Origin of the sequence: Streptomyces sp. NPDC090045 (assembly GCF_044747975.1) — a bacterium.
Lineage (GTDB): Bacteria > Actinomycetota > Actinomycetes > Streptomycetales > Streptomycetaceae > Streptomyces.
Window position 1 is genome coordinate 55339 of sequence record NZ_JBIVFA010000013.1, and the last position, 57671, is coordinate 113009.

The 57671-nt window shown below is 72.5% G+C and carries 40 protein-coding genes and 2 pseudogenes (2 of these 42 only partly in view); 27 read left to right on the forward strand and 15 right to left on the reverse strand.

The window, feature by feature from the left end; genetic code table 11:
• On the reverse strand, positions 1 to 326 hold the 5' portion of the coding sequence (locus ACIPYQ_RS29455) for a Fur family transcriptional regulator (RefSeq protein WP_401256788.1). The gene continues 103 nt to the left of window position 1, outside the view; the window shows 326 of its 429 coding nt (coding positions 1–326); its start codon is at positions 324 to 326; its stop codon lies off the left edge, out of view.
• 189 nt (positions 327 to 515) lie between these two features.
• Here ACIPYQ_RS29455 and katG point away from each other — a divergent pair, with 189 nt between their 5' ends.
• Both katG and ACIPYQ_RS29465 read left to right on the forward strand, forming a co-directional pair.
• Positions 516 to 2705: a catalase/peroxidase HPI gene (gene katG / locus ACIPYQ_RS29460; RefSeq protein ID WP_401256790.1), complete on the forward strand. Its 2190-nt coding sequence runs from the start codon at positions 516 to 518 to the stop codon at positions 2703 to 2705.
• Between the two features lie 91 nt (positions 2706 to 2796).
• Entirely contained in the window at positions 2797 to 3153 is a 357-nt protein-coding gene (locus ACIPYQ_RS29465) for a VOC family protein (RefSeq protein ID WP_401256792.1), read from the forward strand.
• A 55-nt stretch (positions 3154 to 3208) separates the two neighbouring features.
• On the opposite strand, the gene ACIPYQ_RS29470 is transcribed toward ACIPYQ_RS29465, so the two are convergent.
• Positions 3209 to 5146 (reverse strand): hypothetical protein, encoded by a 1938-nt coding sequence (locus ACIPYQ_RS29470; RefSeq protein ID WP_401256794.1) that lies wholly within the window; start codon positions 5144 to 5146, stop codon positions 3209 to 3211.
• A 111-nt stretch (positions 5147 to 5257) separates the two neighbouring features.
• A complete protein-coding gene (locus ACIPYQ_RS29475; protein WP_401256796.1) occupies positions 5258 to 7282 on the reverse strand; it encodes a transcriptional regulator in 2025 nt (674 codons plus the stop codon).
• A 107-nt stretch (positions 7283 to 7389) separates the two neighbouring features.
• Between ACIPYQ_RS29475 and ACIPYQ_RS29480 the strand changes: the two genes are divergently transcribed.
• Positions 7390 to 8208: an alpha/beta fold hydrolase gene (locus tag ACIPYQ_RS29480; protein ID WP_401256798.1), complete on the forward strand. Its 819-nt coding sequence runs from the start codon at positions 7390 to 7392 to the stop codon at positions 8206 to 8208.
• 60 nt (positions 8209 to 8268) lie between these two features.
• On the opposite strand, the gene recQ is transcribed toward ACIPYQ_RS29480, so the two are convergent.
• Positions 8269 to 10245, reverse strand: coding sequence for a DNA helicase RecQ (recQ, locus tag ACIPYQ_RS29485; protein WP_401256800.1), 1977 nt, complete (start codon positions 10243 to 10245; stop codon positions 8269 to 8271).
• Between the two features lie 187 nt (positions 10246 to 10432).
• Between recQ and ACIPYQ_RS29490 the strand changes: the two genes are divergently transcribed.
• The 12 genes from ACIPYQ_RS29490 to ACIPYQ_RS29545 all read left to right on the forward strand — a co-directional run bounded on the left by ACIPYQ_RS29490 (position 10433) and on the right by ACIPYQ_RS29545 (position 30136).
• The gene (locus ACIPYQ_RS29490; RefSeq protein ID WP_401256802.1) at positions 10433 to 11188 is read left to right on the forward strand and encodes a DUF4118 domain-containing protein; all 756 of its coding nucleotides are present in this window, start codon (positions 10433 to 10435) and stop codon (positions 11186 to 11188) included.
• An 83-nt stretch (positions 11189 to 11271) separates the two neighbouring features.
• Positions 11272 to 11430, forward strand: a complete 159-nt coding sequence (locus ACIPYQ_RS29495) for a hypothetical protein (protein ID WP_401256803.1) — start codon at positions 11272 to 11274, stop codon at positions 11428 to 11430.
• A complete protein-coding gene (gene kdpF, locus ACIPYQ_RS29500; protein ID WP_037807443.1) occupies positions 11427 to 11516 on the forward strand; it encodes a K(+)-transporting ATPase subunit F in 90 nt (29 codons plus the stop codon). The genes ACIPYQ_RS29495 and kdpF overlap by 4 nt, the downstream gene beginning before the upstream one ends.
• An 8-nt stretch (positions 11517 to 11524) precedes the next feature.
• Positions 11525 to 13189, forward strand: coding sequence for a potassium-transporting ATPase subunit KdpA (kdpA, locus tag ACIPYQ_RS29505; RefSeq protein ID WP_401256806.1), 1665 nt, complete (start codon positions 11525 to 11527; stop codon positions 13187 to 13189).
• The gene (gene kdpB, locus ACIPYQ_RS29510) at positions 13186 to 15291 is read left to right on the forward strand and encodes a potassium-transporting ATPase subunit KdpB (protein ID WP_401256807.1); all 2106 of its coding nucleotides are present in this window, start codon (positions 13186 to 13188) and stop codon (positions 15289 to 15291) included. Before kdpA ends, kdpB begins: the two co-directional genes overlap by 4 nt.
• 4 nt (positions 15292 to 15295) lie before the next feature.
• Positions 15296 to 16012 (forward strand): potassium-transporting ATPase subunit C, encoded by a 717-nt coding sequence (locus tag ACIPYQ_RS29515; protein WP_401256809.1) that lies wholly within the window; start codon positions 15296 to 15298, stop codon positions 16010 to 16012.
• A gap of 95 nt (positions 16013 to 16107) precedes the next feature.
• The gene (locus ACIPYQ_RS29520; RefSeq protein ID WP_361758697.1) at positions 16108 to 16800 is read left to right on the forward strand and encodes a response regulator; all 693 of its coding nucleotides are present in this window, start codon (positions 16108 to 16110) and stop codon (positions 16798 to 16800) included.
• Positions 16801 to 16904: 104 nt separating this feature from the next.
• Positions 16905 to 19427 (forward strand): ATP-binding protein, encoded by a 2523-nt coding sequence (locus tag ACIPYQ_RS29525; protein WP_401256811.1) that lies wholly within the window; start codon positions 16905 to 16907, stop codon positions 19425 to 19427.
• Positions 19428 to 19678: 251 nt separating this feature from the next.
• Positions 19679 to 21973 (forward strand): MMPL family transporter, encoded by a 2295-nt coding sequence (locus ACIPYQ_RS29530; protein ID WP_401256813.1) that lies wholly within the window; start codon positions 19679 to 19681, stop codon positions 21971 to 21973.
• A 136-nt stretch (positions 21974 to 22109) separates the two neighbouring features.
• On the forward strand, positions 22110 to 26870 hold the full coding sequence (locus tag ACIPYQ_RS29535) for a type I polyketide synthase (RefSeq protein WP_401256815.1): 4761 nt from the start codon (positions 22110 to 22112) through the stop codon (positions 26868 to 26870).
• Between the two features lie 10 nt (positions 26871 to 26880).
• The gene (locus ACIPYQ_RS29540) at positions 26881 to 27606 is read left to right on the forward strand and encodes a 4'-phosphopantetheinyl transferase family protein (RefSeq protein WP_401256817.1); all 726 of its coding nucleotides are present in this window, start codon (positions 26881 to 26883) and stop codon (positions 27604 to 27606) included.
• 79 nt (positions 27607 to 27685) lie between these two features.
• Entirely contained in the window at positions 27686 to 30136 is a 2451-nt protein-coding gene (locus ACIPYQ_RS29545; protein WP_401256818.1) for a SpoIIE family protein phosphatase, read from the forward strand.
• A 3-nt stretch (positions 30137 to 30139) separates the two neighbouring features.
• Here the strand turns inward: ACIPYQ_RS29545 and ACIPYQ_RS29550 are convergent, their stop codons facing one another.
• From ACIPYQ_RS29550 to ACIPYQ_RS29565, 4 genes are all read right to left on the reverse strand, one after another.
• Positions 30140 to 31132, reverse strand: coding sequence for a serine/threonine-protein kinase (locus ACIPYQ_RS29550; protein WP_361758679.1), 993 nt, complete (start codon positions 31130 to 31132; stop codon positions 30140 to 30142).
• A 306-nt stretch (positions 31133 to 31438) separates the two neighbouring features.
• Positions 31439 to 32047, reverse strand: a complete 609-nt coding sequence (locus ACIPYQ_RS29555) for a hypothetical protein (protein WP_401256820.1) — start codon at positions 32045 to 32047, stop codon at positions 31439 to 31441.
• Between the two features lie 188 nt (positions 32048 to 32235).
• Positions 32236 to 32712, reverse strand: a complete 477-nt coding sequence (locus ACIPYQ_RS29560) for a hypothetical protein (RefSeq protein ID WP_401256821.1) — start codon at positions 32710 to 32712, stop codon at positions 32236 to 32238.
• A 106-nt stretch (positions 32713 to 32818) separates the two neighbouring features.
• On the reverse strand, positions 32819 to 33424 hold the full coding sequence (locus ACIPYQ_RS29565; RefSeq protein WP_401256823.1) for a hypothetical protein: 606 nt from the start codon (positions 33422 to 33424) through the stop codon (positions 32819 to 32821).
• Between the two features lie 333 nt (positions 33425 to 33757).
• Between ACIPYQ_RS29565 and ACIPYQ_RS29570 the strand changes: the two genes are divergently transcribed.
• The gene (locus ACIPYQ_RS29570; protein WP_401256825.1) at positions 33758 to 34726 is read left to right on the forward strand and encodes a zinc-binding dehydrogenase; all 969 of its coding nucleotides are present in this window, start codon (positions 33758 to 33760) and stop codon (positions 34724 to 34726) included.
• Between the two features lie 75 nt (positions 34727 to 34801).
• Here the strand turns inward: ACIPYQ_RS29570 and dacB are convergent, their stop codons facing one another.
• Positions 34802 to 36442, reverse strand: a complete 1641-nt coding sequence (gene dacB / locus ACIPYQ_RS29575; protein ID WP_401256827.1) for a D-alanyl-D-alanine carboxypeptidase/D-alanyl-D-alanine-endopeptidase — start codon at positions 36440 to 36442, stop codon at positions 34802 to 34804.
• A 192-nt stretch (positions 36443 to 36634) separates the two neighbouring features.
• Between dacB and ACIPYQ_RS29580 the strand changes: the two genes are divergently transcribed.
• The 4 genes from ACIPYQ_RS29580 to ACIPYQ_RS29595 all read left to right on the forward strand — a co-directional run bounded on the left by ACIPYQ_RS29580 (position 36635) and on the right by ACIPYQ_RS29595 (position 39895).
• On the forward strand, positions 36635 to 37360 hold the full coding sequence (locus ACIPYQ_RS29580) for a TetR/AcrR family transcriptional regulator (RefSeq protein WP_401256829.1): 726 nt from the start codon (positions 36635 to 36637) through the stop codon (positions 37358 to 37360).
• 40 nt (positions 37361 to 37400) lie between these two features.
• Positions 37401 to 38561, forward strand: a complete 1161-nt coding sequence (locus tag ACIPYQ_RS29585; RefSeq protein ID WP_401256830.1) for an MAB_1171c family putative transporter — start codon at positions 37401 to 37403, stop codon at positions 38559 to 38561.
• A gap of 306 nt (positions 38562 to 38867) precedes the next feature.
• On the forward strand, positions 38868 to 39320 hold the full coding sequence (locus ACIPYQ_RS29590; protein WP_361758655.1) for a helix-turn-helix domain-containing protein: 453 nt from the start codon (positions 38868 to 38870) through the stop codon (positions 39318 to 39320).
• The gene (locus tag ACIPYQ_RS29595; RefSeq protein WP_401256832.1) at positions 39317 to 39895 is read left to right on the forward strand and encodes a toxin; all 579 of its coding nucleotides are present in this window, start codon (positions 39317 to 39319) and stop codon (positions 39893 to 39895) included. Before ACIPYQ_RS29590 ends, ACIPYQ_RS29595 begins: the two co-directional genes overlap by 4 nt.
• A 10-nt stretch (positions 39896 to 39905) precedes the next feature.
• On the opposite strand, the gene ACIPYQ_RS29600 is transcribed toward ACIPYQ_RS29595, so the two are convergent.
• Positions 39906 to 43262, reverse strand: a complete 3357-nt coding sequence (locus tag ACIPYQ_RS29600; RefSeq protein WP_401257089.1) for an aminotransferase class I/II-fold pyridoxal phosphate-dependent enzyme — start codon at positions 43260 to 43262, stop codon at positions 39906 to 39908.
• Positions 43263 to 43333: 71 nt separating this feature from the next.
• Complete coding sequence (locus ACIPYQ_RS29605; RefSeq protein WP_362232500.1) at positions 43334 to 44275, reverse strand: NAD-dependent epimerase/dehydratase family protein; 942 nt, start codon at positions 44273 to 44275, stop codon at positions 43334 to 43336.
• Between the two features lie 201 nt (positions 44276 to 44476).
• Here ACIPYQ_RS29605 and ACIPYQ_RS29610 point away from each other — a divergent pair, with 201 nt between their 5' ends.
• The 5 genes from ACIPYQ_RS29610 (at position 44477) to ACIPYQ_RS29630 (ending at position 52849) form a co-directional block, all read left to right on the forward strand.
• The gene (locus tag ACIPYQ_RS29610; RefSeq protein ID WP_401256834.1) at positions 44477 to 46990 is read left to right on the forward strand and encodes a CHAT domain-containing protein; all 2514 of its coding nucleotides are present in this window, start codon (positions 44477 to 44479) and stop codon (positions 46988 to 46990) included.
• Positions 46991 to 47011: 21 nt separating this feature from the next.
• Positions 47012 to 47335 carry a hypothetical protein gene (locus ACIPYQ_RS29615; RefSeq protein WP_401256836.1) on the forward strand — a complete coding sequence of 108 codons (324 nt, stop codon included), beginning with the start codon at positions 47012 to 47014 and terminating at the stop codon, positions 47333 to 47335.
• Positions 47336 to 47435: 100 nt separating this feature from the next.
• Complete coding sequence (locus tag ACIPYQ_RS29620) at positions 47436 to 47852, forward strand: hypothetical protein (RefSeq protein ID WP_401256838.1); 417 nt, start codon at positions 47436 to 47438, stop codon at positions 47850 to 47852.
• A gap of 80 nt (positions 47853 to 47932) precedes the next feature.
• Complete coding sequence (locus ACIPYQ_RS29625) at positions 47933 to 50824, forward strand: tetratricopeptide repeat protein (protein ID WP_401256839.1); 2892 nt, start codon at positions 47933 to 47935, stop codon at positions 50822 to 50824.
• 180 nt (positions 50825 to 51004) lie between these two features.
• Entirely contained in the window at positions 51005 to 52849 is a 1845-nt protein-coding gene (locus ACIPYQ_RS29630; RefSeq protein ID WP_401256841.1) for a serine/threonine protein kinase, read from the forward strand.
• Here the strand turns inward: ACIPYQ_RS29630 and ACIPYQ_RS29635 are convergent.
• A pseudogene (locus ACIPYQ_RS29635) lies at positions 52846 to 53659 on the reverse strand (IS5 family transposase). The gene ACIPYQ_RS29630 and the pseudogene ACIPYQ_RS29635 sit on opposite strands and share 4 nt — an antisense overlap.
• Before the next feature lie 66 nt (positions 53660 to 53725).
• On the opposite strand from ACIPYQ_RS29635, the gene ACIPYQ_RS29640 reads away from it, so the two are divergent.
• Both ACIPYQ_RS29640 and ACIPYQ_RS29645 read left to right on the forward strand, forming a co-directional pair.
• Positions 53726 to 54934 carry a hypothetical protein gene (locus tag ACIPYQ_RS29640; protein ID WP_401256843.1) on the forward strand — a complete coding sequence of 403 codons (1209 nt, stop codon included), beginning with the start codon at positions 53726 to 53728 and terminating at the stop codon, positions 54932 to 54934.
• An 84-nt stretch (positions 54935 to 55018) separates the two neighbouring features.
• Positions 55019 to 55456: pseudogene (locus ACIPYQ_RS29645) on the forward strand (transposase); the annotation flags it as partial.
• Positions 55457 to 55581: 125 nt separating this feature from the next.
• On the opposite strand, the gene ACIPYQ_RS29650 reads toward ACIPYQ_RS29645, so the two are convergent.
• From ACIPYQ_RS29650 to ACIPYQ_RS29660, 3 genes are all read right to left on the reverse strand, one after another.
• On the reverse strand, positions 55582 to 56799 hold the full coding sequence (locus ACIPYQ_RS29650; RefSeq protein WP_401256845.1) for a glycosyltransferase: 1218 nt from the start codon (positions 56797 to 56799) through the stop codon (positions 55582 to 55584).
• A 146-nt stretch (positions 56800 to 56945) separates the two neighbouring features.
• Positions 56946 to 57398: a hypothetical protein gene (locus ACIPYQ_RS29655; RefSeq protein WP_401256846.1), complete on the reverse strand. Its 453-nt coding sequence runs from the start codon at positions 57396 to 57398 to the stop codon at positions 56946 to 56948.
• A 96-nt stretch (positions 57399 to 57494) separates the two neighbouring features.
• Positions 57495 to 57671: the 3' end of an LLM class flavin-dependent oxidoreductase gene (locus tag ACIPYQ_RS29660; RefSeq protein WP_401256848.1), read on the reverse strand. It continues 792 nt past the right edge of the window; the window shows 177 of its 969 coding nt (coding positions 793–969); its start codon lies off the right edge, out of view; its stop codon occupies positions 57495 to 57497.

Here is a 57671-nt window from a genome sequence, read left to right on the forward strand (position 1 = left end):
GCCAGGGGATCCCCGGTCGGGTGGACGTCGCGGATGAGGCCGCAGCCGGAGCACACCAGGTGCTGGTGGGGCTGGTGCGCGTTGGGGTCGTAGCGCTTGGCGCGGCCGTGGGCGGAGACCTCCACGACCTCACCGAGCGAGACCAGTTCGCCCAGGGTGTTGTAGACGGTGGCCCGGGAGATCTCGGGCAGCCGCTGGGCCGCGCGGGCGTGCACCTCGTCGGCCGTGAGGTGCACGTGGTCGCCGGCGAGGACCTCCGCCACGACGCGCCGCTGGGACGTCATGCGCCAGCCGCGTCCTCGCAGCCGCTCCATCAGGTCACTCATGCCGGTTCGCCTCTCCCTTGCCTGCCGGGCCGGAAAACAATTCCCGTTCCACTTCCGCTTCCGTCACCCTCTGCGTGTTCTCGCGGCCGCGCGGTCCGCGGTGCGCGACCATACGGACGCCGATACGCGCTCGATTATCGGCGCCGTTCGTGAGCAGAGGGAAACACCGAGACAGGAAGAAGGCCTGACGTGTCCGGCAGCGAAAGCGAGAACCCAGTCATCCCCGCCCCGACCCCCGCGCCGACTCGCCCCCGGGCGAACCGGGACTGGTGGCCGGATCAGCTGGACCTTCAGGTTCTCCACCAGAACTCTCCCCTTTCCAATCCGATGGGTGAGGACTTCGACTACGCGGAGGCGTTCGCGTCCCTGGACGTCGACGCGCTGAAGCAGGACGTCTTCGAGGTGATGACGAACTCGCAGGACTGGTGGCCCGCCGACTACGGCCACTACGGGCCGCTCTTCATCCGGATGAGCTGGCACGCCGCGGGCACGTACCGCATCGAGGACGGCCGGGGCGGTGGCGGCTCGGGCGCCCAGCGCTTCGCCCCCCTCAACAGCTGGCCGGACAACGCGAGCCTGGACAAGGCGCGCCGTTTGCTCTGGCCGGTCAAGCAGAAGTACGGCCAGAAGATCTCATGGGCCGATCTTCTGGTTTTCGCCGGTAACTGTGCAATGGAATCGATGGGATTCAAGACGTTCGGATTCGGATTCGGTCGAGCGGACATCTGGGAGCCCGAGGAGGTCTTCTGGGGGCCCGAGGACACGTGGCTCGGGGACGAGCGCTACAGCGGCGACCGGGAACTCACCGGTCCTTTCGGCGCCGTGCAGATGGGACTGATCTACGTCAATCCCGAGGGGCCCAACGGCAATCCGGATCCGATCGCCGCCGCCCGGGACATCCGCGAGACGTTCGCGCGCATGGCGATGAACGACGAGGAGACGGTCGCGCTCATCGTCGGCGGCCACACGTTCGGCAAGTGCCACGGCGCGGTCGGGCCCGAGTACATCGGTCCGGAACCGGAGGCCTGCCCGATCGAGCAGCAGGGCCTCGGGTGGAAGAACTCGTACGGCAGCGGCAGCGGCGCCGACTCGCTCACCAGTGGGCTCGAGGGCGCGTGGACCTCCGAGCCGACGAAGTGGGACAACGGCTACCTGGACAACCTGTTCCGCTACGACTGGGAGCTGACGACGAGCCCGGCCGGCGCGCAGCAGTGGACCCCCAAGGATCCCGCGGCCCAGGGCACGGTGCCCGATGCCCACGATCCGTCGAAGCGGCACGCCCCCATCATGCTGACGACGGACCTGTCGCTGAAGCTGGATCCGGTCTACGCGCCGATCTCGAAGGCCTTCCACGAGAACCCGGACAGGCTCGCGGACGCGTTCGCCAAGGCCTGGTACAAGCTGCTGCACCGCGACATGGGCCCCCTCTCGCGCTACCTCGGCCCGTGGATCCCCGCGCCCCAGCTGTGGCAGGACCCCGTACCGGCGGTCGATCACCCGCTGGTCGGGGACGCGGAGATCGCCGATCTCAAGGCCCGGATCCTCGCCTCGGGACTGTCCGTCCCCCAGCTGGTCACCACCGCCTGGGCGGCGGCCGCGAGCTTCCGCGGCACCGACAAGCGGGGCGGGGCCAACGGGGCTCGGATCCGGCTCGCGCCGCAGAGGGACTGGCAGGTCAACGCCCTGCCCGAGGTGGCCGAGGCGCTGCGGACCCTGGAAGGGATCCAGCGGGACTTCAACGGCGCGCAGTCCGGGCCGGTGAAGGTGTCTCTCGCCGACCTGATCGTCCTGGGCGGGTGCGCGGCCATCGAGCGGGCCGCCAAGACGGGCGGGCACGACATCACGGTTCCGTTCGCACCGGGGCGCACGGACGCCTCGCAGGAGCAGACCGACGTCGAGGCGTTCGCCGTGCTCGAACCCAGGGCGGACGGCTTCCGCAACTACCTCCCGGCGGGTGAGAAGCTGTCGCCGGAGACCCTGCTGCTGGACCGCGCCGGCATGCTGACGCTGACGGCGCCGGAGATGACGGTTCTGGTCGGCGGCATGCGGGCCCTGAACACCGGCTTCGGGGGCGCCTCCCACGGCGTCTTCACCCAGCGGCCGGGGGCGTTGACCAACGACTTCTTCGTCAACCTGCTCGACATGGGTACGGAGTGGAAGGCGTCGGCCACGGCGGAGAACGTGTTCGAGGGCCAGGACGCCGCCACGGGCAAGGCCAGGTGGACCGCCACCGCCGTCGACCTCGTGTTCGGTTCGAACTCCCAGCTCCGGGCCCTCTCGGAGGTCTACGCGTCCAAGGACGCGGGAGAGAAGTTCGTACGCGATTTCGTGGCGGCCTGGGACAAGGTGATGAACCTCGACCGGTTCGACCTCGCCTGAGCCCGGGGTCCCGGCCGGCCCCTCACCGGCCGGCCCGGACCCCGGGATCCGACCGGGTGCGTGCGCCGGCGCCGGGGCCTACGCTCGGCGCATGGCACTGGAGTGGGAGCAGCTCGTCGTCGACGCCGCGAACCCGGCGGCCCTGGGGCGCTGGTGGGCACAGGCCCTGGGATGGGTCGTCGTGAACGAGGACCCGGACGAGTACGAGATCCGCCCGGCCCCCGACCGGCTGCCGGGGCTGCTCTTCGCATCGGTGCCGGAGGCCAGGACGGTGAAGAACCGCCTGCACCTCGACTTCCGCCCCGAGGACCAGGACGCGGAGGTACGCCGCCTCCTGGCGCACGGCGCGCGCCCGGCCGACGTCGGGCAGGGCCCCGAGGTGACGTGGGTCGTGCTCGCCGATCCGGAGGGCAACGAGTTCTGCGTCCTGGCCCCGCGCCGCACCTGATCCGACGGTCGCCCCGCCCGGCGGTTCGGCGCCCGGCGGTTCGGCGCCCGGCGGTTCAGCGCCCGAGGCCCCGGAGACGGGCGAGGAGGGACCGGCGCCTACTGCTCTCCCGGCCGCCCTGCGGTGCCGGCGCCGCCGGGGAGCCCGCCTGCCGTGCCTCCATCGCGGCGGTCAACTCCGCACGGCGCCGCTCGTCGTCGTCGGGGACCTGTGCGTCGAACTCGGCCACCGCCGTCAGCATCTTCGCGGCCAGGTCGAGGAAGGTGGGCTCCAGCCAGGGGCACGCCTGGACGAGGCGGCACAGCGAGGCGAGGATCGTCGCGTCGCGCTGCTGCCAGGCCTCGCTCACCCCCATCATCCGGTCGGCGAGCTGCTGCCCGACGTCCTCGCGGGCGGCGGGGTCGACCCAGGCGGTGGCGAGCAGCGCGAAGCCCGCGGCCTCGTTGGTCCAGTCCTCGGGGCCGAAGAGCAGGTCGAGCAGCAGGGCCCTGCGCCGGGATCCTTCCCACGGCTCGTCCGCGCGGTGGTGGGCCAGGCCCAGGCAGGCGAAGGTCTGTACGGCGCGGACCCACATCTCGGGCTGCCGCCCCAGCAGGTACGCGCCCTGGTCGCCCTCGCGCGGCAGCGGCGGGTGCACGCAGACGGCCAGCAGGTCCTCGGCGCTCAGGTCGGCGAGGCGCACGGCGTGGTCGTACGCGGCCCCCGGCGCGGCCCAGCTCAGCGCGGCGACCTGGCGCACGCGTGCGGCGGCCTCGGGCGACGGCGGGGCGACGGCGGGCCGGGCGTCGAGTCCCTCGGGGCCGCCGAACTCCCACAGCCGGACGCCGACCCGGCGCTGCGGCTCCCGGGGATCGGGAGCGGTCACGGCCTGGTAGGCGATCTGCGCGCGCGGGAAGCCCATGCCGATGGCGAGCCGCGTACTGGGGGCTTCCAGGTTCGAGATGAGCAGCTCGATCTCGTGGTCGCGTGCGGCGTCGGGCCCGGCGAGCATCTGGTGCAGCACGTTGACGCTCGCCTCGGAGGCGGGGTGCACGTGGCCGAGCCACGGCCGGTCCTCGCACAGCTCGTCCAGGAGCCGGGCGGCGTAGCCGTGTTCGGGGTGGGTGCGCAGGTGGTCGGCGAGGGCCAGCAGGTGCGCGGTGGCGCCGTCGACGGCGTGGCGCAGCGCGAACACGGCCGGGGCGGCCTTGGGGTGGTCCGGTTCGGCGGCGAGGGCGCGTTCGAGCCAGGCCAGGCCGGCGGCGGGGCGGCCGGTCCGCCCGTACAGCTCGGCGACGTCGACGTACAGGTCCAGGTCGGAGGGGTCGCGGGCGATCTCCGCTTCCCAGACGGCGAGGGCCTCGTCGGTCCTCTCGGCGGCGCGCAGCGCGGAGCCGAGCACGACGGCCTGCCAGTGGCCGGGTTCGGCCCGCTGGGCCCGCTCGGCCCAGGCCACCGCGTCGGCCACGTCGCCGAAGCGGCGGGCCAGGGTGGAGGCCAGCGTGTTCAGCAGGACGTGCTCCGGGTGGGTGGCGACGCAGGCCCTGACCAGTGCGTAGAAGGGCTGGACCCCGTCGCGGAGCGGCGGCGGCAGGGGTTCGGGCAGGGTGCGGGAGAGCCGCGCGACGGCCGTGGCCACGGCGGACGGTGCGAGCCGGCCGGGCAGGGCCGGGTCGGCCAGCCAGGCGACCTCGGCCCAGGGGCGGGCGGGGTCGGCGGCGATCACCGAGGCGAGGACGCCGACGGCGGGCTCCCAGTCCCCGACGGCGGCGTGGAGCTGGGCGACGCAGGCGACCGCGCCGATGGTGGGCTCGTCGTCGGCGAACAGCCGCAGCGCGGCGGCGTGGTCACCGGCGGCGGCGACGAGTTCGGCGAGCGCCTCGTAGGCGTCGGGGTGCCGGGGGTCTGCGGTGAGTGCGCCTGCGAGGTGTGCCGCCGCGTGCGGCAGATCGCCGCTGTCCAACGCGAGCCGCGCCACCGCCACTTCGCCCTCGGCTTCGAGCCGCTCGTCCACAGGTCCCCTCTCCCCCACGCCGGTCGTGGCTACGAAAGTAGCCCGTACGGCGGCGGATTCCCCCACCGGGTCCCGCCGCGGTTGCCGGTCTCGGGCAGGCGCCGCCACTGGTCAGAAGGACCACGGGGAGGGAACGCGCGGGTCAGGGACGTAGGCGCAGTAGGTTCCGGTGCGGATCGTGCGGTCGAGGTGGTCGCCGAGCTCCGGTTCGGCTTCGCGGAGGTGGCCGATGGCCTTGCGCACGGCCTGGGTGACGGCGGCCCGGGCCCGTTCGGAGGCGGCGCCGGCGCGCCGGTCGCGTCCGCCGAGTCCGACGGCCCGGGCGAGTTCGCCGATCAGGAACTCACGTTCGAGTTCGGTCTGTTCACGCCGGGCGATGTCGTTGTCGGCGCGGGCCTCCTCGATGTCCTCCTCGATCTCGGCGAGCCTTCGGCGGTACATGTCCTTGGCCCGGTCGTCCAGGAGGGGGCCGAGGTCGCCGGCCCGGGAGAGCCGGGCGGCCGAGTCGGGGTCGTCGCTGTCGGCGGCCACGAGGTCGAGGACGTGGAACTCCCGGCCCGGCGCGGCGAGCAGCCGGGCCAGGTGGTGCATGCCCTTGCTGTCGCGGACGGTCACGCGCCGGTCGTCGAGTACGACCTTCCAGTAGTCGCCCTCCCGGACGAAGACGTTCGGCCCGGTCGTGGCGGGAGGCGGCTCGCCGGCCGCGGGCGCGCGGGCGATCCGTTCGAACTCCGTCCGCGCCGTCTCCCGCTCCAGGCTCGCGGCCCGGAGGTTCCCCAGGGCGCCCTGGGCGTCCGCGAGCCGCAGCCGGCACTCGGCCGTCTCGTAGGGGGCGCCGACCTCGCTCCAGGCACGGACGGCATCGGCGAACAGCTCCGACGCGCCGGCCGCGTCGCCCTCGGCCAGCAGGACCTCGCCGCGCGCCCGTACGGCCGCCGCGGCGAGCGCGCTGCTCTCGAAGCGGACGGCGACCTCCGTGAGCTCGCGGGCCGAGTTCCGTGCCGTCTCCAGGTCGGCGCGGGCCAGGGCGATCCGCACCTGGGCGTCCAGCAGCGGTGCCCGCCGCAGCTCGGTGGTGGGAGGCAGCTCCTTCGACGGCACCGGCAGCGGACGCGCCAGCGCCTCCCGGATCGCGTCGGCCGCCGTGTCGATGTCGCCGCCGGCGAGCCGGACGAGCGAGAGCCCGGGTTCGGGATCCCATCCGAGGCGGTGCGCGGAGAGCAGCGCCTCTTCGGCACCGGCCAGGTCGCCGCGCCGCAGCCGGATCCGGCCCAGCTCGGTCAGCGGCCAGCCAAGCTCTCGGCGCAGGTAGGGGCGCAGCTCGTCGCAGGCCAGCAGCACCTGCTGCTCGGCGCTCGCGCACTGGCCGCGCAGGCGCAGGATCTCCGCCCGGTGCACCCGGCACCGGCCGTGCAGGCTGCCGATCGCGTTCGTCCGCGCCCAGCGTTCCATGGCCTCGGTCCACTGCTCGGCCAGGTCGTACTGGGCCAGGCCCTGCAGGGCGCACACCAGCTCGCAGTAGACGACTCCGGTCGACAGCGGATCGAGGTCCCCGCACATCGCCGCCGTGCCGGCGTCGTCGAGGAGCTCCAGACCCCGCCCGACGTCACCGTCGAGGATCACCAGCCTGGCCTGTGCCACGCGCCCGAGCGCGGCCGCCGCCGGATCGGTGGGCGAGCCGGTCCCGACCGCCCGTCCGGCCCAGTCCCGGGCCGCGTCGAGGTCGCCGCTGAGGAGGCGCTCGAAGGTGCGCACCACCGCGAACCACGCGTGCGCGGGGGTCGCCGACGCGGGGTCGAGGAGGCGTTCGGCCCGCCGCAGCCACCCCCGTACGGGTGCCATGAGCGCGGTGTCGAACAGCAGGTGCATGGCGACCCGTACGGCGGCTCCGGCGGCCGCGTCGTCCTCACCGAGCCGGGCCAGCTGTGCGTGCAGCCGTTCCCAGGTCTCGACGGTCACGTCGAGGTGCCCCGCCGCATAGGCGACGCCTGCGAATTCGGCGAGCTCCGCCGGGCCCAGTGCGCCCGTCGCCTCCCGGGCCGCCAGATAGCCGTCGTACGCCTCCGCCCACGCGCCACGGGCGGCGGCGTTCCGCGCCCGCTCCAGCGCGGCCCCGTCGCCGGAGGCATGAGTCATGGACGTCTTCCTTCGCCGTACCGCGCCGGACCGGGGGCGGGTCGGTTACGGCGGTAGCCGCCCCGCTTACGCCTCCATGGTGAGCCACAACCACAGCGGAGGACATCATGGACACCATCACGGTGAACGAGATCCGTCTGGAGCACGAGGTCCGCGGAACCGGGGAGCCGGTCCTGCTGATCAGCCCGGTCCTCGCCGACGGGTTCGCCCCGCTCGTCGCCGAACCGGCCCTGGCCGGGAGCCACCGGCTCGTCCGCTATCACAAGCGGGGCTGGAGCGGCAGCACCCACACCCCCGGGCCGGTCTCCGTCGCCGACCACGCAGCCGACGCCCTCGCCCTGCTGGACCGGCTCGGCATCGAGCGCGTCCACGTGGCCGGGCACTCCAGTGGCGCGGCGGTCGCCGCGCAGCTGGCCCAGGACCGCCCCGACCGCATCGCCACGGTCGCCCTGCTGGAGCTCTCCCTGCTGTCGGTTCCCGCGGGCGAGGCGTTCTTCGCCGAGGCGGCGCCGGCGTTCCAGGCGTACGCCGACGGGGACGCGGAACGCGCCCTCGGGCTGTTCCTGTCCCTGGTCGGCGGCATGGAACCGGAACGCTGCCGGGCCCTGCTCGACGAGCGCATGCCGGGCAGCTTCGAGCAGGCGGTCAAGGACGCCGACACGTTCTTCGGGATCGAGCTCCCCGCCCTGGCCGAGTGGCGGTTCGGGCCCGACGAGGCGGCGGCGATCCGGCAGCCGGTGCTGTCCGTGCGGGGAAGCGACACCCCGCCCCTGTGGGTCGAGGTCGCGGCGTTCCTCCGCTCGCACGTGCCCGACGTCGAGGAGTGCGTCATCGACGGGGTGGGCCACCTGCTCCCCATCGAACGGCCCCGGCCGGTCGCCGAAGGGCTGGCCCGGTTCCTGGCCCGTCACCCGATCCGGTCCTGACCGCGGACGCCCGGCGGGCGACGTGCCTGCCGGGCGCCGGGACCGGTCACTGCGGACCGGCTACTGCCAGTCCTCCCACGGCGGTTCCTCGTCCAGGTCGTAGGGCGGCTCTTCGTCGGCCGGGCCGGCGGGGGCCGGCCGGGCGGCGGGTACGGCCTGCGGTGCGGCGGCGGCAGGCCCGGTGGCGTTGCACTCCGTCAGGGTGTCCAGGACGCCCTGGGCGTACTTGGCTAGCTTGGCCTCGCCGACCCCGCCGATGGTGCCCAGCTCCGCCTCGGTGGCCGGGAGCCGCGTCGCGATCTCCCGCAGCGTCGCATCGTGGAAGACCACGTACGCCGGTACGCCCTGCTCGCGCGCCGTCGCGGCCCGCCAAGCGCGCAGCGCCAGGAAGAACGGCTCGGCGCCGGCCGGCAGGTCGACCGGCACGCGGGCGCCCTTCCCGGAGCGCGACCCGGACTCCTTCTTCGCCGGGCCGGCCGGCACCTTCTCCTTGCGCATCGGTACGCTGCGGCGCCCGCCCAGCACCTCGCCGCTGTCGTCGGTCAGCACGAGCGTCCCGTAGTCGCCCTCCACCGCCAGCAGCCGCGACGCCAGCAGCTGGCGCACGACCCCTCGCCACTCCGCCGTGCTCAGATCGGCTCCGATACCGAACACCGAGAGCCCGTCGTGGTCGAACTGGATGACCTTGGCCGTCTTCTTGCCCTGCAGGATGTCGATGATCTGGCCGGCGCCGAACTTCTGGCGCCGTTCCCGCGCGAGCCGCCACACCGTGGACAGCAGTTTCTGCGCCGGGACCGTCCCGTCCCAGGACTCGGCCGGCGTCAGGCAGGTGTCGCAGTTGCCGCAGGGCTCGCCCGACTGCCCGAAGTACTCCAGCAGCCGCGTCCGGCGGCAGTCGACCGTCTCGCAGAGCGACAGCATCGCGTCGAGGTGCATGGCGAGGGAGCGGCGGTGCGCCTCGTCGCCCTCGGAGCCTTCGATGAGCTTGCGCTGCTGGACCACGTCCTGCAGCCCGTAGGCCAGCCAGGCCGTGGCCGGTTCCCCGTCGCGGCCGGCGCGGCCGGTCTCCTGGTAGTAGCCCTCGACCGACTTCGGCAGGTCCAGGTGCGCCACGAAGCGCACGTCCGGCTTGTCGATGCCCATGCCGAAGGCGATCGTGGCCACCACCACGACCCCGTCCTCCCGCAGGAAGCGCGCCTGGTTCGCCGCGCGCGTACGGGCGTCCATTCCGGCGTGGTAGGCCACGGCGTCGATGCCCTGCTCCGCCAGGAAGGCCGCGGTCTTCTCCACCGAGGCCCGCGAGAGGCAGTAGACGACTCCGGCGTCCCCGTCGTGCTCGGTCCGGATGAGGTCCAGCAGCTGCCGCTGCGGGTTGCCCTTCGGGACGATCCGGTACTGGATGTTCGGCCGGTCGAAGCTGGCGACGAAGTGCCGGGCGTCCTCCAGGCCGAGCCGTGCCACGATCTCGGCGTGGGTGGCCTCGGTGGCCGTCGCGGTCAGCGCGATCCGCGGCACCTTCGGCCAGCGCTCGTGCAGCATGGACAGCGCGAGGTAGTCGGGCCGGAAGTCGTGACCCCACTGGGCGACGCAGTGCGCCTCGTCGATCGCGAAGAGCGACACCTTGCCCCGGTCGAGCAGCCGCTGGGTGCCCTCGGTGCGCAGCCGCTCGGGGGCCAGGTAGAGGAGGTCCAGCTCGTCGGCGAGGAAGGCCTGCTCGACGGCCTGCCGCTCGTGGTGGTCCTGCGTGGAGTTCAGGAACCCGGCCCGCACTCCGAGGGCGGTGAGCGCGTTCACCTGGTCCTGCATGAGCGCGATCAGCGGCGAGATCACGACGCCCGTACCGTCTCTGACCAGCGCCGGGATCTGGTAGCAGAGCGATTTGCCACCGCCGGTCGGCATCAGGACGAGGGCGTCACCGCCGCCGACGACCTGGTCGATGATCTCCTGCTGCTCGCCGCGGAAGGAGCTGTAACCGAAGACGCGGTGCAGCACCTGCAGAGCGTCGGAGATTTCGTGGGTGGTGTCCGGAGCGGCCATTCGAGAAGCCTATCGGCACCCGCCGACACGCCCGCTCCGCTCACCGGAACCTGTGGAAAACCCGCCGCGCGTACGGGCTGCGTCAAAAGAGCCGCGGGCCGCGTTACGCCGGCTCGCCGTGGAGGCACGCTCTTCGTGGGCGATCCGCGCCCTGTCAGGATCGGCTGATCCGGACGGGAGGCCTCACATGTCCGGAAACTCGTACCGGCTCCGCGACGGCGCCGCACTGCTCGCGGCCCTGGTGCTCCCCTTCCTCGTGGCGCTCGCGCTCGTGCCCTTCCGTGCGGACCTCTCGGCGACGAACGCCGCTCTGATCATGGTCGTGACCGTGGTGGCCGTCGCCGCCCTCGGGACGAGGGTGGCCGCGGCGCTCGGCGCGCTCGGCGCGGCCGCCTGGTTCGACTTCTTCCTGACCGAGCCGTACCAGCAGTTCACGATCAGCGACCGGGCGGACGTCGAGACGGCGGTGCTGCTGCTGGTCGTCGGGCTGATCGTCTCGCAGCTGGCCGTCCGGCAGCGCCGGCTCCGGGCGACCGTGGTCACGGACACCGCCCACCTGTCCGGCCTCCAGGCGACGGCGCGGCTGGTCGAGAGCGGCGGCTCGCCGGCGGCGGTGGTCGAGCACGTCCGCCGGGAGCTGGTCCGCCTGCTGGGACTGCGCGGCTGCCGCTTCGAGTACGGAACGCTGATGGGCCGGCTGCCGCGGCTGGAGCACGACGGCAGCGTGTGGCTGCGCGGCAGGAGCGTGATCACGGAGTACGCGGACTGGCCCGAGGGCGAGACGGAACTGCGGGTGGTGGGCGGCGGCCACTACTACGGCCGCTTCCTCCTGGACGCCCGCCCCGGCCAGCTTCCGGCCGGGCAGGCACGGCAGGTCGCCGTCGCGCTGGCGGCCCAGGCCGGCGCCGCCCTGGACACCGCGGGCCTCTCACGTCAGGGCTGACGGCATCCCCGGCACTCTCACGTCAGGGGGGCGTTAAGGGTTCCCGCGGCCCCGTATGGAGCCCGTCAAAGCTCATTAACACCGTGGTGAAGACCGGGTTATCTGGTCATCGGCCATCTGGCCGATTTCACATCACTCACTTCATCCAGGAGCTCACGGTGGCCGATCTGGCCTTCGTCGTCACCACGGTTGCGGTCTTCGCGCTGGTGGCTCTCATTGCCCGAGGGGTGGCCAAGCTGTGACCGTCGAGAACATCGTCGGCCTCGCCGTGGCCGTCTCCCTGCTGGGTTACCTCGTCCTCGCCCTCGTGTACCCGGAGAGGTTCTGAGCACTGATATGAGCCCCGTAACCGCTGGTGTGCTCCAGCTGCTCGCACTGATCGCCGCACTCGCACTGGCCTACCGCCCCCTCGGCGACTACATGGCCCGCGTCTACTCCTCCGAAAAGCACTACAAGCCGGAGAAGTGGATCTACAAGGCCATCGGCGCCAACCCGTCGACCGAGATGCGCTGGCCCGCCTACCTGCGCGCCGTCCTCGCCTTCTCCGCGGTCAGCGTCCTCTTCCTCTACCTCCTGCAGCGCCTGCAGGGCATCCTGCCCGGCTCCCTCGGATTCGTCGCGATCGACCCCGACCAGGCCTTCAACACCGCCGCCTCCTTCGTCGCCAACACGAACTGGCAGTCCTACTACGGCGAACAGGCCATGGGCCACGTCGTGCAGACCGGCGGCCTCGCGGTCCAGAACTTCGTCTCCGCCGCCGTCGGCATGGCCGTCGCCGTCGCCCTCGTCCGGGGCTTCTCGCGCTCGCGCACCGGTGAGCTCGGCAACTTCTGGTCCGACCTGGTCCGCGGCACCGTCCGCATCCTGGTCCCGATCTCCGTGATCGGCGCGATCATCCTGGTCGCCTGCGGCGCCATCCAGAACTTCGCCGGCATCCACGAGGTCGGCCAGTTCATGGGCGGCACCCAGCAGTGGAACGGCGGCGCGGTCGCCTCCCAGGAAGTCATCAAGGAGCTGGGCACGAACGGTGGCGGTTACTTCAACGCCAACTCCGCCCACCCCTTCGAGAACCCCACCCCCTTCTCGAACCTGTTCGAGATCTTCCTGATCCTGGTCATCCCCTTCGCGATGACCCGCACCTTCGGCCGCATGGTCGGCAACCTGCGCCAGGGCTACGCCATCCTCGCCACCATGGGCATCATCTGGGTCGGGTTCACCGCCCTGATGATGTGGACCGAGTTCGCCCACCACGGCCCCGCCTTCGAGGTCACCGGCGGCGCCATGGAAGGCAAGGAGACCCGGTACGGCATCGCCGCCTCCTCGATCTTCTCCGTCGCCACCACCCTCACCTCCACCGGCGCCGTCAACTCCTTCCACTCCTCCTACACCGGACTCGGCGGCGGCATCCAGATGCTGGGCATGCAGCTCGGCGAGATCGCACCCGGTGGAGTCGGCTCCGGCCTCTACGGCATGCTGATCATGGCGATCATCGCCGTGTTCATCGCCGGCCTGATGGTCGGCCGCACCCCCGAATACCTGGGCAAGAAGATCAGCACCCGCGAGATCAAACTCGCCGCCTGCTACATCCTCATCACCCCCGCCCTCGTGCTCTGCTTCACCGCCGCCGCGATGGCCCTGCCCACGCCGGGCAACTCGATGACGAACTCCGGCGCGCACGGCTTCTCGGAGATCCTCTACGCCTACACCTCGGGCGCCAACAACAACGGCTCGGCCTTCGCGGGCCTGAACGCCGACACGCAGTGGTTCAACAGCACCATCGGCATCGCCATGCTGCTCGGCCGTTTCCTGCCCATGGTGTTCGTCCTCGCCCTGGCCGGCTCGCTCGCCGAGCAGAAGCCCGTCCCCGAGACCGCGGGCACCCTGCGCACCGACAAGCCGCTCTACGCGGGCCTGCTCGTCGGCACCATCCTCATCATCACCGGACTCACCTACTTCCCGGCCCTGGCGCTGGGTCCGCTCGCCGAAGGGCTCGCATCATGAGCACCGCCACACCGACCCGTGCTCCGCACGACGACCTGCCAACCGGCCACAAGCCGCCCGCCGGCCGTGTCGGAGGCGGACTCTTCGACCCCAAGCAGCTGCTGAAGTCCTTCCCGGACGCGGTCCGCAAGCTCGACCCCCGCATCATGATCAAGTCCCCGGTCATGTTCGTAGTCCTGGTCGGCTCGGTCGTGACGACGGTCCTGGCGGTCATGGACCCGACGGACGGGTTCGGCTGGGCGATCACCGCCTGGCTGTGGCTGACCACGATCTTCGCCAACCTCGCCGAAGCCGTCGCCGAAGGCCGCGGCAAGGCCCAGGCCGACACCCTGCGCAAGGCCAAGACCGACTCCGTCGCCCGCCGCCTCACCAAGGACGGCACGACCGAGGAACAGGTCCCCGGCACCGAACTGCGCATCGGCGACCTCGTGGTCTGCGAGGCCGGCGACACCATCCCCGGCGACGGCGACGTCGTCGAAGGCGTCGCCTCCGTCGACGAGTCCGCCATCACCGGCGAGTCCGCCCCCGTCATCCGCGAGTCCGGCGGCGACCGCTCCGCGGTCACCGGCGGCACCAAGGTCCTCTCCGACCGCATCGTCATCAAGATCACGACGAAGCCCGGCGAAACCTTCATCGACCGCATGATCGCCCTCGTCGAAGGCGCCGCCCGACAGAAGACCCCCAACGAGATCGCCCTCAACATCCTTCTCGCGTCCCTCACCATCGTCTTCCTCCTCGCGGTCGTCACCCTGCAGCCCTTCGCGATCTACGCCGAGGCCAAGCAGTCGATGATCGTCCTCACCGCGCTCCTGGTCTGCCTGATCCCCACGACCATCGGCGCGCTGCTCTCCGCGATCGGCATCGCGGGCATGGACCGCCTGGTCCAGCGCAACGTCCTCGCCATGTCGGGACGTGCGGTGGAAGCCGCGGGCGATGTGTCGACCCTGCTGCTCGACAAGACCGGCACCATTACGCTGGGCAACCGTCAGGCCTCCGAGTTCGTGCCGGTCAAGGGCACGACGGAAGCCGAGCTGGCGGATGCCGCGCAGCTGTCGTCTCTTGCGGATGAGACGCCCGAGGGTCGTTCCATCGTGGTCCTCGCGAAGGAGAAGTACGGTCTGCGCGAGCGTCACCAGGGCGAGCTCGCTCACGCCGAGTGGATCGCGTTCACCGCCCAGACCCGCATGTCGGGTGTGGACGTGGACGGCAAGAAGACCCGCAAGGGTGCGGCCGGCTCGGTCATCACCTGGGTCAAGGAGCAGGGCGGCCGGGTCTCCGACGACGCCGACCTCCTCGCCAACAAGATTTCCGAGGCCGGCGGCACCCCGCTCCTGGTCGCCGTCGAGGACGAGAAGGGCGCCCGCGTCCTGGGCGTCATCCACCTCAAGGACGTCGTCAAGGAAGGCATGCGCGAGCGGTTCGACGAACTGCGCCGCATGGGCATCAAGACCGTCATGATCACCGGTGACAACCCGCTCACCGCCAAGGCCATCGCCGAAGAGGCAGGTGTCGACGACTTCCTCGCCGAGGCCACCCCCGAGGACAAGATGGCCCTCATCAAGCGCGAACAGGCCGGCGGCAAGCTCGTCGCGATGACCGGAGACGGCACCAACGACGCCCCCGCCCTCGCCCAGGCCGACGTCGGCGTCGCCATGAACACCGGCACCTCGGCCGCCAAGGAGGCCGGGAACATGGTGGACCTGGACTCCAACCCCACCAAGCTCATCGAGATCGTCGAGATCGGCAAGCAGCTCCTCATCACCCGAGGCGCCCTGACCACCTTCTCCATCGCCAACGACGTCGCGAAGTACTTCGCGATCATCCCGGCCATGTTCGCGGTCGTCTACCCCGGCCTGGACAAGCTCAACATCATGGGCCTGTCCTCCCCGAACTCCGCGATCCTCTCCGCCGTCATCTTCAACGCGCTGATCATCATCGCCCTGGTCCCGCTCGCCCTCAAGGGCGTCCAGTACCGGCCCACCAGCGCCGACAAGATGCTCCGCCGGAACCTGGGAATCTACGGACTCGGCGGCCTCATCGCCCCGTTCATCGGCATCAAGCTCATCGACATGATCATCTCCCTCATCCCCGGAATCGGCTGACCCCATGAACAACTCTGTAGGCAGCACAGCACGGTTGATCGGGGCGGGCCTGCGGGCCCTGCTGGTCCTCACGGTCATCTGCGGGGTCATCTACCCGCTCGCCGTCACCGGGATCGCCCAGGCCCTCTTCAACAACAAGGCCAACGGCTCCGAAATCAAGGACCACAACGGCCAGGTCGTCGGGTCCTCCCTCATCGGACAGACCTACAACCTGCCCAAGCAGAACCCCGACGACGCCGAAGAAGCCGCCAAGCCGGACCTCAAGTGGTTCCAGCCCCGCCCCTCCAACGGCCTCGGCTCCAACAGCGTCAACACCCAGTACGCGCTCATCCTCTCCGGAGCCACCAACCGCTCCGCCGACAACGGCGCCGTGGGCGGCCAGTGCACCAAGGACGCAGAAGAAGGCACCCTCTGCGCCCAGGTCATCGCCGCCAAGGAAGCCGTCATCACCGACAACTCCACCACCACCTACCAGGTCAAGCCCGAGGACGTCCCGGCCGACGCCGTCACCTCCTCCGGCTCCGGCCTCGACCCCGACATCTCCCCCGAATACGCCAAGATCCAGATCCACCGCGTCGCCGAGCAGAACAAGCTCGACGTCAAGCAGGTCGAGAAACTCGTCGCCGACCACACCCAGGGCCGCCCCCTCGGCTTCATGGGCGAACCCCGGGTCAACGTCCTCGAACTCAACATCGCGCTCAAGGCACTGACCAAGAGCTGATGCTCGACGTCGCACGACCTGAGGACCGGCGGGACGCGCAGCTCGCGCCCCGCCGGTCCGTACGGCGATCCGCAACGAAGGAAGGCTGCACACCGATGACCCGGGTGCTGGTGGTGGAGGACGATCGTCAGCTCGTCCGCGCGCTCAAGATCAACCTCCAGGCGCGCAAGTTCGAGGTCGAGGAGGCGTCCGACGGCAGTTCGGCGCTGCGGCTCGCGGCGGCCCGGAAGCCGGACGTCATCGTGCTGGACCTCGGCCTGCCGGACATGGACGGCGTCGAAGTGATCAAGGCGGTCCGCGGCTGGAGCCGGACGCCCATCCTGGTCCTCTCCGCCCGCCACACCTCCGAGGACAAGATCCGCGCCCTGGACGCCGGCGCGGACGACTACGTGACGAAACCGTTCAGCATGGACGAGCTGCTGGCCCGCCTGCGCGCGGCCACCCGCCGCCAGGAGGCCCCGCCGGAGTCCCTGGCCGCCACCGAGGTCACCCTGATCACGACGGACGAGTTCTCCGTCGACCTGGTGGCGCGCAAGGTGCGGCGGGGCGAGCGCACCGTACGGCTGACCCCGACGGAGTGGCACCTGCTGGAGATCCTGCTCACCCACCCGGGCCGGCTGATCACCCAGAGCAGGCTCCTGCTGGAGGTCTGGGGACCCACGTACTCGGAGCACACCAACTACCTGCGCGTCTACATGGCCCAGCTGCGGCGCAAGCTGGAAGCGGACCCCTCGCACCCCCGGTATCTGATCACCGAACCGGGCATGGGCTACCGCTTCGAACCGTAGGTGTCCCGGGACCCCGCCCGACCGGCCCGACCGGCGCCCGACCGTCCCGCACCCTGCCTTCGCCATCGAACACCGTTCAGCACCACACACGAGAAGTCGGCATCATGGGACGCGGAAAGCTTCGGATCTACCTCGGCGCGGCACCGGGCGTCGGCAAGACGTACGCGATGCTCTCCGAGGCGCACCGCCGGATCGAGCGGGGCACCGACTGCGTCGTCGGCTTCGTCGAGCACCACAACCGTCCGCGCACCGAGGTCATGCTGCACGGCCTCGAGCTCATCGAGCGGCGCGAGATCGAGTACCGCGACACCACCTTCACCGAGATGGACGTCGACGCGATCCTCGCCCGGCGTCCCGCCGTGGCGCTCGTGGACGAGCTCGCCCACACCAACGTGCCCGGCTCGCGCAACGCCAAGCGCTGGCAGGACGTGGAGGAACTCCTCCAGGCCGGCATCGACGTCGTCTCGACCGTCAACATCCAGCACCTGGAGTCGCTGGGCGACGTGGTCGAGACGATCACCGGTGTGCGGCAGCGGGAGACGGTGCCCGACGAGGTCGCGCGCCGTGCCGATCAGATCGAGCTCGTCGACATGTCGCCGCAGGCCCTGCGCCGACGCATGGCCCACGGCAACGTCTACAAGCCCGACAAGGTCGACGCGGCCCTGTCCAACTACTTCCGCCCGGGCAACCTCACGGCCCTGCGCGAGCTCGCACTGCTCTGGGTCGCCGACCGCGTGGACGAGTACCTGCAGGAGTACCGGGGCGAGCACAACATCCGTTCCACCTGGCAGGCCCGCGAGCGCATCGTCGTGGGCCTGACCGGCGGGCCGGAGGGGCGTACGCTGATCCGCCGTGCGGCCCGCCTCGCCGAGAAGGGCGCGGGCGGCGAGGTCCTCGCCGTCTACATCGCCGCCAGCGACGGCCTCACGTCCGCCTCGCCCAAGGAGCTGGCCGTCCAGCGCACCCTGGTCGAGGACCTCGGCGGCACCTTCCACCACGTCATCGGCGACGACATCCCCGACGCCCTGCTGGAGTTCGCCCGCGGGGTCAACGCCACGCAGATCGTGATGGGCGTGAGCCGCCGCCGCTCCTGGCAGTACGCCTTCAGCCCCGGTGTCAGTGCCACCGTCGCCCGCGAGTCCGGTCCCGACCTCGACGTCCACATCGTCACCCACGACGAGGCCGCCAAGGGCCGCCGCGGTCTGCCCGTCGCCCGCGGCGCACGGCTCGGCCGCTCCCGCATCATCTGGGGCTGGCTGACCGGCATCGCGGGCCCGGCGCTGCTCACCGTCCTGCTCAACCAGGTCGTCCCCGACCTCGGGCTCGCCAACGACATGCTGCTGTTCCTCACCTTCACGGTGGCGGCGGCGCTCCTCGGCGGACTCCTGCCCGCCCTCGCCTCGGCGGCCTTCGGCTCCCTGCTCCTGAACTACTACTTCACCCCACCGCTGCACGAGTTCACGGTCTCCGACCCGAAGAACATCGTCGCGATCGCGATCTTCGTGGGGGTGGCCGTCTCGGTGGCCTCGGTGGTCGACCTGGCCGCCCGGCGCACCCACCAGGCCGCCCGGCTGCGCGCCGAGTCGGAGATCCTCTCCTTCCTCGCGGGCAGCGTCCTGCGCGGCGAGGACTCCCTCGACGCGCTCCTCGAACGGCTCCGCGAGACCTTCTCCATGCAGTCGGCCGTCCTGCTGGAGCGCACCAGCGAGGTCGACCCGTGGACCACGGCCGCGGCCGTCGGCACCGCTCCGGTGGCCCGCCCCGAGGACGCCGACGTGGACCTGCCCATCGGCGAGAACATGGCCCTCGCCCTGACCGGCCGGGTCCTGCCGGCCGAGGACCGCCGCGTCCTCGGCGCGTTCGCCGCCCAGGCGGCCGTCGTACTCGACCGCCAGCGCCTGGTCGACGAGGCCGAGAGGTCCCGCGAACTCGCCGAGGGCAACCGCATCCGTACCGCCCTGCTCGCCGCCGTCAGCCACGACCTGCGCACTCCGCTCGCCGGGATCAAGGCCTCCGTGACCTCGCTGCGGTCCGACGACGTGGAGTGGTCCGAGGAGGACAGGGGCGAGCTCCTGGAAGGCATCGAGGACGGCGCCGACCGGCTCGCCGCCCTGATCGGCAACCTCCTCGACATGTCCCGCCTCAACACCGGCACCGTCGTCCCGCTGATCCGCGAGACCGACCTCGACGAGGTGGTCCCGATGGCCCTGGGCGGCGTACCGGAGGACAGCGTGGACCTCGACATCCCGGAGACGCTCCCGATGGTCGCCGTCGACCGGGGGCTGCTGGAGCGTGCGGTCGCCAACATCGTGGAGAACGCGGTGAAGTACAGCCCCACGGGCGAGTGCGTGCTGGTCGCGGCCAGCGCCCTGCGCGACCGCGTCGAGCTGCGCGTCGTCGACCGGGGACCCGGTGTCCCCGACGACGCCAAGGACCGGATCTTCGAGCCCTTCCAACGCCACGGCGACGCCCCGCGCGGCGCCGGAGTCGGCCTGGGCCTCGCCGTCGCCCGCGGCTTCACCGAGGCCATCGGCGGCACCCTGTCCGCCGAGGACACCCCCGGCGGCGGCCTCACCATGGTCCTCACCCTCCCCGTCGCCCCCGAACCGGCCGCGGGACGCCTCTGAGCACGGGTCCGCCCGCGCTGCTGTTCGTGATCCCGCTGCCGCCCCGGGTCTCCGTACTCCGGGACACCGACGGCAGCAGCGTCGAGTCCGGCCTGCGGTGACGGCCTCCGCCGGCTCCGAGAGCGGTCCCGTCGGCTCCTGTCAAGGTACGAACAACCGGGGCTACGGCCCCGTCCCTCCTCCGGGCACGGTGGAAATCGACCGTCCTGCGCCAGTGCAGGACCGATACGCCACCCGGTTCGGAGGCATCCGTGTCCCGTCGTGCAGGGGTCTTCGTGACCCGCCGCCCCCGGCTCGTGCTCTTCGCCGCGCTCGTGTTCCTCGTCGTGTCCGGCGTTTTCGGCGCGGGGGCGACCGGCCGGCTGAAGACCCAGGGATACGACGACCCGCGCTCCGAGTCCAGCCGCGCCGCCCACCTGGCGGCCGAGGGCCCGGGGGCGTCCCCGAACCTCGTCGTCGTCGCGCGGGCCCGTGGCGGGTCCGTCGACGACCCGGCGGCCCGGAGCGAGGGAGCGGCCCTGACCGGCCGGCTCGCCGCCCGGCCGCACCTCAGCGCGGTGACCTCGTACTGGACCGGCGGCGCGGCCGAACTGCGCAGCCGGGACGGCGACGCGGCCATGGTGGTCGCGCATGTGGACGGCGAGGGGGAGCGGCTCGGAGCCCGGGTCAGGGAACTGAAGCGGGAACTGACCGCCCCGGACTCCGCCGGGACGGCCCTGACCCTGCACGTGGGCGGAACGGCGCTCGTCGACGCCGAGCTCCAGGACCTCTCGGAATCCGACCTCAAGCGCGCCGAGGCCGTCGTCCTGCCGGGAACCCTGATCCTGCTGGTTCTGGTGTTCGGCAGTGTGGTGGCCGCCGCCCTGCCCCTGCTGATCGGCGTTCTGGCCATCGCCGGGACCCTGCTGGTCCTGAGCGTCCTCGGCTCCGTCACCGACGTGTCCGTGTTCGCGCTGAACCTCACCACCGCGCTCGGCCTGGGGCTGGGCATCGACTACGGGCTGCTGATCGTCTCGCGGTTCCGCGAGGAGCTGGCCGAGGGGTACCGGCCGCGCAACGCCGCCATCCGGACCGTGCGCACGGCGGGCCACACGATCGTCTTCAGTGCCGCCACGGTCTCCGCCGCGCTCGCGACGCTGCTGGTGTTCCCGCCGTACTTCCTGCGCTCCTTCGCCTACGCCGGCATCGCCGTGGTGGTGATCGCGGCGGTGAGCGCGCTGACCGTACTGCCGGCGCTGCTCGCACTGCTCGGCACGCGGGTGAACGCCTGGGCCGTGCCGTGGCGCCGCCGGGTCCGCACCGGCTCGCGGTCCCGCCTGTGGGAGGGGCTGGCGCGGATCGTCGTACGCCGCCCGCTGGTCGCGGCGCTGCCGGTGATCGGCCTGCTGCTGTTGCTGGCGGCGCCGTTCGCGCACGCCGCTTTCGCCACTCCCGACGACCGGGCGCTGCCGGTGAGCGCGTCCAGCCGGCAGACCGGCGACCTGGTGCGCGGCTCCTTCGACATGAAGGGCTCCAGCGCGCTCACGGTCGTGGTCACGGGTACGGCGTCCCCGTCGGCGCGGGAGGACTACGCTCGCCGGCTGTCCGCGCTGCCCCAGGTCGCCCAGGTCATGGGTGCCGAGGGCAGCTTCCGGTCCGGCGAGAAGGCGGCGGTCTCCGGCTCCGCGGGCTCCGCCGGCCCCGCGGCCGGGTCCGCCGGCGAAGGCCCGGCACGGCTCTCCGTGGTGCCGCTGGCCGACCCCCAGTCGCACGCGGCCCAGCAGCTCGTGCGCGACATCCGCAGCGCTCCCGCCCCGGCGGGCGGCGAGGTCCTCGTCGGCGGTCCCAGTGCGGTACTGGTCGACGCCAAGGCCACCGTGGGGGACCGGATCCCGCTGGCGCTCGCCCTGATCACCCTCACCACCTTCGCCCTGCTGTTCGCCTTCACCCGCAGCCTGCTCCTGCCCGTCAAGGCCATCGCGCTGAACGCCCTGGGCCTCGCGGCCGTCCTCGGGGCCATGGTGTGGATCTTCCAGTCGGGCCATCTGCACCAGCTGCTCGGTTTCACCCCCGGCCCGCTCAGTACGACCATGCCGGTGCTGCTGTTCTGCATCGTCTTCGGGCTCTCGGTGGACTACGAGGTGTTCGTCCTCGCCCGTATCAAGGAGGCGCACGACGCCGGGCAGGACAACTCGGCGTCGATCGTCTCGGGCATCGCCCGCACGGGCGGCATCGTCACGACCGCCGGCGCCCTGCTCGCCTTCACCCTCCTCAGCTTCGGCACCTCCCAGGTCTCCCTCCTGCAGTTCTTCGGGATCGGCGCGGGTCTCGGCGTCCTCCTCGACGCCACGCTCATCCGCGGAGTCCTCGTACCGGCGCTGATGCGCCTGGCGGGCGGCCTGAACTGGTGGGCCCCGAAGCTGCCGGGGCGCAGAGTGCCGCGCCCGGCGTCCCGTCCGCCGCCGCTCCGGAGGTGCCCGCCGGGCCGGTGCCCGCCACAGGGCCGGACCGCGGTCCGCACCCCCGCCCGCCCCCACGAGCACGCCCGCGCACCCGCGCGCCAATGACCACCGGGGCGCAGGCCTCGTCCCCGTACACCCCGTCGCCCGCACATCCAGTCCCCCCGCACGTCCCGTTCCCCCCGCACATCCCGTTCCCGCACCCCCGGCCCCGTCCGGGGGACCACGACAAGGAAGACCCGTCATGACCGACATCGCCATCACCGGACTCGGCTGCCGCTTCCCCGGCGCCCCCGACATCCGCGCCTACTGGAAGCTCCTGATGAGCGGGGAACGCCAGTTCTCCTCCGTTCCCGCAGAGCGCTGGAACCACGGGGTCTTCCACGAGCCCGGCGACCGCTCGGCCCCCAACGCCGCGTACACCGACCAGGTCGCGTTCCTGGACGACGTGGACCGCTTCGACGCCCTGCACTACGGGGTGCCGCCCGCCCGGGCCCGGTCCATGGACCCGCAGCACCGGCTGATGCTCGACATCACCCGCGAGGCCCTCGCCGACGCGGGCATGGGCCGCGGCGACTTCGACCGGGAGAACACCGGGGTCTTCTTCGGGATATCGGTGTCCGACTACAAGGACCTGATGGCGGCCCCCCTGCGGGCCATCTCCCTGGCCGAGGGGGCGCAGGGGGCGGACCGCGGGAGCCTCGACGCCGTCCGGGAGCAGGCGGCGGAGCTCGGCACCATCCACTCCTTCACCCTGCCCGGGAGCCTGCTCAACATGGCGTCCGGCACCGTCAGCCGGCAGTTCGACCTCGGCGGCCCCAGCTTCGCCGTCGACGCCGCCTGCTCCGGCTCGCTGGTCGCCCTTGACCAGGCCGTCGCCCAGCTGCGCCAGGGCACCTGCCGGATCGCCGTCGTCGGCGGGGTGTACCTGAACCTCACCCCGGACAGCCTGGTCGGCTTCTCCCGGCTCCGCGCTCTGTCCGCCACCGGGGTGTGCCGTCCCTTCGACGAGGAGGCCGACGGTTTCGTCCTCGGCGAGGGCGCCGGCGCGGTCGTCGTACGTCCGCTCGCCGACGCGCTCGCCGACGGCGACCGCGTCTACGCGGTGATCAAGGGCATCGGCTCGGCCAACGACGGAGCCTCCCCCGGACCGCTGGTCCCCACCGCCGAAGGCCAGCTGCGCGCCATGCGCCGGGCCTACGACGACGCGGGGGTCGCCCCGTCCTCCGTGAGCTTCATCGAGGCCCACGGCACCGGCACCACCACCGGCGACCGTGCCGAGGTGGAGGCTCTGCGGCGGCTGCGCACCGAGTACCCCGACGACGACCCCTCGCTGTGCTACCTCGGCGCCGGCAAGGCCCTCATCGGGCACTCCCTGTCCGCCGCGGGCATCGCCGGTCTGATCAAGACGGCGCTGATCGTCCACCACCGCACGATCGTGCCGCAGCCCGACACCTCCCCCCATCCCGACCTGGGCATCTCCGCCGCGGGCCTGCGCTTCGCCGACACCGCACGGCCCTGGCCGGGCGCGAGCACCCCGCGGCGCGCCGCCGTCAGCTCCTTCGGTTTCGGCGGCACGAACGTGCACGTGGTGCTCGAGGAGCAGCCCGTCCCCGCCCACGGCACCCTCCTGGTACGCGCCGAAGGGCCCCGGCCGCAGCTGCTGCTCCTCTCCGCCGGCAGCCCCGAGCTGCTGGAACAGCACATCGACGAGGTGCTGGACCTGCTGGACCAGGCCGCGCCCGTGCCGATCGCGGCACTGGCCCACACCTTGGGCTCGCGCGAGCCGCTGAAGACGCGGCTCGCGATCGTGGCGGCCGACACGGAGGAGTTCACCCGGCGGCTGCGCCACGCCCGCGAGCAGCTGGCCGAAGGCGCCCGGGGCGACCTCGGTGACGGCGCCTTCGCCGCCGACGCCCCCCTGCCGGAGGCGGAGCGCCGCATCGCCTTCCTCTTCCCCGGTCAGGGCAGCCAGCGGCCGGGCATGATGCGGGACCTCTACGAGCGGTTCCCCGGCTTCCGCACGGACGTCAACGTCCTCAGCGCCGTGGCCCGCCGGGACGCCGGCTTCGACCTCGCGGACCTGCTGTACGGCGAGGCCCCGGCCGCCCACGGCGACCCCGAGGAGCTCAGCCGGCGGCTGACCGGCACCGATGTGTGCCAGCCGCTGCTCGGCACCGTGCAGATCGCCGCGACCCGGCTCCTCGCCCACTGCGGCATCGCGCCCCACCTCTCCCTCGGCCACAGCGTCGGGGAGTTCGCGGCCGCCGCGGCGGCCGGAGCGCTCACAGACGAGGACACCGTCCGGCTCCTGGTGCACCGGGGCGCGGCCCTCCGCGAGGCCGAGACCGGCCACGGGGGCGGGATGCTCGCCGTCCAGACCGACAAGGAGACCTGCCGCCGGCTGATGACCGGCATCGACGACGTGTGGCTCGCCTGCTTCAACCAGCCGCGGCAGGTCGTGGTCAGCGGCACGCCGCACGGGCTCGCCGCGGTGCGGCAGGCCTGCGCCGAGGCCGGGGTGGTCACGGTGGCGCTGGACGTGTCCAACGCCTTCCACTCCCCGCGGCTGGCCTCCGCCGAGGAGAGCGTGCGCGCGGACCTCGACGCCCTCCGCATCGCCGGGCCCGTCCTGCCGTTCGTCTCGTCCGTGAGCGCGGACGTCTGCACCGACCCCGGTGAGCTGCGCGAACTGTGGGCCCGTCACGCGTCCGCCCCGGTCCACTTCGGCGACGCCGTCCGGACCGCCTACGACCAGGGAGCCCGCGTCTTCCTCCAGGTGACGGGCGGCAGTTCGCTCCTCGCCTCGGTCCGCCGCAACCTCACCGGCCACGGCGACGTGCACGTCGTGCCCGCCGGCGAGGAGGCGCCGGACGGCGGGCACGGCTTCGTCCGGGCCCTCGCCCGGCTCGCGGTCCTGGGCGTCCCGGTCGACCCGCGGGCCCTGGTGCCCAGTGAGGACCGCCGCCTGCTGGACCTGCCGGTGGCCAAGCTCGACACGCAGTCCTACTGGGTACCGGGCGGGCGACCCGCCAAGAAGAAGGACGCCGGCGCCACCGCCCTCCCTCCCGAGCACGTATCGCCCGAGCCCGTATTGCCCGAGCCCGTATCGCCCGAGGAGACCTCGATGAACGCCCCGACGGACACACCGATGGACGCCGCTGCGCACGACCGGGCGGACGGCCCGATGGATGAACTGCTCCAGCTGGTGCGGCAGCAGGTGGCGCTGATCGCCCGGCTCACCGAGGCCCTTCCGGCACGGAACCCGGCCGCGGAGATCACCGAGCCCGCCGAACCCGCGCCTGCGCCCGAACCCGCGCCCCTGCCCGCCGTGCCCACCGTCCCGCCCGCTGCTCAGGCGCCGGCCGGGGAGGCCGAGGAGATCACCGCGGAGGTGCTCGCGCACGTGTCCCGCATCAGCGCGTTCCCGGTGAGCCACCTGCGCGTCGACCAGCTGCTGATCGACGAGCTCGGTTTCGACTCGCTGATGCTGACCGACCTGTTCACCGCCCTCACGCGGCAGTGGCCGCAGTGGACGTTCGACGAGAGCGCTGCCGACCGGCCGACCGCCGGGAGGATCGCAGCCGAGATCGCGAAGGCCTGCGGCGCGGACACCGCGCCGCAGGCAACGCCCGAGGCCGCACCCGCCCCCGTACCCGCGGCCTTCCCCGTACAGCGGGCCGATCACGGCGAGGAGGACCCGCCGGCGTCACCGCCGACGTCGCCGCCGCCGGCCGACCAGCCCGCCACCCCGCTGCCCGAGGAACACACGCGGATCGAGTGCTTCCCCGAGGTCACCGCCCACGGCGAGCGCATCGCCGCACTCACCGGGCTGGGGGTCCCCAATCCGTACTTCCTCGTCCACGAACGCGGTATGACGGACACGACCGTCGTCGACGGCCGGGAACTCCTCTCCTTCTCCAGCTACAACTACCTGGGCCTGGCCACGCACCCCCGGGTGACCGAGGCGGCCCGGGACGCGATCGAGCGCTGCGGCACGTCGGTGTCGGCCAGCCGGCTGCTGTCCGGCAGCCGTCCCCTCCACCTGGAACTCGAGGCGGAACTCGCCGGCCGGCTCTCGTGCGAGGCCGCGGTCACCCTGGCCAACGGCCACGCCACCAACGTCACCGTGATCGGTCACCTCGTCGGACCCGGGGACCTCGTCGTCCACGACTCCCTCGCCCACGACAGCATCCTGCAGGGGTGCAAGCTCTCCGGCGCGACCCGGCGGCCCTTCCCGCACAACGACGCGGCCGCCCTGGACGCGATCCTCACGCAGGTCCGCGACCAGTACCGGCGGGTCCTCGTCGTCGTCGAGGGCGTCTACAGCATGGACGGCGACATCGCCGACCTGCCCGCCCTCGTCGAGGTCAAGCGCCGGCACGGTGCGCTGTTGATGATCGACGAGGCGCACAGCATCGGGACGATCGGCGCGACGGGACGCGGCATCGGCGAGTACTTCGGCATCGACCGCTCGGAGGTCGAACTGTGGTCGGGCACGCTGTCCAAGGCCCTGGCGAGCTGTGGCGGCTACGTCGCCGGGAAGCGCTCGGTCGTCGACTACCTGCGCTACACCGTTCCGGGCTTCGTCTTCAGCGCCGGCATGACCCCGGCCGACACCGCCGCGTCCCTGACCGCCCTGCGCCTGCTGCGGGCCGAGCCGCAGCGAGTGGCACGGCTGGCGGAGAACGCCGCCCTGTTCGTCCGCCTCGCCCGCGATGCGGGCATCGACATCGGGGACAGCCACGACACGCCGATCGTGCCGTGCATCGTCGGGGACTCGCTGAAGGCCCTGCGCCTGGCGGAGGAGCTCTTCCAGCAGGGCGTCAGCGTCAATCCCATCCTCTATCCGGCCGTGCCGGAGGAACTGGCCCGGCTGCGCTTCTTCATCACCTGCGAGCACACGCCCGAACAGATCCGTCACGCGGTGACCGCGCTGAAGCACGGTCTGCGGCACCCGGCCACGGCAACCGCTGCGGCCCCGGCCCCGGCCCGCGCGGCCTGACCCCGCGGCCATGCACACCACCGTCGTGGACCCTCTCTTCCCGCCGATCGCGCCGGGCCGCGTCCACCGATGGGGCGGAGCCCGCCTCCTCGTGGCCCGGTTCGCCGACCTCCGGAAGGCCCCGTTCCTGTCACCGGCCGAGCAGCAGGTGGTCCGGGCACTGCCGGCCCGGCGGCGCGCCGAGTGGACGGCCGGCCGGCTGCTCGCCAAGCGCCTGGCCGGCGAGGCCCTCGCCGTGCCGGCGCAGGAGGTGGAGGTCCTCCCCCGGGACGACGGCAGCCCGTACGTCCTCGTCGGCGGCGGTCCCGTCGCGAACGTGCAGGTCTCCATCAGCCACACCGCCCACCACGTCGCCGCGGCCCTCGCACCGGAGGCGGTCGGAGTGGACCTGTGCGAGACCGGCTCGGCCGCCGCGGTACGCCGGGTCGCGGACCGCGTCTTCTCCCCCGGGGAACGCTCCCTCATCGGCACGGACCGGCCCGACGCCCTGGCCGGCGCCTGGGCGCTCAAGGAAGCCGCGGTCAAGGCCGACCGGAGCAGCGTCTTCGGCGCCGCCCCGCGCCTCGTCGAGATCCTCGGCCTCCGGCCGCCCGTCCTCGCCGGAGGGCGCCGCGCGACGGTGTGGCGGGCGGGGGACGCGGTCCTCGCCCTCGTCCTCGGGCGCTCCCCCGGGTCCGCCGGGCCGGGCGCACCCCCTTGGCAGCACTGCGTTGGTGCTCCTTGCCCCGCCGGATGATGCTTGTCAGTGGAGCCCCTGGCCGTGCAGGTTGCCGTGCACCGCGGCGAGGGAACTAGCGAGGGCGAGATGAGCGGCGATGGAGCAACTTCCCACCTCTCCTGGTGAGCGGCCGGAGGAGACGAACGCCTCCGGCGGATCGACCTACACGGCCACGGCCACCCTCAGCGAGCAGGGCATCGTGACCGAGTGGAGCGAGGACGCCCGCCGGCTGCTCGGCTACACGCCCGCCGAGATCGTGGGACAGCCCGCCGCCCGCCTGCTCGCCGACGGCGCCCGGGACGACGAGGACGTCGACGAGAGCGCGGGACGGATCCCGTCCGGGCAGGACCGGTGGAGCGGCACCGTGGCGCTGCGGCACCGGGACGGCCGGCGGGTGGAACTGCGCCTGCTCGCGCACCGCTGGACGTCCACGGGCGGGAACACCAAGTGGTTCGTGGTGTCCGCCGTACCGGGCGAGCCCCGTACGCCCTGGGGCGACGCACTGAAGGAATGGACGTTCGCCCAGTCCCCCTGTTTCCTGGCGGTCTTCGACGGGGACCTGCGGCTGGTGCGGGCGAACGCCGGCATGGAGCGCGCGCTGTCCCTCACGGAGACCGAGATGCGCGGGCTGCGGCTGCCGGAGATCGCGCCGGATCCCGTGAGCGACGAGACCGAGCGCAGGATGCGCCTGGTGGTGGAGACGGGGGAGCTCCAGCACGTCGACGCCTTCGTCCGCCCCGCGGATGCGCGGGCGGATCACGGCCTGGCGGCCTCGCTGGCCCCCTTGCGGGACGCGGACGGCCGGGTGCGCGCCGTGTGCCTGGCCGCGCACGAGAAGACCGGAACCGACGGTGAGCGTCCGCAGCTGCTCCTCTCGGACGTCGACACCGCCGGCATCGGCACCAGCATGGACAGCGCCCGCACCGCGGAGGAGCTCGCCGACGCCGCCGTGCCCCGGATCGCCGACTTCGCGGTCGTCGACCTGCTGGAGCCTCCCCCGCGCGCCGACGAGCACTCCTCCCGGCCGGCGGCGGGGCCCGTCACCGTGTCCCACACCGCGGTCCGCTCCCTCCTCGAAGGCGGCCTGGAGTCCCAGGTCCCGGTCGGCGGGACGGCCGTCTATCCGGCGCTGTCACCTCCCGTCGAGTGTCTGGCCGCGGGCCGCGGCTCCGTGTACGCGGCCTCGGACCCGGCCGTCGCCCGATGGATGGCCCAGGACCCCGGGGCCGCCTGGATCCGTCACTCCGGGACCCACTCGCTGATGATGGTGCCGCTGCGCGCCGGAGGCACCACGCTCGGCCTGGCCGTGTTCAGCCGTCACCAGCGTCAGGAGCCCTTCCACCCGGAGGACCTGTGGCTGGCCGAGGAGCTCACGTCCAAGGCGGCCGTCAGCATCCACAACGCGCGCCGCAACACCCGCGAGCACACCACCACCATGACGTTGCAGCGCAGCCTGCTCCCGCACTCGCTGCCCGATCACCCGGCGCTCGAGATCGCCTCCCGCTACCTGCCCGCCGGTACGGACGCCGGGGTGGGCGGCGACTGGTTCGACGTGATCCCGCTGTCCGGCGCACGGGTGGCCCTCGTGGTGGGCGACGTCGTCGGCCACGGCATCCGTGCCTCCGCCACCATGGGCCGGCTGCGCACCGCGGTCCGCACGCTGGCCGACGTGGACCTGCCGCCCGACGAGCTGCTCACCCACCTCGACGACCTGATCATCCACCTGTCCGCCGACGAGGGTGACCAGGGGGCCGCCGGGGAGGCCGCGGGCGGCATCGGCACCACCTGCCTGTACGTGGTCTACGACCCGGTCACCCGCCGCTGCACCGTCGCCCGGGCCGGCCACCCCCCGCCCGCCGTGGTCAGCCCGGAGGGCTCCGTCTACCTCCTCGACGTCCCGGCCGGGCCGCCGCTGGGCCTGGGCGGCCTGCCCTTCGAGACCCTGGAGACCGAGATTCCCGAGGGCAGCCTCCTCGCCCTGTACACCGATGGCCTGCTGCAACCCCGCGAGCGCGACATCGACGAGTCCCTGGACAGCATGTTCGCGGCCCTCGTGCGTCCCGCCTCCAGCCTGGACACCGTCTGCGACCGCGTCCTGGCGGCCCTGCTGACCCACCGTCCCGACGACGACGTCGCCCTGCTCGTCGCCCGGACCCGGGCCCTTCACGCGGACAAGGTCGTCGTCTGGGAGCTGCCCTCCGACCCGTCCGTCGTCGCGCAGGCCCGCCGGTACACCACCGAGCAGCTGACGGCCTGGGGGCTCGACGAGGCCGCCTTCGTGACCGAGCTCGTGGTCAGCGAACTGGTGACCAATGCGATCCGCTACGGAGCGCCGCCCATCGAGCTGCGGCTGATCCACGACGACAGCACCCTGCTCTGCGAGGTCTCCGACGCGAGCAGCACCGCCCCGCACATGCGGCGTGCCCGGACCTTCGACGAGGGAGGGCGGGGCCTGCTGCTGGTCGCCCAGCTCGCCGAGCGCTGGGGCACCCGGCACTCCACCCTCGGCAAGACCATCTGGGCCGAGCAGTCGCTCGCCGGGTTCTGAGGTCTACGGTCCGCCGGTCAGGGCGTGGAAGACGGGCCTGGCCCAGATCGGGGGCTCCGGCGGCGGCTCCTGGGGTTCCGCCCCGGGCGTCGGACCGTCCTCGCGCCGGGTGGCGTTTCCGGTGGCGGCGCGCAGGGCTCCGACGAACTCCAGGCAGGAGTCGTAGCGGTCCTCCGGCACCTTCGCCAGGGCCTTGGCCAGCACCTCGTCGGCGGCGGGCGCGATCCCCGGCCGCCTCTCCGACAGGGGAGCCGGCTGGTCGTACTGGTGCGCCCACAGCAGCGCCACGTCCTCTTCGCGCACGAAGGGGGGTCCGCCGGCGAGGGTTTCGTAGACGACGCAGGCGAGGCTGTAGAGGTCGCACCTGCCGTCGACCGGCCGGCCGGTGATCTGTTCCGGCGCCATGTAGTCGAGCGTGCCCACGAACTCCCCCGCCGTGGTGAACCCGCTGAGCGACAGCGACTTCTTCGTCAGTCCGAAGTCCGTGAGGTAGATGTGCTCGGGGTGGTCGCTGTCGGTGCCCGCGGCGACCAGGATGTTGCCGGGCTTGACGTCCCGGTGCACCAGATCGTGCTCGTGGGCCGCGTCGAGGGCGGACGCCACCTGGGAGGCGATGCGCAGGGCCGTCGCGACGGGCAGCGGGCCGTCCCGGTCCAGCAGGGCACGCAGGTCGAGCCCGGAGACGTACCGCATGGCGATGTAGAGGACGCCGTCGGTCTCACCGGCTTCGAAGATCGGCACGATGTGCGGGTGGTCGATCTTCGCGGCCACCCGCGATTCGTGCGTGAACCGGCGCCGGAAGGTGTCGTCGCGGGCGCGCTCGGGGGCGATCAGCTTGAGCGCGACCGTACGGTCCAGGCGCAGGTCCTTCGCCGAGTAGACGACGGCCATGCCGCCGCGGCCGATCAGGCGCTCCACCCGGTAGCCCGCGATCTGCTTGCCGATGAGGCCGGAGGGCCGGCCCGTGTACACGCTCAGGTCGGGTGCCGAGGCCATCAGACGCCCGCCTCACCCGGCCGGCCGGATGACGGCGCGGCGCCGACGCGGTGCCCGTGGGCGAAGGTGCCGATCATGCCGACCCCGTCCTCGATGGAGCGTCGCCCGAGGGACGACATGGCTGAACGGGTCGCGCTCGACGCGACGGTGTCGGCTCGGGCGCGAAGGTCACGCGCCGGGCCGCTCTTCCATGTCTGAAGTCTATCCAGTGATCCATACGAGTGCCCCTTCGAGACGGAACGGGTCCCCGGCACGTGGTGTGCCGGGGACCCGTGGTGTGGGGGTGGGGTGGGGGTGGGGAGGGGGTCAGCCCATGCCGCCGGTGCCGCCGCGGCCGCCGAATCCGCTGGTCCCGCAGCCGAGGCCGACGCAGATGCCGCCGTCGCCGCCGAGGCCGCCTTCACCGCCGTCGCCGCCGGGGGACGCCGTCCCGCCGGTGCCTCCGTCGCCGCCGTTGACGCTGCCGTGGCACACCCCGGCGCAGACCCCGCCGTTGCCGCCGGTCCCGCCGGTGCCGCCGCCCGGCCGGCCCGTCGTGCCGGTGCCGCCGTTGGCGCTGCCGTTGCAGACCCCGGCGCAGATGCCGCCGCTGCCGCCCTCGGTGCCGTTGACGGAGCCGTTGCACTCGCCCGCGCAGACCTTGTCACCGACGCGGACGCTGCCCTTGTCGATCGTGACCTTGCCGGTGAGCTGGTCACCGAACTTGCCGATCGCCCCGTTGCGGCCGAAGCGGTTCCCGCCGGTCTGGGTGTCACCACCGCCGGGGGTGGGGACCTTGTGCTGTCCGGCAGCCACCTCGACCGTCTGGCTCGGCAGTGCCGGCGCCGCCGTGGCGACCGGTGCCATCGCACCGGCACCGATGAGGGTCGAAGAGACGAGAAGACCGAGACGGAACTTCCAAGATCGCACGCGCATGAGATTCTCCCTTGCCTAGAAATTGATTTCCGCTACGCGGTTCGGTTTGTCGAATTCCGCGCCGTGGACGATCCCTCCGGCGCAAACGCTCGGGGCGCCCCGGCCGCATCGGGCCGGAGCGCCCCGAGGGGGATTCGTCCTTGAGCCGATTTCCGTCCCCGCCTGCCCTCCCTCGTTCCTCAAGTGCCTCAGGTGGAGGAGGAGAAGCCGTCTGACATCAGGGCGAACCAGTTGCCCTCGATGTAGGCCTCCTTCAGGTCGTCGAGCTGCTCCTCCGACATGTCGTACTTCTTGGCGATCTTTTCCTTCATGTCGTCCGAGTCGTCGACCAGCAGGATCATCACGATGTGGACCTTGTCGACCATCGACAGGTCGGACTTCGACTTGTCGGGCAGGTCGTCGAACCGGAAGCAACCGACTCCGCCGGGCTTGCCGGGCTCGCCCGGCTCGCCGGGCCGGCCGCCACTGCCGCCCGCCCCGCCCTTGCCACCCTCGCCGCCGCGGCCACCCAGGGAACAGTGCGTGGGCTGCTCGGCCACGACCGAGGAGCTGGTGCCCGCCGGGGCCTTGAACTCCGACGCTTGCGCGGCGCAGGCCGTGCCGGTGACGAGGGCCAGGGAGGCCGCCGCCAGGATGAGCGGACGCTGCCAGGTGCACGTGAACATGGGGTTCTCCGTTTCGGGTCGAACAAGTGGTTGGGGATGGGAGTTGGGGGGGGTGGTGGGGGTGGAGGCCCGGAAGGCCTCCACCCCGTCGGATCGGGTGTGCCTCTTAGAAGATGGAGCCACCGCCGGCACCGGCGTCGCCGCCGAGGCCACCGATCAGGCCGCCGAAGCCGCCGTCTCCGGCGTCACCGCCCGCACCACCCTGGAGGAAGCTGAAGCCGCCCTTGCCTCCGTTGCCGCCCTTGCCGCCGACGAGCCAGCCGTCACCGCCGCCACCGCCGGCGCCACCGCCGCCGCCTTCGAGGATGCCGAAGCCGCCCTTGCCGCCGTCGCCGCCGGCGCCACCGATGCGGCCCTCGCCGCCACCGCCACCGCCGCCGCCGCCACCGCCGACGAGGAGCCCGTCCCCACCGGCGCCGCCGCCGCCACCCTTGCCACCGGTACCGTTGACGCTGCCGCCACCGGCACCGCCGGAGCCGCCACCGCCTCCGACGAGGCCGCCGCTCCCGCCCTTGCCGCCCTTTCCTCCGGCGCCTCCGTCGGTCGGGAGGAGGATGGAGTGCACGGTGTCCGGCATCGGAGCCGCCGTCGCGGCGGAGGCCGGCAGGAGGATCCCTCCGGTCACCAGACCGGCCGAGGCGATCAGCGTCGCCAGGCGGAAGCCCTTGCGGCTGGGGCGGACCGTGCTGTTGGTGTGCATCTTGCGGTTCATGACTTTCTCCTACCGATTGAAGAGGGATATTGATTGCCCGGATTTCCGGGACGGTGCGGTGATACTGGCGAGAGGAGGAATCTCTTTGCGAGGTGTTCCGTCTGTGCCTTTCGCTTCGTTTCCTTTCCGCTCCTCAAGTAAGCCCCGGACGCCACACCTGGGTCATGTTCCGGAATCTCGGGACTTGACGCCCGCCTAAATGCCGGGTAAAAGTCCGCGCGGCCCCGCCCCGACGGGCCGGACGGCCACCGCTTGACCTCAACCGCGCTTGATGTCGGAGGCTCACGGCACGGGCACCGGAGAGACCGGGGCCCTGGTGGAGGGGTGAGTGCCATGCGTGCGACACAGGCGATCGGGTTCGGCGGTCCGGAGGTACTGGTCCCCACCGAGGTTCCCGAGCCGGTGGCCGGCCCGGGGCAGGTACTGATCGCCGTCGCGGCCGTGGACACGATCTTCGTGGAGACCCAGGTGCGCCGCGGATGGGGCCGCGAGTACTTCCAGGTCACCCCGCCCTACCTGCCGGGCGGCGGCATAGCCGGTACCGTCCGCGCCACCGGCGAGGGCGTGGACCCGGCGTGGAAGGGCCGCCGGGTCGTCGCGGGCATCGACGGCGGCGGGTACGCCGAGCTGGCCCTGGCCCCGGCCGAGGGCCTGGCCGTCGTACCGGACGGGGTGTCCCTCACCGACGCGGCGGCCCTGGTGCACGACGGGGTGACGGCCGCCAGGCTGCTGGAGAGCACGGCGCTGCGGTCCGGCGAGCAGGTGCTGATCCTGGGGGCTTCGGGCGGCATGGGCACCGTGCTGGTCCAGCTGGCGAAGGCAGCGGGCGCCCGGGTCGTCGGAGTGGCCCGCGGGGAGCAGAAGACCGCTCTGGTACGGGAGTTGGGCGCGGACGCCGTCGTCGACGCGGCCCGCCCCGACTGGGTGGACCGGGCCCGCGAGGCGCTCGGCGGCGCGGGCGCGGACGTCGTGCTGGACGGGGTGGGCGGCGAGGTCGGGCTGGCCGCGTTCCCGCTGGTCCGGGCGGGCGGCCGGTTCTCGGCCCACGGCGCTCCGACGGGCGGCTTCGCCCCGGTGGCCCCGGCGGACGCGGAGTCCCGCGGCGTCCGCCTGCTGGGCATCGCGGACGTCCAGCTGACGACCCCGGAGCGGGCCGCGCTCGCGGCGCGGGCCCTGCGGGCGGCGGCCGAGGGCACCCTGCGCCCGGTGATCGGCGCGACCTTCCCCCTGGAGCGCGCGGCGGCGGCGCACGCGGCGATCGAGTCCCGGGAGCTCGTGGGGAAGATCGTGATCACCGTGTGAGGTCGGTTCCGCCGCATGCGGCCGGGTGGCGAGGGGCGACCTGTGCGCCGAGTACCGCGGGAGGCCGACGCGCCATCACGGTGAGGGCGGGGGCGCGGGTGACTCCTGGAGGTAGGCGGCGATCATGGCGAGGTCGTTGGCGATGGTCAGGACCCCGGCCGGGTCGGCGGTCGGGGTGGAGGCGCCGTTGACGCCCGCGTAGAAGGTGTCGTAGCGGCCGCCGCCCTTGTCCAGGTAGCCGGCGATCGTGATGGCGCCGACGGCCAGCCGGTCGTTGAGCGCGTCGCCTCCGACGGCCGCGCCGGTCTTGGCGAACACCTTCCCGCGCGCGGGGCAGCTGCGGCAGTTGTCGGCCAGCAGCCCGTCGACGCCCAGGATCGGCAGGGCCTCCCGGAAGAGCCGCGCGTCGGGGGTCCGCTGCCAGTAGGCCAGCATCTGCACCAGCGCCTGCGGGGTCACGCGGTCGGCGGGGTTGCCTCCGCGGCCGTCCATGAGCTGGGCCTGCTTGCGGTCGACGCCCGCCCGGTCCAGGAAGTCGGCGAGCACCGGGAAGCCGTCCTCGCACTGGTGGCTGCCGGTCGTGACGGCCATCAGGCAGATGCCGAGGTTGGCGCCGAGGTTGTGGCTGACCTTGAGGATCAGCTTGGCGTACTGGGCGTAGGGCGGGGAGGTGTACGCGGCCACCCGCGGCCGCCCCGCGTAGTCGCGCGGCAGCCGGGCGACGGGGTTGGGTCCGGCCGGGTCGGCGGTGACCCGCACGCCGGCCCGTTCGAGCGCCTCGATCAGTGCGCTGCGGCCGAAGGCGGCCGGATCGGTGATCGGTGAGGTGCGCAGCAGCGGCTCGGAGTCCGCCGCGATGGTGCCGGAGAGCCGGATCCGGGTGCCGCCGTCGGTGGCCGTCACCGTGACGGCGGTCGGCTTCCCGGCGGCCACGGTCTTCACGGTGGAGCTGACCTGGTACGGGGCGACCTTCGGCCGCCAGTCCAGCCGGGCGTCCGCGCCGGCCCCGTCCCCGGGGGTGGTCATCAGGTCGATCAGGTTGTCGTTGATGATCAGCGGGGTCGGGGTGGGGTCGAGGACGGGGTCGGGGAGGAAGAGCCGGCTGTCGACGATCACGTCGCCGTCGAGGCGGGTGATGCCGGATTCCCGGACCTGCCGGGCGAGCTGGTCGATGCCGGCGAGGGGGTTCTCGGGGGTGAGGGTCGCACCGGGGAAGTCGTTGGCGTATGTGTGGTCGAGGTCGGTGTAGGCGACGGTGCCGTCGGGCCGCGTCCTGCCGCCCATGGTGAGGTCGCCCTGGGCGACGAGGTCGAGGTCGCCGGTGAGCGTGGCGCCGGTGCGCTCGCCGACCGCGTAGAGGGGGGTCACGAAGCGGTGGTCCGCGCCGAGGGTCTGCCAGGGGCCCGAGACGCTGATCAGTTTGGCGGTGGACCCGGGGATGAAGAACTGCCCGGGGAACATGCTGTGCACCACGCGCCCGTCGTCCGGTTCGGTCTGCAGCAGGCCCCACTGGGCATGGCTGTACTGCGGCTTCCCCATGATCTCCGTGATGCGCGGGTCGAGCGGAAGCTGCTCCGCGTCACCCGACGGCGACGGAGAGGGTTCGGCGGCGGCCGCCGTGGCGGGGGCCAGGGTCACGAAGAGCAGCGCGGCGCAGGCGGCGGCCAGGCCCCGCCGTAGCGATGCGGGGCGGACGGAGTGGATCGGACTGCTCACAGCGCGCTCCGTTCGTCGCGGCTGCCTGGTCCCCGAGGCCGTGTGAACAGCGTGGCACGGCCGGTTTCGACCTGCATGTCACACCCTGTCGAAGCCCTCGGAGGCCCGCCGCGTGGCCGGATCCGGTCGCTGGGCCGGGGTGCCCCGGAGACGGCACTGACGGGTGTTGCCGGTGGCGGGTACGGTGCGGCCATGAATTCCGCAGCAAGTTCGGCCGGCGACGGCGTGACGCCGAAGACGGTGGTCAAGGACACCGCGCGCCGGCAGTTGGTGGAGCGGGGTGCCGCAGGGCTGTCCCTGGACGGCGTGGCACGCGCGTGCGGTCTCGCCCTCACCGATGTCGAGGCCGTTTTCCCGCACCGGGACGACCTGTTGACCGCCCTGGTCATCGACGCCTACGACGCGTCGGGCGCGGCGATGGAGCAGGCCGACGAGGCCGCCGTCAAGGCCGGTGCCCCGGCGGGTGCACGGCTCCTCGCGGTGACGCGCGCCCTGCGGCAGTGGTCCTTCGCCAACCCCGGTGAGTTCACGCTGATCTACGGCTCCCCCGTGCCTGGTTACCACGCCCCGCAGGACACGGTCCCGCCCGCCTCGCGCACCCCCGGAGTACTCGCCGGCATCGTGCGGTCGGCGCTGGTGGGCGGTGAACTCACCCCGCCCCGGCGGGCGGTGCCCGGCCCGCCGCTCCTCCTGCCGGCCGCCGTGGAGGCCTTCGGCGGCGTCCCCGAGGCTCCGTTCTCGGACATCATCGAGCGCGGCATCGTCCTGTGGAGCAATCTGATCGGGCTCCTGGTGTTCCAGGTCTTCAGCCGCACCCACGACAGCGTCCGGGACGAGTCCGCGTTCTTCGACTACTCCATCGCCGTGGCGGCCGAGAGCATCGGGCTCGTGGTCCCCTCGGGCGAGCCCACCGACTGAACCGTCCGCCGCATGCGCGGCACGCGCAGAAAACCGGGACGTGAACACCACCAGAACCCTCTGCTTCGTCATAGCAGCGCTGTCGTCGTACGCGGCGCTCGTCTACCGGCTGTGCCAGGCACGTCGCAGTTGGAGGGACAGCGCCTACCGCACGCTGATCGCCACTCTGCTGCTCCAGTGCCTCACCTTCACCATGGGCGCCTTCGCCATGGGCGGCAAGAGCCTCCTGGGCGTCGGCAACCTCGCCATCCTCATCATGCACCTGGCGGCGGTCGCCTTCTGCGTCAGCGCCCAGATCATCCTGCTCCGCTGGGCGGCCGCGGACGAGGCCACGGTGCGCAGGACGCGCTACTGGATGGTCTCCGGCATCGCCCTCGACGTGCTGCTGACGGCCCTGTTCTTCCTCGCCGACGGCCCCGGCAGGCCCACCTCGGACTTCGACGGCACCAGCGAGCCGCTGATGCTCACGTACCTCCTGGTCTTCATCGTCTCCCAGGCGGTCCCGTGCGTCACCATCTACCGGCAGTGCGGCCCCTACGCCCGGATGACCGACAACGCCACGCTGCGGCAGGCCCTGCGGCTGCTCTCGGTGGCCTCGGTGGTCCTCTTCCTCTACTGCACGGCGCGGACGGTCAACATCCTCACGGCGGCGGCCGGTGTCGACATCGGCGCCTGGAAGGTGGCCGCTTCGGTCTTCAGCGCGGCGGGCATCGTGCTGCTGTCGCTCAGCCTCACGAACTCCTCCTGGGGCCCCTCGGCCACCCGGCTCCTGGAGTGGTCCCGGACCTACCGGACCTACCGGGCGCTGTACCCGCTCTGGCGGGACCTGTACGAGGCCTCCCCGGACATCGCCCTGGAGCCGCCCGGCGCCTCGGTGTCGGACCTCGACTACCGCCTCCACCGGCGGGTCGTCGAAATACGGGACGGATGGCGGGACTTGCGCCCGTACATCGACCGGACGGCCGGCGGCCGGGGCGGGGCCGGCGGGCCGGGCGGGGAGGCGGACGAGGAGCTGCGGCAGGCCTTCACGGAGGCGGCGCAGATCAAGCAGGCCCTGCTCGCCAAGCGCACCGGGACCGTCCCCCACGACAGCAAGGACGCGGGCGACTTCGACGACCGCGACACGGACAACTTCAGTGCGGAAGTGGCATGGCTCACCCAAGTCGCAGCCGCCTACAGTAAGCTCGGAACCGCGAGTTGAGAGCTCCCGCCCGGTTTGCATCCCCCGTCAAACCGGGCGGGCAGCAACCCCGTCTCCCCCGATGTCACGTCGGGCCGGACGGGTGGCTCCCGCCCGGACTGGCCCGGCCCATCCCCCGAGGGCCGGGCCAGTCCGATGTCGCCGGCAGCCGACTCCGTGAAGCCCCCGTGAGTCGACTTAGCTGACAGCTATCGGCGAGACCCCAACGGTGGCGGATTCCAGGCCAATTGTCAACTGACTGCTAATCTGTGAGACTGACAGATAGCCAAGGGCTATGCCGAGGAGGTGACGGGAGGAAGATTCACCATGACCGGGACGGAAAGCGGGTCCGATGACCGGCCCCTGCTCGCAGTGCGCCTCGACGACCTGTTCAAGACGGTTCGCCCCAAGGGCAGACACTGGACCAATGCCGAGGTGGCGGAGGAACTCAAGCGCGCCAGCCCCGAACTCAAGGTCGGCGGCGTGTACCTCTCCCAGTTGCGGACGGGGAAGCGCTCCAACCCCTCGCCCGACCTCCTCGCCGCCCTGGCCCGGTTCTTCGGCGTCTCGGTCGCCTACTTCTTCGACGACAAGGTCGCCGAGTCGGTGCTGAGCCAGATCGCCGCCATCGAGGCGCTCCGCCAGTCCGGGGTCCGCGCGGTGGCGATGCGCGCGGCCGGGATGAAGAAGGAGAACCTCCAGGCCATCACGGCCATCATGGACCAGTACCGGCAGATGCAGGGCCTGCCGCCCGTCACCGACTCCTCCCCACCCGAATGAGGGGCGCCCGGAGGGAGCGGTCGGCCGACCAGGACCGCCGCAGCCAGCTCAAGAAGCTCCGGAAGGCCGGCGCCCGGCGCCTCGCCGAACTCGGCCTCCCCGAGGTGACCGACGTGGCCGAGCTGTGCCGCCACCTCGGTGAGGCGCGCGACCGTCCGATCACGCTCGTCCCGATGCAGATGCCCTCCACGCACCCGTGCGGCATGTGGGTCGCCGCACGCGACGAGGACCTCATCTTCTACGACGCCAACACGACCAGCGCGCATCAGGAGCACATCATCTTGCACGAGCTGGGCCACATCATCTGCTGCCATCGAGGGGCAGGCGGGCTGGACGAGGCGGCCGCCCGACTCCTCTTCCCCAACCTCGACCCCCAACTCGTACGGGACATGCTCCTGCGCGCCACCTACGACGACGTCCAGGAGCAGGAGGCGGAGATCATCGCCTACCTGCTCTCCCAGCGGATGGGCGGCGCCGAGCATCGGCACGGCGCGCCGCCGGCGGCGGACGCGGAAGAGGGCGGTGATCCCGGAAAGAGCGCCATGCTCAGCCGGATCGAACGCACCCTGATCTGAGGGGAGTCGCTCAGTGCCCCGTGGCGGCCACCTCCTCGGCCAGGACCGAGACGGCACGTCTGATGTCGTCCTCGCGGTGTTCGCTGGTGAGGAAGAACCGCAGCCTCGACAGGCCGTCCTCCACGGCGGGGTGCACGATCGGATCCGCGATGATCCCGCGGTCGAACAGCCCGCCCGCGACGCGCAGGGTCCGCGCCGAGTCGCCGAGGACGCACGGCACGATCGGGGTGTCGGCGCTGGAGCCGGTGGCCAGACCGGCCGAGGCGGCCAGGCCGAGGAAGAGCCGGGCGTTGCGCCGCAGCGCGCGGACCCGGTACGGCTCCGCGGCGATCAGCTCCGTCGCGGCCAGGGCCGCGGCCGCGTTCGCCGGGGTCAGGCCGACGCTGTAGACGAAGCCCGGCAGCGTGTGGCGCAGCCAGCGCACCATCCGCGCCGAGCCCCCGAGGTAACCGCCGCAGCTGGCAAAGGCCTTGGAGAGGGTGCCCATCCACAGGTCCACGTCGGCCCGGTCGACGCCGAAGAACTCCCCCACGCCCCGCCCGTGTTCGCCGACCGTGCCGATGCTGTGCGCCTCGTCCACCATCAGCAGCGCGCCGTAACGCTTCTTCAGCTCGATCACGGCGGGCAGGTCGACGAGGTCGCCGTCCATGCTGTAGGCGCCCTCGACGGCGATCAGCACCCGCCGGAACCGGGACCGGTTGAGCCGCAGCATGTGTTCCAGCTGCCCGACGTCGTTGTGGGCGAACGGGCGCCGCGCCGCCCCGGACAGGGCGCAGCCCTGCAGGATGCTGTCGTGGGCGAGCGCATCGTGCACCACGAGGTCCTGCGCGCCGACGAGGTGCCCTATCGCGGTGACGTTGGTGGCGTGGCCGCTCACCAGCGTCAGGCAGTCCCCGACGCCGAGGAACTCGGCCAGCGCCCGTTCCAGCCGGACCATCGGCTCCCGTTCGCCCGACAGCACACGGCTCGCGGAGACCGAGGTCCCGTACCGGTCGACCGCCCGGTGCGCGGCCTCGTTGACCGCCGGATGTCCGGAGATCCCCAGGTAGTTGTAGCTGCCGAAGGACAGGTACGCACGCCCCCCGATCACCGTGGTGTCGCGGATGTTGCCCTCGTGGACCCGGAAGTACGGGTACTGCGCCCCGCTGTCCGCGATCGCGCTCAGGCGTTCCTCGAACCGGCCCACCTCCGGGAAGTCGTCGACGCTCGCCGTCCCGGCACCCCACTCCGGGAGCTCCTCCCGGGGCGGCGGCTGCGCGGGGGCCGCCGGCCCGGCGCGGTCCGGATCGGCCAGCGCGATCAGCCGGCCGACGGTGAGGTCGGGCGAGAACAGCTCTTCGGTGCGGAAGCCGGGTATGCGCTTGCCGATGCCGACTTCCAGCTCCTGCAGCATCAGGGAGTCGAAGCCGAGATCGGTCACCAGGGCCATCCGCTCGCTCAGGTCGGAGAGCGGGAAGACTCCGGTCCGCGACACCTCTTGGAGCACGACGGCCGCGGCGGACGCCCCGTCGGGCCGCGACGAGGCCAGGGTCGGGACCGCCGCCGCGACTGCGTCCGGGACCACGGGCGGGACCGCCGGCGCGACTGCGTCCGGGACCACGGGCGGGACCGCGGGCGCCGCCCCGGGCGGGTCCACCGGTCCGGCCCGGCCCGGCAGCTCGCGTGCCGACTCGTCCACCACCCAGTGACGGCGCGGGGCGAGCGGACTCGGCGGGAGGGTGCACGGCGGCACGCGCTCGGCCACCGGGCGGGGGCCCGGTCCGGCCTCCCCTCCCGCGCCGGGTTCTCCGGTACGGCCCGCCTCGACGGCCTCGGCCGCCGCGGTCAGCCGGGCGACGGCGTCGGCGGCGTCCTGCGCCACGACGTCGAGGCGTTCCGTGAGGGGCGCCCGGCGGGCCAGGGTGTCCGCCACCGCTGCCAGCGGCGGCCGGTCCTCGGTGAGCGTGTGCGCCAGTTCCCGGGCGTAACGGGCCAGCCCGGCCCGGTCGCGAGCGCTGAGGACCAGGCGGTGCGGTCCCCCGGCCGGCGCCGGGCGCTCCGGCGCGGCGCACTCCTCGACCACCACGTGCACGCCCGTACCGCCGAAGCCGAAGGCACTGACCCCCGCCCGGCGCGGCCGGCCATCGTCCGGCCAGGGGACCGGCTCCGTGGCCACGGTCAGCCGCGCGGCCTCCAGTGCGGCGCGGTCGGCCAGGTCGAACTCCGGCTGCGGCGGTATCACGCCCCGCTGCACGGCCAGGACGGACTTGATGAGCCCGGCCATCCCCGCGGAGTTGAGCGAGTGGCCGATCACCGCCTTCACCGCCCCGAGGTGGGCGGGTGCGGCCCGCTCCCCGCGCAGTTCGCGCAGGACGTCGAGCTCGACGGGGTCGCCGACCGTCGTCCCGGTGCCGTGCGCCTCCAGGAAGCCGACCGCGTCCGGGGGCAGGTCCGCGTCCTGGTACGCGCGGCGCAGGGCCCGGAGCTGACCGGCGGCGCGGGGGTACATACCGCCCTGCACGGTCCCGTCGTTGGCCGTCCCCACCCCCCGGATCACCGCGTACACCCGGTCGGCGGCCGCCAGGGCGTCGGCCAGGGGCCGCAGCACCAGGACCCCGGCCCCCTCCCCCAGGACGAACCCGTCGGCCCGCGCTCCGAAGGGCAGGCACCGGCCGCTGCGGGAGAGGGCGCCGATCCGGCACAGCCCCACCAGCAGGTCGGGGGCGAGGATCAGCTGGGCGCCGCCCGCGAGTGCGATGCGGGAGCGGCCCGCGCGCAGGGCGTGCACGGCATTGGCCACGGCCATGAGTCCGCCCGAGCAGGCCGAGTCCAGCGCGTAGCTCTCGCCGTGCAGGTCGAAGACCGAACTGATCGTGTTGGGGCCCATGTTGAGCAGCAGCCCGGCCACGGACGTGCCGTGCAGTCCGTCGACCGCGCGGACGGTCTCCGGCCACCGCGGGTCGGCCGCCCGCGCCCCGAACTCGCCGCCGGTCAGCTGCCGCATCCGGATCTGCATCGTGCTGAGCTCTCGGTAGCCGCTCTCGGTGAGCGCGGTGATGACCGAGGTCTCCTCGCGGTCGAAGCCGTCGGCCTCCCACCCCGCGTCCTGGATCGCCTCGCGGGCGAGGTCGATCAGCAGCCGGTGCTGGGGGTCCATCGCCCTGGCCCGCCGCGGCGGGATGCCGTAGTGCGCCGCGTCGAAGTGGCCCACGTCCGGCAGCAGCGCCATGGTGTCCGTATAGGCCGACGAGGTGTCACGGAGGCTGTCGCCGAGGAAGGCGGCAGTGCGCCAGCGCGCGTCCGGGACGGTGGAGAACTGGGTCCGGGGCGCCGTCAGGAGCCGCCAGTACTGGTTCACATCGCGCGCTCCGGGAAACCTGCACGCCATCCCCACCACAGCGATGTCGTCGCGCCGCACGCCCCTGGGGTCCACTGCGGGATCCACCCTTCTCGCAGCTGTCACCCGGTGACCGCCACGCGCTCGCGCCACCAGTCCACGGTCTCCTTGACCTGCTGGTCGACGGGGGTCGCCCGGACCGCGAAGGCCGCCTCGTAGGCGCGCGCGTCGACGGTGAACGGGCGGTCGAACTGGTAGCGGATCTCCTTCAGTTCGCGGATCAGCGGGGAGAAGAGCGAGGCCACGCCCAGCGCGGCCGGCGGGATCCGGCGCACCTGGACCGGTCCGGTGCCCGCCTGGGCGGCGAGGCGGCCGACCATCTCCCGGACCGACAGCGCGGGCTCCGTCGGAACGTGCCACGGCCGGCCCCAGGCCCGCTCCTCGCCCGCGACCTCGGCCAGGGCCCTGGCCACGTCGGGGAGATAGGTCCAGCTGTGCGGGGCGTCCGGGTCCCCGAGGGTGGAGACCGCCTTGCCCCGCAGCAGCGGCGGTAGGACCCGTCCGGCCAGGTGGCCGCCGTCGGTCACGCCGGGTCCGAAGAAGTCCGAGGCCCGTACCTCGACGGCCCTGACCCGGCCCTGCTCGTGCAGCTTCCGCGCCTGCTCCCACACGGCGGCGCGCACCCGCCCCTTGGTGCCGGTGGCGGCGAGCGGGAGGTCCTCGGTCAGGGGACCGTCCACCGGGCCGTAGCCGTAGAGGTTGCCGAGCATCACCAGGACGGCCCCGGTCGCCTCGGCCGCGGCCAGGGCCGACGAGGCCAGGGGCGGCCAGGCACGGGCCCAGTGATGGTAGGGAGGCGCGGCGCAGAGATGGATCGCGGCGGCGCCCCGCGCGGTCTCGGTCAGCCGCGCGCTGTCGGTCGCGTCGAACGCGAAGTGCTGGATTCCGGGTTCCGGGCTTCTGCCCGACGTGGTGACCACCCTTACGGAATGGCCCTGTTCGGCCAGAAGCCGAGCGGTGGCAGCGCCTGCAGGTCCAAACCCAATGACGACATGAGAGCTCACATGCGCACACTAGCGCGAGCCGCCCGCGCCACAGGGGCCTCTGCGGCTTCCTCCCCGCCATCCGGACGGACAGGGCTGATAGTCGCCTGCGGACTGCCGGATCCCGACGTTCCGCCAGTATGAATATTCCGGTTCGCCGGTATCGGTCACGCGGTCGCGGCAGCATGGCTGCTCTCAGAGGGTGGGGCACGCGGGGGGCACATGAGGTTCACGGCGTACGAGCGCGCGCTCATCGTGGCGGGGCGCATCGCCCGGGAACGGAGGCTCCCGCGACGGGGAGGGCTGTCCACCCGCGGCACCAGGTGGATCGCGTCGCGCATCGACGCCTACACGAACCGGCACGAGGGCCTTCCCCAGCGACGGTGCCGGGAGCTCCTCGAACTCGACGGATTTCTCGGCGGGCTGAGCATCGCGGACGCGAAGGACTCGGGGAACGCCGGGCACTCCTGGGTACGGGCGCTGCTGATCAGGATCACCGACCAGCTGCCGGAGCCGGGCGCGCTGCCGTCCAAGGACCGTCATCTCGCCCGGATCTACGAGCTGTTGGGGCGCGAGTACGTGCGCTACGCGGACTGGGCGACCGCGACCGAGTGCTTCGCCGGGGCGGCCCTCCACTGGGCGGCTCGCCGCCACTTCCGCCGTACGTACGCCCAGGTGGTCGTCCTCACGATGAAGGAGGGGGACCACGCCGCCGCCAGGGTCCGTCTGGAGGTCATCCAGGGCGCGTCCCACGGCCCGTCCGCCGCCTTCCACCGGATCGCGGCCCGGATCCTGGACCCGGAGCCCCACCTCGGCACGGACGCGGCCGACGGCATCGAGCAGGTCCACGACCTGGGGATCATCCCCTACACCTACCTCGTCTCCTGCCTCGCGCAGCGCCTCGCCGCCGACGCGCAGCCGGAGCGGGCCCTCGGCCTCCTGACCACGGCCCGTGCCCGGCTCGCCGCGGACCGGGCCGACGACTGGCTGGCCGGGGAGCTGGAACAGGCGGCCGCGGGCATCTGGGCCTCGCTGGAACGGTACGAGGAGGCTCTGGGCCTGGCCCTGTCCGCGTGGGCGAAGCTGGACGCGCAGCGGTACCGCGCGTGTTCGCACACCCAGCGCCTGTCCCTGTGGAAGAACTTCGGACCCGCCCGGCGGACGGCCCTCGTCTCGGCGGTGGCCCTGGGGGACGAGCGGACGGTCGCCGAGCTGATCGAGTCGTGCAGGCTGCAGTCCCTGCTCGGCGCCGCCGTCGAGATGGACGACGACGAGAAGCTCGCCGACAGCGGGATCGACGGCAAGGCGGGCCCCGCGGACGCCGATGCGGAGGATCCGGACGGCGGGGGCGCCGGTGCCGCCGAGCCGCTCGCATCGCCCGCCGCGGCCGACGGCAGCGGCTGGGTCGTGTCGTCGGCGGTCACCACCGCGTACGAGGACGCCCTGAACTCGACGCTCCTGCACTTTCCGGAGCCCGTCTCCTACCAAGGCACGGCCCTCCTCCTGCCCCACTACCGCAGCGCCCTGCCGCCGGAAGAGGCGCAGGGCCTCGCGGCGCGGCCCCTGGACGACGCGCTGCCCGAAGGCGTCTTCTGGTCGACCCACATCGAGGACGGCCTTCTCTTCTGGTTCCTCGCGCGGGACGGACGGCCCGCCGGGTACGGCGTGCAGGACCTCCGGGAGTTCGACCGGATCAAGCCGGTCCTGCTGGGCCTGGCCGGGCACTCCCAGTCCTCCGAACGCAAGACGTGGAGCCTGTTCCCGTACAAGCGCGGCCCCGGGGACTTCTACGAGCCGTTCACCCAGCTGAGGAGCTGGCGGTCGGCGGAGGAGCAGATCATCACCCGCACGATCGGGCAGCTCCTGCCGCCGCCGCTCGTCGACGCGCTGCAGCGGGCCGGCGCGGACGCACCGCTCCGGCTCACCATCTCCGCCGCCCGCGAACTGACTTGCGTGCCCTGGGCGATCACGATGGTCCCCGGCACGGAGGAGCGGCTGATCGAGAAGGCGTCGCTGCGGATGTGGACCTCCACACCGACCCAGCTCAGGCGCGCCTCACGCGACTCCCAGCCGCTGCCCGGCTCGCCCGTGCCGTTCCTGCTGGCCTGCGACAACCCGGACGGGTCGCTGCGCGAACGGACCGCGGACTCCGTGGTGAACGAGGCGGCCGCGCTCCTGACCGCCTCCGGGCCCGACGGCCCCGGGACCAAGGACGCCCTGCTGGCGGCCCTGCACAAGATCGGCCCCTCCACCCACGGGGTCTTCTTCTACCGCGGTCACGCGGTGCACGACAGCGATCCGGCCTGGTCGGCCCTGCCCCTGGCCGAGGAGACGTACGTACAGTCGGGCGAGCTCTTCGGGGCGTTCGACGACGGCACGCCCTTCCTGCCGATGCCCACGCGGGTGATCCTGTCGTGCTGTTCCAGCTCCACCGCGTCCGCCTTCGGCGGCGAGGGCATGGGGCTCGCGGCGGGCGCGATCCACTCCGGCGCCGATCAGGTGATCGCCACTTCGCTCGACATCCGCGACGCCTCCTTCACCGAAGCCTTCGAGGACCTCCTCGTCCGGGGAATGCTCGACGGGCAGCGGGCCGGCGATCACGCGGACCTGCTGCGGCAGTTGCAGCTGCGGATGCTCACCGAGTGGAAGGTCTTCTCGGTGCGCGGGGAGGACTTCGACGGTGAGGACATCCGCGATCCCCACCCCATCATCTGGGCCTCGTTCCAGGCCTACTGAACAACCGAAAGGATCTCCTTCATGATTGCCGTTGCCATGCCGTCGGACATCGCCGATCTGCTGGTGGCAGAGGGTCTGGCCATCCGGCCCGGGGGCCGGGGCAGCACGGCCGAGATCGTCGTCGTGGGCTTCGCGGCCCTGAACGCCACCATCAGCCTCCTCCAGGGCCCCGACACCTTCCTGCGTCTCACGGAGCTGGTCCGCACCAACTTCGGGCGGTCTTCGGGAGTCACGGTCGAGATCAAGGGGAACGGCGACAGCGTGACCATCGAGATGCCCCGCGACGCGGACGTCGTGACGCTCGCCCACCGGATCCGGGAAGTCCTGCTCGGCGACGACGAGTAGCCGTGGATTCGCGCCATTGCCGCGACCGGAAACCTTCTGCAACCATGTGACTGCAAGCGGTATCGAACGGGGCGGGGGCTTCGCCGTGGATCCGGCACTCTTGGAACTGGCCAGCATCAGCAGCACGGCCATCTTGGCAGCGGCAGCCACGGACGCCTGGCAGACCATGCGGTCCGGGGTCGCGGGCCTCCTGAGGCGGCACGGCGAAGGCCGCGACGGGAACGGTGAGCCGGCTCTGCTGGCGTTGCTCGATGAGGACGCGGCCGCCCTGGAGGCCGTCACCGAGGACGCCCGCCAGGCGGCTCGGGACGAGCTGGCAGACGTCTGGCAGCCCAGGCTGGCAGGCTGGCTCGCGGAGCATCCGCAAGCCGCCGCGGAGCTGGAAGCCCTCACGACGCGGCGCGCCGGGGAGACCACGAGCAACGTCATGCATGTCAACGGTCATGGGACGGGCCCCACTTACGGAGTGATGTTCGGAACGATGAACATCGGCAACGACAGGAACGATGCGTCATGACGGGGCACCAAGGTGCCCGGATCTCGTCTCAGCACATGGATTGAGGTCCCGAAGACGTGTCGGCGGCCGACGAGCCTCGCATGGAGGCGTCCCAGCACATCCACGCCGAACCGGGCAGCTCCGTGTACGCCGTCCTCCACGGGGACATCCACGTGCGCAACGGCCGGCCCGTCTACCAGGTGACGCCGTTCGACCTCACGCGCCGGTCCGTTCCGGTGGAGACCGCCCTTCTCCAGCCCAGCAGGCTGCTGGCCGCCGAGAACCGCGTGGTGCCCTTCCATGGCAGGGGTGGCGAACTCGACGCCCTGGGCCGGTGGCAGGAGAGCGACACGGCGCGCTCGGTGGCGCTCGTGCACGCAGGCGGCGGCCAGGGCAAGACCCGGCTGGCGGCGCGGCTGGCCGCCGATTCCGCGCAGCGGGGCTGGACGGTGTGGGCCGCCCACCACCGGAGTGACCCCATCGCCGAGCAGGTCGTCGCCCCCGGAGACCCGGGGCGCGCGCTGCTGCTGATCGTGGACTACGCCGACCGCTGGCCGGCCGACGACCTGCTGATGCTGTTGTCGAACCCCTTGCTGCACCGCCCCCGGCAGTGCCGCGTCCTGCTCGTGGCCCGTTCGGCGAATCTGTGGTGGCCCGCCCTGCAGAACCGCCTGGGCAAGGCGGGCCTCGACGCCGGCCCGACGATCGAGCTGCCTGCACTGGCCGGGAGCCACACGGACCGGCAGATCTCCTTCCGTGTCGCCCACCAGGCGTTCTCGGAGGCACTCGGGCTCCAGGACCCGCCCCTGCCCGCAGTGCCGGCCGACCTCGACGGCGAGGCGTACGACGTGGCCCTCACCCTCCACATGGCCGCGCTCGTCGCGATCGACAGCTTCCGCCTCAAGCTCACGGCACCACGCGATCCCGTGGACCTGTCCCGCTACCTGCTGGACCGCGAACACGACTTCTGGCTGAGTCTGCACGACAACGGCCGCGTGTCCACCGCGCCGCGGATCATGCGCCGGGCGGTCTACACGGCGGCGCTGACGGGGACGCTGCCGTACGCCGAGGCCGCCACGGCCCTGGAGCGCATCGGGTTGTCCGGCAGCCCCCCGTCGGTCGTCGTCGACGACCACGCCGTGTGCTATCCGCCGCGCGATCCGGCGGCCGGCGTCGCACTCGAACCGCTGTACCCCGACCGGCTCGCGGAGGACTTCCTCGCTCTGTCCACGCCCGGGCACGCGTGCGCCGGCTACGTACCGGACCCGTGGGCGACCGGAGCGGCCGAACGGCTGCTGCGGCCCGAGCAGGCACCGTCACCGGCGACCGGGGGTCTGCGGTGGTGGCGCCGAGGGGCGCGGCAGCCACCGCCGCAGGCCGTACCGTACGCCCGCCCTGCGCTGGCGGCCCTGACGGACACCGCCCGCCGCTGGCCGCACGTCGCCGAGCGCGAGCTGTGGCCGCTCCTGCGGGCGAGGCCGCAGCTGGCCGTCGAAGGCGGCGGCTCCGTGGTGGCCGCCCTGACCGAGATCGAGTGCGTGGACCTTCCCGCGCTGGAAGCGGTGGAGAAGTGTCTGCCCCGGCATCAGGACATCGACCTCGCACCCGGTGTGGCAGCGCTGATTCGTCTCCTGACGGAACACCGGCTGCGTCTCAGTGACAGCCCGGCCGAGCGCGCCGAGCTCCACGAGGCGCTGGGCTCCAGGCTGCTCCAAGCCGGACTCTGGCCGGAGGCGGTGGCCTCGTTCCGCTCCGCGGTGAGCATCCGGAAGAGTCTGCCGGACGGGGGCCCGGCGTCGAACCAGCTGAGCCTCGCCGGTGCGCTGAGCGCTCTCGGCATGGCCATGTACAGGACGGGCCGTCAACAACGGGCCGTCGAGCTCATGACCGAGGGCATCCAGCTCTTCCGTGAGCTGCAGCGGTCCGGCGTCACCCTGCCCGTCCACGACTTCGCCATGGCCCACAGCAATCTCGGCATGGCGCTCATGGAGATGGGCCGGGGGCGGGAGGCCGAGCCCTACACCGCGGAAGGCCTGCGCCTGCGGCTGCGCCGGCGCGCGGCCCACTCGGGCCGTGCGGAGGCCGAAGCCGAGCTCGCGGCGTCCCTGGACAACTACGGCCTCCTCCTCTACCAGAGGGGCCGGCACCACGAAGCGCTGCCGTACGTCCGTGACGCGGCCGAACGGTACGCGAGGCTGCACGTGGCCCACCCGGGCAGGTTCGACGAGGACGTCTCCATCGCCCTCAAGAACCTGGGCATGGTGCTCGACGCGACCGGTGACCCCCAGGGCGCCCTGGACGCGGCCCGGAAGGCGTGCGCCATCGCGGAAGGACTCGCACGGCGCAACCCCTCGGCGTACAAGCGCCTTCACGGGTACAACCTGCACGGGCTGGCCATCCGCCTGCACCACCATGCCCGGTTCGAGGAATCCCTGTCGGCGGTCCTCCAGGCCCACGAGATCCGCTCCGCACTGGCGCAGGACGGCTCGGCTCCCGACGCGCTGCACCTGGCGGAGACGGCCGGGTTCGCCGACACCGCCCTGGCGGCACTCGGCCGCCCGGCGGAGGCCGTTCCGTACGCCAGGGAATCGGTGGACCTCCTGCGCGGGCTGTACGAAGCCGAAGGGACGATGTACCGCCCACCCCTCGCCGGCCAGCTGGTCGTGCTGGCGCAACGGCTGTCGCAGGTGGACGAGCCTCACACGGCGTGGCCCCTGGCAGCGGAAGCGGCCGGTCATCTCCGCGCCGAACTACGGGCGGCCCCGGACGCGCCCGTCCGGCCCTTCCTCCTCATGTGTCTCGTCGTATGGGCCGGCCTCTCGAAGGACCTGGAGATGTGGTCCGAAGCCCTCGAACAGCTCACGGAGGCCGTCGATCTGTTCGCGGGCCTGCCGGAGGGCGGCACCGAAGAGTACGAGGCGTGGGGGGCGCTCCTGAGCGTCACGCGTGACGAAGTCCTGGACGCCCTGAACGGCGGCGCCCAGGAGGCGTAGACACGCTCACGGCTCCTCGCCCGGCAGCAGCCGGTGGCTGCGTCGGTGGCAGGCAGCCACGTGCCCCGATGGCAGGAGATGCTCCGGCGGCGCCATCAGAGCGCACCAGAGTGCACCGGGGACGCACGGGGCACGGCCGGGGCACGGGCCGGGGTCGGACTCCCGTTACGATCTCCCCTCGTGATCAACAAGGGGGAATGGATGTCGAACGCCGACCGCGCCGTGCTGGGCCCGCTGGGGCCGAACGATCCGCAGGAGATAGCCGGTTACCGGCTGCTCGCCAAGATCGGCGAAGGCGGCATGGGTTCCGTCTACTTCTCCCGGACCCGGGGGAACCAGCCGGTCGCGCTGAAGGTCATCCGTCGCGAGTTCGCCCAGGAGCAGGACTTCCGGGCCCGGTTCGAGCACGAGGTGCAGGCGGCCCGTCGGGTGCAGGGCTACCACATCGTGCCGGTCCTCGACCACGACACGAGTGGTGAACAGCCCTGGCTGGCCACCGCGTTCGTGCCGGGCCTGCCGCTCGACGAGGCGCTCGCCTCCCACGGACCGCTGCCGCTGCCCGCCGTGTTCCAGCTGATCGGCTGCACCGCGCAGGCGCTGCACTCCGTGCACGCCGCCTCGGTGGTGCACCGCGACCTCAAGCCCAGCAACATCCTGCTCGGTTCGAACGGCCCCTGGGTGATCGACTTCGGGATCGCGCGGGCCACCGACACCACTCAGCTGACCCGCAGCGGCGGGTTCATCGGAACCCCGCAGTACATGTCGCCCGAGCACGCGCTCGGCAAGCAGGTCACCCCGGCCACCGACATCTTCGCGCTGGGTCTGATCGCCGCCGTCGTGGCCACCGGCCGGCACCCCTACGGCGACGGCGCGGGCATCTCGATCGCCGCCTCGATCGCCAACACCCCGCAGCAGGCGCCGGACCTCAGTGGCTACCCGGACGCGCTGCGGCCGCTGCTGGAGCGGTGCCTGGCCGCCGATGCCGCGCAGCGGCCGCTGCCCGCGGAGGTCGCCGAGTGGTGCCGGAAGTCGGCGGGCCGTGAGCTGCGCGATTTCGCGGACTGGCTGCCCGCGCCGGTCACCGCGGAGATCGCGCGGCGCGAGCAGCTGGCGCAGACGCCGCCGCAGGCGCCCCCGCAGCCCGCGTACACGCCGACCCACGCCCCCGAGCCGGCCCGGCCTGCGTACGCCCCCACCCACGCCCCCGGCCCGGCCCAGCCCGCGTACGCCCCCACGCAGGCCTCCGGACCGGTCCACCCGGCGTACGCGCCGACGCAGGGACCGACGGGCGGCCCGCACTCCCCCGTGTACGGCGCCCCCACCGGCCCCGCCTACGCCGCGCACGCGCCCGCAGGCCCGGCGGCCCCCGCCTCCGCGGCCCCGGCCGGCAAGGGCCGCGGCCGCGTCCCGCTGGTCGTCGGCGCGGGGGTGCTGGCGGTGGCGCTGATCGCGGGCGGCACCTGGTACCTCACGCGCGAGGACGGCGACGCCGGCAAGGCGACCGCGGGCGACGACAAGCAGAAGACGGCGGAGCAGCCGAAGGACGCGGCCCCGGCGGCCCAGCCCAGCGGCTCCCCGGCCGCCCCCCGGTCCTCGGCCCCGGCCTACACGGCGGTCTTCAAGGACAAGTCGCTGAAGATGCTGGCGGGCCGGGAGTTCGGCAAGGTCTACGACGTCGACCTGGACTTTCCCAAGGCCTCGAGCGGGGAGATCGGCTGGAAGGACCGGGAGCTGGCGATCGGCTTCGAGGACGTCAAGACCAGCACCTCCTTCGGGAAGAGCAAGGGCCCCACCCCCGAGGAGTGCGAGACCGGGGCGGCCACCAACCCGATGGCCGACAGGCTGCCGAGCTCGGACCTCTCCGGCGCGGACAGTGCCATCGTCCAGGGCGACCTGCTGTGCACGGTCACGTCCAAGGGCAACCTGGCCATGGTCAAGATCGTCACGATCGAGCCGTCGCCCAACAAGCTCTACAACGTCCCGACGTACCTCACCGAAGTGACCCTCTGGAAGCGTCAGCCCTAGGCAATGTCTGACAAATGATCACGGACTGGTTCGCGGAGCCAGAGGATCAGCGAGGCCAGGACGACGCCGGCACGGTAGCGGTCGGCAAGCTTGTCGAATCTCGTCGCGATCGCGCGGAACTGCTTGAGGCGTGCGAAGCATCGTTCGACCACGTTGCGGTCGCGACAGAGCTCCTTGTCGAAGGCGGGCGGCCGGCCGCCGAGGCGCCCTCGGCGTCGGCGGTCGGCTGTTTGGTCGCGGTGTTCGGGGATCGTGACGGCGATGCCCCGACGCCGCAGCGGGTGCCGGATCGCTCGGCTGGAGCAGGCCTTGTCGCCCAGGACTCGGGTCGGTTTCGTGCGTGGGCGGCCGGTGTCGGCTCGCGGAACGCGGATCCCGTCGAGGACCTGACCGAATGCGGTGGCGTCGTTGACGTTGCCGGGCGTGAGCACGATGGACAGCGGCAGTCCCCGGCCGTCGACGGCGAGATGGACCTTCGGCCGCATGCTGGTGAGTACGGTTGATCGTGGAGTCGACGGCGACGGACCATTCCACCCTGCCCACCGCGTCGTCGCGGACCTGCACATGCTCCAACAGCCTTGCCCACGTGCCGTCCGCCTCCCAGCGGGCAAACCGCTCATAGACGGTCTGCCACGGCCCATACCGCTCGGGCAGGTCACGCCACGGAGCCCCGGTCCGCAACCGCCACAGCACACCATTGACCACCTGCCGGTGATCACGCCACAGCCGACCACGCCCATCCACCAGTCGGATCCCCCCCCCAGGGCGCGCCGCGCACGCCGCCTCCGTCAACTCACCTCGACCTGCCACAAGATCAATTGCCTTAGCATGGGCACGCCATCCCCCCGTGCCGTGTCCAGCCGACGGAAGACACCCATGCGCCTCCAGCGGATATCCGCCGCGACCGCGGCCCTCGCCGCGCTCACCACCCTCGCCACCGCCTGCGAGGACTCCCCCAAGCCGGGCCCGCCCGCCGCGAGCCCCTCCGCGAGCGCCCCGGCCAGCGCCGCCCCCGCCTCCCCCACGGCCGCCGGCGCCGCGCCCGCCACGCTGGCCGGGGCGCAGGCCCACGTACAGCAGTACACGTCCTGCGAGAACCTCAGCACCGACCCGAACGACAGCCGGGTGCCGCTGAGCGGGTTCATCGGCGCCGGGGACTGGGGCATCACGGAGCGCGGCGTCTGCACGGACAAGAAGGCGCGGGGCGAGATCGTCCTCTTCCTGACCCCGGACATGAAGGCCTTCCAGCAGGCCGCCAAGGACCACGCCGCGAAGCTGCTCGCCGAGGGCCGGGACGACACCGACCTCGCCAGCCGCACGGTCGTCGGCAAGACCTTCGCCCTGACCGCGCTCAAGACCGCCACCGCCGTGTCCCTGGTCGACCCGCCCAACTCCGACCTGCGCATCCTGAGCTGCAACCCCAACGTCTTCGTCCCGGAGGGGTTCAAGAAGGAGAAGGCCCTGGTGGAGGGCTGCTTCCTCACCGACTACGTCAACAGCCCCGACGGCCAGGGCAGCCCCCACCGCGGCGCGGTCCGCGACCCCTCCACCGAGGGAGCCGCGAAACCGGGCCAGCCGTCCACCGGCAGCCCGGGCCTGCCGAGCGCCGGCAGCATCGCCGAGCTGAAGCAGCTCGTCAGCCCGCACACCGTCGACTGCACGAAGATGACCGTCACCGACGAGCACATACAGTCGATCGACTACATGCCGGTCGTCGACGGCCCCCCGAGCGCCTGGGGCGTCAAGCAGCGGGCCGTCTGCGGCGAGCTCGGCGGGGAGCGGCGCGCGCACAACCTGAACTGGCTGGACACGGTCTCCGACATGAAGACCCTCCAGGCCAAGGCCAAGGCGGCGCAGCTGGCCGACCTGAAGGACGACGGACGCCTCAAGGCCACCGCGAGCAAGCTGCTGGTCGGCACGAACATCGCCGTGGAGACCAACAACGCGAACGTCCGCCGCGGGCTGTACCAGCTCCAGTTCCTGTACCTGAACTGCGAGACCGGCTTCACCGCGCCGGCCGGCCACCGGCTGGAGAAGGCCCAGGTCGAGGGCTGCGTCCTGACCAACTACGAGCGCCCGAGCTGACACACGGCCGTCCGGGGCGTGCGCGGCGCGCCCTGGGGGGTATCGACTGGTGGATGGGCGTGGTCGGCCGTGGCGTGATCACCGGCAGGTGGTCAATGGCAAAAGGGGGCTGCGGACGGGGACGAACTGGAAGATTCGGTCGGCTCGCAGACGTGCCAGGTCCTCGGCCGGTCCCGAGGCGGGCTGACCACCAAGGTCCATCTTGCGGTCGACGGCCGGGGACTGCCGCTGTCCATCGTGCTCACGCCCGGCAACGTCAACGACGCCACCGCATTCGGTCAGGTCCTCGACGGGATCCGCGTTCCGCGAGCCGACACCGGCCGCCCACGCACGAAACCGACCCGAGTCCTGGGCGACAAGGCCTGCTCCAGCCGAGCGATCCGGCACCTGCTGCGGCGTCGGGGCATCGCCGTCACGATCCCCGAACACCGCGACCAAACAGCCGACCGCCGACGCCGAGGGCGCCTCGGCGGCCGGCCGCCCGCCTTCGACAAGGAGCTCTACCGCGATCGCGACGAGATTCGGCACGCTTGCCGAACCGCTACCGTGCCGACGTCGTCCTGGCGCCGGCCCGCCTCGCTGATCCTCTGGCTCCGCGAACCAGCCACATGAACATTTGTCAGACAGGCTCTAGGAGTCCCGGCGGTTCAGCCGGCCGCGTCGAGCAGCAGCTTCGCGGCCACCGCCGCCCCGTCGGCGCGGAACGCGGCGGCCACGGCGGTGGCCCGGGCGCGGGTCCCGGGCGCCAGGGCCGTCTCGAGGGCGGCCGACAGGGACGCGAAGGCCGGGGTCGGACCGTCGTGGGCCGCGCCGATGCCCAGTTCGGCCACCCGGCCCGCGAAGTACGGCTGGTCCGCCCCCTGCGGTACCACCACCTGGGGCACGCCGGCCCAGGTCGCCGTCGTCGTCGTGCCCGCGCCGCCGTGGTGCACGACGGCGGCCGCCCGCCGGAACAGCGCCTGGTGGTTGACCTCGCCGACGACGAAGCAGTCGTCCTGGTCGTCGATCAGGGCCAGGTCGGCCCAGCCGCGGGAGAGGACCGCACGGCGGCCCTGTGCGCGGATCGCCTCGATGGTCGCCCGGGCGACGCCCTCCGGATCGCGCATCGGAATGCTGCCGAAGCCCACGTACACGGGCGGCGTGCCGGCGTCCAGGAAGGCCGTCAGGCCGGCGGGGAGCGGGCGTTCGTCCGGCAGGACCCACGCCCCGGTCTGTACGACGCCGAGGTCGGCCGGCTGCTGCCACGGGGCCAGGACCGGGTCCGCGGCCAGCCACGGGCGGTCGGTGAAGACGTGGTCGCGGACGTTGTCCACGGGCGGCAGGCCGATCGACGCCCGGTGGGTGTTGACCGCCTCGCCGAACACCGCCTGGGCATCCTCGACGTCCCGGTCCCACAGCTCGCGGTTGTCGGTCACGTCCGCCGGCAGCGGCCGGCCCGGCCGCGGCATCGGCGGGTGGTGCGGCGACGGCAGGCTGACGGGCTGGTAACTCGCGTACACGTAGCGGACGCCCAGCTTCTCGGCGACGGCCTTCACACCGGCCACCGCCGGCACGAGGCCGGTCGCCACCAGGACGTCGCACCCTTCGGCCGCCGCGCTGACGTTGTCGTAGAACGCGGCGACCAGCTCGGCCGCCCGCCGCGGCACACCCCCGGGCGAGGGCGGGATCTTCCCGGTCACCAGGTCGCGCACGGACTGCCCCGTCGGCACCATCTCCACGCCGACCCCGACCAGCCGCTTCGCGAACTCCTCGTCCGGCGGCGCGCACACCCGGACCTCCGCGCCGAGTTCCTGCAACCGCACCGCGAGACCCACCAGCGGCTCGACGCCCCCGCGCGAATCATAGGCCGACAGCAACACACGCATTCCGTACTCCCAATTCCGCAGTTCCTGGCTACGGTTGGCGATTCTGCGGCATGAACGGGATCTTGTGGCAAGCCCCCCGGTGCGCTATATGTTGAGCGTGGCAAGGAGTGATCGCTCTCCTTGCCCTTCTTCGTCTGCGGTGCCGCTCAGGCCCGGGCGAACAGGGACACCACGATCAGGACCCCCAGGGCGGACAGCGCCGGCACCTGCAGGCGCCGGACGCGGGCCGTGGCGACGAGTGCCGGGCCGGTCGCGCAGGTCAGCACGAACGGCCACGTGAGCTGGACGCTGGGGCTCCCGGGAGCGTTCAGCCAGTCGCCCGAGCACGTGAGGACGTACGCCGTCAGCAGGAGGCAGGCCGGCACGCTGAGGCCCAGCGGGTGCACGCGGGAGATCCAAAGGCCCACCGGGACGAGGACGACCACGATCGCGACGGCCAGGACGAGCGCGTAGAGCGGGTAGTACGTGAGGCAGACGCCCGGCTCGTCCTTGCACACCTTCGCGTCTTCGCTCACGCCCCAGTTCCATGCGCCGGACACGGCAGCTCCGGTCAGCGCCCCGGTGACCGCCGCACCGGCTATGCGCACGGGTTCCCACATGCCTCCTCCTTTCCGTGGAAAGGCCTCGGACGAGGTCGAACAGGCCTTGACCGCAAGGACTTTACGTGTGCGGCGCAGCGCCGCGTCAAGGACCGCCTACGAACGGGACGCGCCTGCCGTGGCCGTCGGGCGGGCTGCCGGGAGGGCGAAGGCCTCGGCCAGCAGTTCGTACGAGCGCCGGCGGTCGGACGGGTCGGACGTCAGGGTGTTGATGACGAGCTCGTCCACTCCGTGGGTCCCGGCGAGGGCCGTCAGCACGGCGTACACCTGCTC

Excerpts from the sequence above, each read along its gene's own strand:
- ACIPYQ_RS29465 (WP_401256792.1), top strand. The coding sequence starts at position 2,797 with ATGGCACTGGAGTGGGAGCAGCTCGTCGTCGACGCCGCGAACCCGGCG.
- ACIPYQ_RS29475 (WP_401256796.1), bottom strand. The coding sequence starts at position 7,282 with ATGACTCATGCCTCCGGCGACGGGGCCGCGCTGGAGCGGGCGCGGAAC.
- ACIPYQ_RS29480 (WP_401256798.1), top strand. The coding sequence starts at position 7,390 with ATGGACACCATCACGGTGAACGAGATCCGTCTGGAGCACGAGGTCCGC.
- recQ (WP_401256800.1), bottom strand. The coding sequence starts at position 10,245 with ATGGCCGCTCCGGACACCACCCACGAAATCTCCGACGCTCTGCAGGTG.
- ACIPYQ_RS29490 (WP_401256802.1), top strand. The coding sequence starts at position 10,433 with ATGTCCGGAAACTCGTACCGGCTCCGCGACGGCGCCGCACTGCTCGCG.
- kdpA (WP_401256806.1), top strand. The coding sequence starts at position 11,525 with ATGAGCCCCGTAACCGCTGGTGTGCTCCAGCTGCTCGCACTGATCGCC.
- kdpB (WP_401256807.1), top strand. The coding sequence starts at position 13,186 with ATGAGCACCGCCACACCGACCCGTGCTCCGCACGACGACCTGCCAACC.
- ACIPYQ_RS29515 (WP_401256809.1), top strand. The coding sequence starts at position 15,296 with ATGAACAACTCTGTAGGCAGCACAGCACGGTTGATCGGGGCGGGCCTG.
- ACIPYQ_RS29520 (WP_361758697.1), top strand. The coding sequence starts at position 16,108 with ATGACCCGGGTGCTGGTGGTGGAGGACGATCGTCAGCTCGTCCGCGCG.
- ACIPYQ_RS29525 (WP_401256811.1), top strand. The coding sequence starts at position 16,905 with ATGGGACGCGGAAAGCTTCGGATCTACCTCGGCGCGGCACCGGGCGTC.
- ACIPYQ_RS29535 (WP_401256815.1), top strand. The coding sequence starts at position 22,110 with ATGACCGACATCGCCATCACCGGACTCGGCTGCCGCTTCCCCGGCGCC.
- ACIPYQ_RS29540 (WP_401256817.1), top strand. The coding sequence starts at position 26,881 with ATGCACACCACCGTCGTGGACCCTCTCTTCCCGCCGATCGCGCCGGGC.
- ACIPYQ_RS29545 (WP_401256818.1), top strand. The coding sequence starts at position 27,686 with ATGGAGCAACTTCCCACCTCTCCTGGTGAGCGGCCGGAGGAGACGAAC.
- ACIPYQ_RS29550 (WP_361758679.1), bottom strand. The coding sequence starts at position 31,132 with ATGGCCTCGGCACCCGACCTGAGCGTGTACACGGGCCGGCCCTCCGGC.
- ACIPYQ_RS29555 (WP_401256820.1), bottom strand. The coding sequence starts at position 32,047 with ATGCGCGTGCGATCTTGGAAGTTCCGTCTCGGTCTTCTCGTCTCTTCG.
- ACIPYQ_RS29560 (WP_401256821.1), bottom strand. The coding sequence starts at position 32,712 with ATGTTCACGTGCACCTGGCAGCGTCCGCTCATCCTGGCGGCGGCCTCC.
- ACIPYQ_RS29565 (WP_401256823.1), bottom strand. The coding sequence starts at position 33,424 with ATGAACCGCAAGATGCACACCAACAGCACGGTCCGCCCCAGCCGCAAG.
- ACIPYQ_RS29570 (WP_401256825.1), top strand. The coding sequence starts at position 33,758 with ATGCGTGCGACACAGGCGATCGGGTTCGGCGGTCCGGAGGTACTGGTC.
- ACIPYQ_RS29580 (WP_401256829.1), top strand. The coding sequence starts at position 36,635 with ATGAATTCCGCAGCAAGTTCGGCCGGCGACGGCGTGACGCCGAAGACG.
- ACIPYQ_RS29590 (WP_361758655.1), top strand. The coding sequence starts at position 38,868 with ATGACCGGGACGGAAAGCGGGTCCGATGACCGGCCCCTGCTCGCAGTG.
- ACIPYQ_RS29595 (WP_401256832.1), top strand. The coding sequence starts at position 39,317 with ATGAGGGGCGCCCGGAGGGAGCGGTCGGCCGACCAGGACCGCCGCAGC.
- ACIPYQ_RS29600 (WP_401257089.1), bottom strand. The coding sequence starts at position 43,262 with ATGGCGTGCAGGTTTCCCGGAGCGCGCGATGTGAACCAGTACTGGCGG.
- ACIPYQ_RS29610 (WP_401256834.1), top strand. The coding sequence starts at position 44,477 with ATGAGGTTCACGGCGTACGAGCGCGCGCTCATCGTGGCGGGGCGCATC.
- ACIPYQ_RS29615 (WP_401256836.1), top strand. The coding sequence starts at position 47,012 with ATGATTGCCGTTGCCATGCCGTCGGACATCGCCGATCTGCTGGTGGCA.
- ACIPYQ_RS29625 (WP_401256839.1), top strand. The coding sequence starts at position 47,933 with ATGGAGGCGTCCCAGCACATCCACGCCGAACCGGGCAGCTCCGTGTAC.
- ACIPYQ_RS29640 (WP_401256843.1), top strand. The coding sequence starts at position 53,726 with ATGCGCCTCCAGCGGATATCCGCCGCGACCGCGGCCCTCGCCGCGCTC.
- ACIPYQ_RS29650 (WP_401256845.1), bottom strand. The coding sequence starts at position 56,799 with ATGCGTGTGTTGCTGTCGGCCTATGATTCGCGCGGGGGCGTCGAGCCG.
- ACIPYQ_RS29655 (WP_401256846.1), bottom strand. The coding sequence starts at position 57,398 with ATGTGGGAACCCGTGCGCATAGCCGGTGCGGCGGTCACCGGGGCGCTG.